62 protein-coding genes, 1 tRNA gene and 1 pseudogene (2 of these 64 running past the window's edge) are annotated in these 51,676 nt (G+C 69.6%); 36 read left to right on the top strand and 28 right to left on the bottom strand.

Annotated elements, in window-relative coordinates; genetic code table 11:
• The 4 genes from argH to AC1DMQ_RS20700 form a co-directional block, all read left to right on the top strand.
• Positions 1–89 carry the 3' portion of an argininosuccinate lyase gene (gene argH / locus AC1DMQ_RS20715; protein WP_477035442.1) on the top strand. Its footprint begins 1,330 nt before the window's first position, so only the last 89 of its 1,419 coding nucleotides appear in the window; its start codon lies off the left edge, out of view; the stop codon is at positions 87–89.
• On the top strand, positions 86–391 hold the full coding sequence (locus AC1DMQ_RS20710) for a hypothetical protein (RefSeq protein WP_477035441.1): 306 nt from the start codon (positions 86–88) through the stop codon (positions 389–391). Before argH ends, AC1DMQ_RS20710 begins: the two co-directional genes overlap by 4 nt.
• Before the next feature lie 7 nt (positions 392–398).
• Complete coding sequence (gene lysA / locus AC1DMQ_RS20705; RefSeq protein WP_477035440.1) at positions 399–1,664, top strand: diaminopimelate decarboxylase; 1,266 nt, start codon at positions 399–401, stop codon at positions 1,662–1,664.
• A gap of 111 nt (positions 1,665–1,775) precedes the next feature.
• Positions 1,776–3,374 carry a methyl-accepting chemotaxis protein gene (locus tag AC1DMQ_RS20700; protein WP_477035439.1) on the top strand — a complete coding sequence of 533 codons (1,599 nt, stop codon included), beginning with the start codon at positions 1,776–1,778 and terminating at the stop codon, positions 3,372–3,374.
• Positions 3,375–3,503: 129 nt separating this feature from the next.
• On the opposite strand, the gene AC1DMQ_RS20695 is transcribed toward AC1DMQ_RS20700, so the two are convergent.
• Both AC1DMQ_RS20695 and AC1DMQ_RS20690 read right to left on the bottom strand, forming a co-directional pair.
• Positions 3,504–4,031, bottom strand: coding sequence for a phosphoribosyltransferase (locus AC1DMQ_RS20695; RefSeq protein ID WP_477035438.1), 528 nt, complete (start codon positions 4,029–4,031; stop codon positions 3,504–3,506).
• A 15-nt stretch (positions 4,032–4,046) separates the two neighbouring features.
• Positions 4,047–4,982: an MJ0042-type zinc finger domain-containing protein gene (locus AC1DMQ_RS20690; protein ID WP_477035437.1), complete on the bottom strand. Its 936-nt coding sequence runs from the start codon at positions 4,980–4,982 to the stop codon at positions 4,047–4,049.
• Between the two features lie 83 nt (positions 4,983–5,065).
• Between AC1DMQ_RS20690 and ftsE the strand changes: the two genes are divergently transcribed.
• Genes ftsE through AC1DMQ_RS20670 form a run of 4 tightly spaced genes read left to right on the top strand, consistent with a single transcriptional unit; the run spans position 5,066 to position 8,050 of the window.
• Entirely contained in the window at positions 5,066–5,833 is a 768-nt protein-coding gene (ftsE, locus tag AC1DMQ_RS20685) for a cell division ATP-binding protein FtsE (protein WP_477035436.1), read from the top strand.
• Positions 5,830–6,720, top strand: coding sequence for a cell division protein FtsX (locus tag AC1DMQ_RS20680; protein ID WP_477035435.1), 891 nt, complete (start codon positions 5,830–5,832; stop codon positions 6,718–6,720). Before ftsE ends, AC1DMQ_RS20680 begins: the two co-directional genes overlap by 4 nt.
• Positions 6,717–7,340, top strand: coding sequence for a YdcF family protein (locus AC1DMQ_RS20675; protein ID WP_477035434.1), 624 nt, complete (start codon positions 6,717–6,719; stop codon positions 7,338–7,340). The genes AC1DMQ_RS20680 and AC1DMQ_RS20675 overlap by 4 nt, the downstream gene beginning before the upstream one ends.
• On the top strand, positions 7,337–8,050 hold the full coding sequence (locus AC1DMQ_RS20670; RefSeq protein WP_477035433.1) for a lysophospholipid acyltransferase family protein: 714 nt from the start codon (positions 7,337–7,339) through the stop codon (positions 8,048–8,050). Before AC1DMQ_RS20675 ends, AC1DMQ_RS20670 begins: the two co-directional genes overlap by 4 nt.
• On the opposite strand, the gene AC1DMQ_RS20665 is transcribed toward AC1DMQ_RS20670, so the two are convergent.
• The gene (locus AC1DMQ_RS20665) at positions 8,047–8,628 is read right to left on the bottom strand and encodes an aspartyl/asparaginyl beta-hydroxylase domain-containing protein (protein WP_477035432.1); all 582 of its coding nucleotides are present in this window, start codon (positions 8,626–8,628) and stop codon (positions 8,047–8,049) included. The genes AC1DMQ_RS20670 and AC1DMQ_RS20665 overlap by 4 nt on opposite strands.
• Positions 8,629–8,681: 53 nt before the next feature.
• On the opposite strand from AC1DMQ_RS20665, the gene AC1DMQ_RS20660 reads away from it, so the two are divergent.
• On the top strand, positions 8,682–9,863 hold the full coding sequence (locus tag AC1DMQ_RS20660) for an aspartyl beta-hydroxylase (RefSeq protein ID WP_477035431.1): 1,182 nt from the start codon (positions 8,682–8,684) through the stop codon (positions 9,861–9,863).
• Here AC1DMQ_RS20660 and AC1DMQ_RS20655 read toward each other — a convergent pair.
• Positions 9,860–10,417 carry a gamma-glutamylcyclotransferase gene (locus AC1DMQ_RS20655; RefSeq protein WP_477035430.1) on the bottom strand — a complete coding sequence of 186 codons (558 nt, stop codon included), beginning with the start codon at positions 10,415–10,417 and terminating at the stop codon, positions 9,860–9,862. The genes AC1DMQ_RS20660 and AC1DMQ_RS20655 overlap by 4 nt on opposite strands.
• A gap of 29 nt (positions 10,418–10,446) precedes the next feature.
• Between AC1DMQ_RS20655 and AC1DMQ_RS20650 the strand changes: the two genes are divergently transcribed.
• Positions 10,447–11,457 carry a DUF2125 domain-containing protein gene (locus AC1DMQ_RS20650; protein ID WP_477035429.1) on the top strand — a complete coding sequence of 337 codons (1,011 nt, stop codon included), beginning with the start codon at positions 10,447–10,449 and terminating at the stop codon, positions 11,455–11,457.
• Positions 11,458–11,465: 8 nt separating this feature from the next.
• Here AC1DMQ_RS20650 and AC1DMQ_RS20645 read toward each other — a convergent pair whose 3' ends face one another.
• Both AC1DMQ_RS20645 and AC1DMQ_RS20640 read right to left on the bottom strand, forming a co-directional pair.
• Complete coding sequence (locus AC1DMQ_RS20645) at positions 11,466–11,783, bottom strand: HigA family addiction module antitoxin (RefSeq protein ID WP_477035428.1); 318 nt, start codon at positions 11,781–11,783, stop codon at positions 11,466–11,468.
• A gap of 84 nt (positions 11,784–11,867) precedes the next feature.
• A complete protein-coding gene (locus AC1DMQ_RS20640) occupies positions 11,868–12,155 on the bottom strand; it encodes a type II toxin-antitoxin system RelE/ParE family toxin (protein ID WP_477035427.1) in 288 nt (95 codons plus the stop codon).
• A 242-nt stretch (positions 12,156–12,397) separates the two neighbouring features.
• Here AC1DMQ_RS20640 and AC1DMQ_RS20635 point away from each other — a divergent pair, with 242 nt between their 5' ends.
• The 7 genes from AC1DMQ_RS20635 to AC1DMQ_RS20605 all read left to right on the top strand — a co-directional run bounded on the left by AC1DMQ_RS20635 (position 12,398) and on the right by AC1DMQ_RS20605 (position 19,021).
• On the top strand, positions 12,398–13,198 hold the full coding sequence (locus AC1DMQ_RS20635) for a chorismate mutase (protein WP_477035426.1): 801 nt from the start codon (positions 12,398–12,400) through the stop codon (positions 13,196–13,198).
• 30 nt (positions 13,199–13,228) lie between these two features.
• A complete protein-coding gene (gene hisC / locus AC1DMQ_RS20630; protein ID WP_477035425.1) occupies positions 13,229–14,350 on the top strand; it encodes a histidinol-phosphate transaminase in 1,122 nt (373 codons plus the stop codon).
• Positions 14,347–15,291 carry a prephenate/arogenate dehydrogenase family protein gene (locus tag AC1DMQ_RS20625; RefSeq protein WP_477035424.1) on the top strand — a complete coding sequence of 315 codons (945 nt, stop codon included), beginning with the start codon at positions 14,347–14,349 and terminating at the stop codon, positions 15,289–15,291. The genes hisC and AC1DMQ_RS20625 overlap by 4 nt, the downstream gene beginning before the upstream one ends.
• Before the next feature lie 3 nt (positions 15,292–15,294).
• On the top strand, positions 15,295–15,426 hold the full coding sequence (locus AC1DMQ_RS20620) for a hypothetical protein (protein WP_477035423.1): 132 nt from the start codon (positions 15,295–15,297) through the stop codon (positions 15,424–15,426).
• Positions 15,427–15,519: 93 nt separating this feature from the next.
• Positions 15,520–15,816 carry an EF-hand domain-containing protein gene (locus AC1DMQ_RS20615; RefSeq protein ID WP_477035422.1) on the top strand — a complete coding sequence of 99 codons (297 nt, stop codon included), beginning with the start codon at positions 15,520–15,522 and terminating at the stop codon, positions 15,814–15,816.
• A gap of 335 nt (positions 15,817–16,151) precedes the next feature.
• Positions 16,152–17,369, top strand: a complete 1,218-nt coding sequence (locus AC1DMQ_RS20610) for an RtcB family protein (protein ID WP_477035421.1) — start codon at positions 16,152–16,154, stop codon at positions 17,367–17,369.
• A 47-nt stretch (positions 17,370–17,416) separates the two neighbouring features.
• On the top strand, positions 17,417–19,021 hold the full coding sequence (locus AC1DMQ_RS20605) for a hypothetical protein (protein WP_477035420.1): 1,605 nt from the start codon (positions 17,417–17,419) through the stop codon (positions 19,019–19,021).
• Between the two features lie 49 nt (positions 19,022–19,070).
• Here AC1DMQ_RS20605 and AC1DMQ_RS20600 read toward each other — a convergent pair whose 3' ends face one another.
• Together AC1DMQ_RS20600 and AC1DMQ_RS20595 are read right to left on the bottom strand one after the other, a co-directional pair.
• Positions 19,071–19,496, bottom strand: a complete 426-nt coding sequence (locus AC1DMQ_RS20600; protein ID WP_477035419.1) for an RcnB family protein — start codon at positions 19,494–19,496, stop codon at positions 19,071–19,073.
• A 237-nt stretch (positions 19,497–19,733) separates the two neighbouring features.
• Positions 19,734–20,042: a hypothetical protein gene (locus AC1DMQ_RS20595; protein WP_477035418.1), complete on the bottom strand. Its 309-nt coding sequence runs from the start codon at positions 20,040–20,042 to the stop codon at positions 19,734–19,736.
• Between the two features lie 117 nt (positions 20,043–20,159).
• On the opposite strand from AC1DMQ_RS20595, the gene AC1DMQ_RS20590 reads away from it, so the two are divergent.
• Complete coding sequence (locus tag AC1DMQ_RS20590; RefSeq protein WP_477035417.1) at positions 20,160–20,768, top strand: LysE family translocator; 609 nt, start codon at positions 20,160–20,162, stop codon at positions 20,766–20,768.
• Between the two features lie 7 nt (positions 20,769–20,775).
• On the opposite strand, the gene AC1DMQ_RS20585 is transcribed toward AC1DMQ_RS20590, so the two are convergent.
• Complete coding sequence (locus AC1DMQ_RS20585; RefSeq protein WP_477035416.1) at positions 20,776–21,120, bottom strand: copper-binding protein; 345 nt, start codon at positions 21,118–21,120, stop codon at positions 20,776–20,778.
• A 319-nt stretch (positions 21,121–21,439) separates the two neighbouring features.
• Between AC1DMQ_RS20585 and mdoH the strand changes: the two genes are divergently transcribed.
• Together mdoH and AC1DMQ_RS20575 are read left to right on the top strand one after the other, a co-directional pair.
• Positions 21,440–23,446, top strand: coding sequence for a glucans biosynthesis glucosyltransferase MdoH (gene mdoH / locus AC1DMQ_RS20580; protein ID WP_477035415.1), 2,007 nt, complete (start codon positions 21,440–21,442; stop codon positions 23,444–23,446).
• A 93-nt stretch (positions 23,447–23,539) separates the two neighbouring features.
• The gene (locus AC1DMQ_RS20575) at positions 23,540–24,442 is read left to right on the top strand and encodes a cobalamin biosynthesis protein CbiG (protein ID WP_477035414.1); all 903 of its coding nucleotides are present in this window, start codon (positions 23,540–23,542) and stop codon (positions 24,440–24,442) included.
• Positions 24,443–24,448: 6 nt separating this feature from the next.
• Here the strand turns inward: AC1DMQ_RS20575 and AC1DMQ_RS20570 are convergent.
• Positions 24,449–24,565 (bottom strand): annotated as a pseudogene (locus tag AC1DMQ_RS20570) (hypothetical protein); the annotation flags it as partial.
• Entirely contained in the window at positions 24,564–25,940 is a 1,377-nt protein-coding gene (locus tag AC1DMQ_RS20565; RefSeq protein ID WP_477035413.1) for an MATE family efflux transporter, read from the bottom strand. The pseudogene AC1DMQ_RS20570 and the gene AC1DMQ_RS20565, both read right to left, overlap by 2 nt.
• A gap of 131 nt (positions 25,941–26,071) precedes the next feature.
• On the opposite strand from AC1DMQ_RS20565, the gene AC1DMQ_RS20560 reads away from it, so the two are divergent.
• Positions 26,072–27,082 (top strand): SDR family oxidoreductase, encoded by a 1,011-nt coding sequence (locus AC1DMQ_RS20560; protein WP_477035412.1) that lies wholly within the window; start codon positions 26,072–26,074, stop codon positions 27,080–27,082.
• Positions 27,083–27,350: 268 nt separating this feature from the next.
• A complete protein-coding gene (locus AC1DMQ_RS20555; RefSeq protein ID WP_477035411.1) occupies positions 27,351–28,184 on the top strand; it encodes a flagellin in 834 nt (277 codons plus the stop codon).
• Here the strand turns inward: AC1DMQ_RS20555 and AC1DMQ_RS20550 are convergent.
• Positions 28,181–28,693, bottom strand: a complete 513-nt coding sequence (locus AC1DMQ_RS20550; RefSeq protein WP_477035410.1) for a hypothetical protein — start codon at positions 28,691–28,693, stop codon at positions 28,181–28,183. The genes AC1DMQ_RS20555 and AC1DMQ_RS20550 overlap by 4 nt on opposite strands.
• Positions 28,694–28,828: 135 nt before the next feature.
• Here AC1DMQ_RS20550 and AC1DMQ_RS20545 point away from each other — a divergent pair, with 135 nt between their 5' ends.
• From AC1DMQ_RS20545 to AC1DMQ_RS20530, 4 genes are read left to right on the top strand one after another with little or no spacing between them, the layout of a single operon-like run.
• Complete coding sequence (locus AC1DMQ_RS20545; RefSeq protein ID WP_477035409.1) at positions 28,829–29,185, top strand: DUF6152 family protein; 357 nt, start codon at positions 28,829–28,831, stop codon at positions 29,183–29,185.
• Positions 29,186–29,659, top strand: a complete 474-nt coding sequence (locus AC1DMQ_RS20540; protein WP_477035408.1) for a hypothetical protein — start codon at positions 29,186–29,188, stop codon at positions 29,657–29,659.
• A gap of 60 nt (positions 29,660–29,719) precedes the next feature.
• Positions 29,720–30,115: a VOC family protein gene (locus tag AC1DMQ_RS20535; RefSeq protein WP_477035407.1), complete on the top strand. Its 396-nt coding sequence runs from the start codon at positions 29,720–29,722 to the stop codon at positions 30,113–30,115.
• A gap of 2 nt (positions 30,116–30,117) precedes the next feature.
• Positions 30,118–31,161: a ThuA domain-containing protein gene (locus AC1DMQ_RS20530; RefSeq protein WP_477035406.1), complete on the top strand. Its 1,044-nt coding sequence runs from the start codon at positions 30,118–30,120 to the stop codon at positions 31,159–31,161.
• A gap of 40 nt (positions 31,162–31,201) precedes the next feature.
• On the opposite strand, the gene AC1DMQ_RS20525 is transcribed toward AC1DMQ_RS20530, so the two are convergent.
• The 3 genes from AC1DMQ_RS20525 to AC1DMQ_RS20515 form a co-directional block, all read right to left on the bottom strand.
• Positions 31,202–31,747, bottom strand: a complete 546-nt coding sequence (locus tag AC1DMQ_RS20525; RefSeq protein WP_477035405.1) for a DUF2239 family protein — start codon at positions 31,745–31,747, stop codon at positions 31,202–31,204.
• A complete protein-coding gene (locus AC1DMQ_RS20520; RefSeq protein ID WP_477035404.1) occupies positions 31,744–32,091 on the bottom strand; it encodes a GIY-YIG nuclease family protein in 348 nt (115 codons plus the stop codon). Before AC1DMQ_RS20520 ends, AC1DMQ_RS20525 begins: the two co-directional genes overlap by 4 nt.
• Positions 32,092–32,193: 102 nt before the next feature.
• Positions 32,194–32,607 carry a (2Fe-2S) ferredoxin domain-containing protein gene (locus tag AC1DMQ_RS20515; RefSeq protein ID WP_477035403.1) on the bottom strand — a complete coding sequence of 138 codons (414 nt, stop codon included), beginning with the start codon at positions 32,605–32,607 and terminating at the stop codon, positions 32,194–32,196.
• Between the two features lie 102 nt (positions 32,608–32,709).
• Between AC1DMQ_RS20515 and AC1DMQ_RS20510 the strand changes: the two genes are divergently transcribed.
• Positions 32,710–33,036: a hypothetical protein gene (locus AC1DMQ_RS20510; RefSeq protein ID WP_477035402.1), complete on the top strand. Its 327-nt coding sequence runs from the start codon at positions 32,710–32,712 to the stop codon at positions 33,034–33,036.
• Positions 33,037–33,039: 3 nt separating this feature from the next.
• Here AC1DMQ_RS20510 and AC1DMQ_RS20505 read toward each other — a convergent pair whose 3' ends face one another.
• The 3 genes from AC1DMQ_RS20505 to AC1DMQ_RS20495 are packed head-to-tail and all read right to left on the bottom strand — an operon-like array spanning position 33,040 to position 35,061.
• Complete coding sequence (locus tag AC1DMQ_RS20505) at positions 33,040–33,564, bottom strand: hypothetical protein (protein ID WP_477035401.1); 525 nt, start codon at positions 33,562–33,564, stop codon at positions 33,040–33,042.
• The gene (locus AC1DMQ_RS20500; protein WP_477035400.1) at positions 33,564–34,010 is read right to left on the bottom strand and encodes an NUDIX domain-containing protein; all 447 of its coding nucleotides are present in this window, start codon (positions 34,008–34,010) and stop codon (positions 33,564–33,566) included. Before AC1DMQ_RS20500 ends, AC1DMQ_RS20505 begins: the two co-directional genes overlap by 1 nt.
• Positions 34,011–34,014: 4 nt before the next feature.
• A complete protein-coding gene (locus AC1DMQ_RS20495; RefSeq protein WP_477035399.1) occupies positions 34,015–35,061 on the bottom strand; it encodes a phospholipase C/P1 nuclease family protein in 1,047 nt (348 codons plus the stop codon).
• Between the two features lie 352 nt (positions 35,062–35,413).
• Here AC1DMQ_RS20495 and AC1DMQ_RS20490 point away from each other — a divergent pair, with 352 nt between their 5' ends.
• The 3 genes from AC1DMQ_RS20490 (at position 35,414) to AC1DMQ_RS20480 (ending at position 38,994) form a co-directional block, all read left to right on the top strand.
• Positions 35,414–35,908 (top strand): 3D domain-containing protein, encoded by a 495-nt coding sequence (locus tag AC1DMQ_RS20490; protein WP_477035398.1) that lies wholly within the window; start codon positions 35,414–35,416, stop codon positions 35,906–35,908.
• Positions 35,909–36,950: 1,042 nt separating this feature from the next.
• On the top strand, positions 36,951–37,865 hold the full coding sequence (locus AC1DMQ_RS20485; protein ID WP_477035397.1) for an alpha/beta hydrolase: 915 nt from the start codon (positions 36,951–36,953) through the stop codon (positions 37,863–37,865).
• A gap of 31 nt (positions 37,866–37,896) precedes the next feature.
• Positions 37,897–38,994, top strand: coding sequence for a Gfo/Idh/MocA family protein (locus AC1DMQ_RS20480; protein ID WP_477035396.1), 1,098 nt, complete (start codon positions 37,897–37,899; stop codon positions 38,992–38,994).
• 35 nt (positions 38,995–39,029) lie between these two features.
• On the opposite strand, the gene AC1DMQ_RS20475 is transcribed toward AC1DMQ_RS20480, so the two are convergent.
• Genes AC1DMQ_RS20475 through cobA form a run of 5 tightly spaced genes read right to left on the bottom strand, consistent with a single transcriptional unit; the run spans position 39,030 to position 43,176 of the window.
• Positions 39,030–39,803: a phosphoadenylyl-sulfate reductase gene (locus AC1DMQ_RS20475; RefSeq protein WP_477035395.1), complete on the bottom strand. Its 774-nt coding sequence runs from the start codon at positions 39,801–39,803 to the stop codon at positions 39,030–39,032.
• Complete coding sequence (locus tag AC1DMQ_RS20470) at positions 39,803–40,321, bottom strand: DUF934 domain-containing protein (RefSeq protein ID WP_477035394.1); 519 nt, start codon at positions 40,319–40,321, stop codon at positions 39,803–39,805. The genes AC1DMQ_RS20475 and AC1DMQ_RS20470 overlap by 1 nt, the downstream gene beginning before the upstream one ends.
• Positions 40,305–41,963, bottom strand: coding sequence for a nitrite/sulfite reductase (locus AC1DMQ_RS20465; RefSeq protein WP_477035393.1), 1,659 nt, complete (start codon positions 41,961–41,963; stop codon positions 40,305–40,307). The genes AC1DMQ_RS20470 and AC1DMQ_RS20465 overlap by 17 nt, the downstream gene beginning before the upstream one ends.
• Positions 41,964–41,965: 2 nt before the next feature.
• Complete coding sequence (locus tag AC1DMQ_RS20460) at positions 41,966–42,331, bottom strand: DUF2849 domain-containing protein (RefSeq protein WP_477035392.1); 366 nt, start codon at positions 42,329–42,331, stop codon at positions 41,966–41,968.
• Positions 42,328–43,176 carry a uroporphyrinogen-III C-methyltransferase gene (gene cobA, locus AC1DMQ_RS20455; protein WP_477035391.1) on the bottom strand — a complete coding sequence of 283 codons (849 nt, stop codon included), beginning with the start codon at positions 43,174–43,176 and terminating at the stop codon, positions 42,328–42,330. Before cobA ends, AC1DMQ_RS20460 begins: the two co-directional genes overlap by 4 nt.
• Positions 43,177–43,396: 220 nt before the next feature.
• On the opposite strand from cobA, the gene gcvA reads away from it, so the two are divergent.
• Both gcvA and AC1DMQ_RS20445 read left to right on the top strand, forming a co-directional pair.
• Positions 43,397–44,353, top strand: a complete 957-nt coding sequence (gene gcvA, locus AC1DMQ_RS20450) for a transcriptional regulator GcvA (protein ID WP_477035390.1) — start codon at positions 43,397–43,399, stop codon at positions 44,351–44,353.
• Positions 44,354–44,359: 6 nt separating this feature from the next.
• Positions 44,360–44,689 carry a chorismate mutase gene (locus AC1DMQ_RS20445; RefSeq protein ID WP_477035389.1) on the top strand — a complete coding sequence of 110 codons (330 nt, stop codon included), beginning with the start codon at positions 44,360–44,362 and terminating at the stop codon, positions 44,687–44,689.
• A gap of 175 nt (positions 44,690–44,864) precedes the next feature.
• On the opposite strand, the gene AC1DMQ_RS20440 is transcribed toward AC1DMQ_RS20445, so the two are convergent.
• Both AC1DMQ_RS20440 and AC1DMQ_RS20435 read right to left on the bottom strand, forming a co-directional pair.
• Positions 44,865–45,695, bottom strand: a complete 831-nt coding sequence (locus AC1DMQ_RS20440) for a TIGR00266 family protein (RefSeq protein WP_477035388.1) — start codon at positions 45,693–45,695, stop codon at positions 44,865–44,867.
• 181 nt (positions 45,696–45,876) lie between these two features.
• A complete protein-coding gene (locus AC1DMQ_RS20435) occupies positions 45,877–46,215 on the bottom strand; it encodes an Hpt domain-containing protein (protein ID WP_477035387.1) in 339 nt (112 codons plus the stop codon).
• A gap of 81 nt (positions 46,216–46,296) precedes the next feature.
• Between AC1DMQ_RS20435 and AC1DMQ_RS20430 the strand changes: the two genes are divergently transcribed.
• Positions 46,297–46,372: transfer RNA gene (locus tag AC1DMQ_RS20430), tRNA-Lys, on the top strand.
• 139 nt (positions 46,373–46,511) lie between these two features.
• Here the strand turns inward: AC1DMQ_RS20430 and AC1DMQ_RS20425 are convergent.
• Positions 46,512–47,147 (bottom strand): TetR family transcriptional regulator, encoded by a 636-nt coding sequence (locus tag AC1DMQ_RS20425; protein ID WP_477035386.1) that lies wholly within the window; start codon positions 47,145–47,147, stop codon positions 46,512–46,514.
• A gap of 91 nt (positions 47,148–47,238) precedes the next feature.
• Here AC1DMQ_RS20425 and AC1DMQ_RS20420 point away from each other — a divergent pair, with 91 nt between their 5' ends.
• The 3 genes from AC1DMQ_RS20420 (at position 47,239) to AC1DMQ_RS20410 (ending at position 50,200) form a co-directional block, all read left to right on the top strand.
• A complete protein-coding gene (locus tag AC1DMQ_RS20420) occupies positions 47,239–48,072 on the top strand; it encodes an NAD(P)H-binding protein (protein WP_477035385.1) in 834 nt (277 codons plus the stop codon).
• 94 nt (positions 48,073–48,166) lie between these two features.
• Positions 48,167–49,666 carry an acetyl-CoA acetyltransferase gene (locus AC1DMQ_RS20415; RefSeq protein ID WP_477035384.1) on the top strand — a complete coding sequence of 500 codons (1,500 nt, stop codon included), beginning with the start codon at positions 48,167–48,169 and terminating at the stop codon, positions 49,664–49,666.
• Between the two features lie 45 nt (positions 49,667–49,711).
• Positions 49,712–50,200: a hypothetical protein gene (locus tag AC1DMQ_RS20410; protein ID WP_477035383.1), complete on the top strand. Its 489-nt coding sequence runs from the start codon at positions 49,712–49,714 to the stop codon at positions 50,198–50,200.
• Here the strand turns inward: AC1DMQ_RS20410 and AC1DMQ_RS20405 are convergent.
• Entirely contained in the window at positions 50,197–50,337 is a 141-nt protein-coding gene (locus tag AC1DMQ_RS20405; protein WP_477035382.1) for a hypothetical protein, read from the bottom strand. The genes AC1DMQ_RS20410 and AC1DMQ_RS20405 overlap by 4 nt on opposite strands.
• 123 nt (positions 50,338–50,460) lie before the next feature.
• Positions 50,461–51,676, bottom strand: the 3' portion of a protein-coding gene (dxs, locus tag AC1DMQ_RS20400) for a 1-deoxy-D-xylulose-5-phosphate synthase (protein ID WP_477035381.1). It continues 701 nt past the right edge of the window; only the last 1,216 of its 1,917 coding nucleotides appear in the window; the start codon falls outside the window, past its right edge; it ends in the stop codon at positions 50,461–50,463.

The raw sequence follows: 51,676 nt of genomic DNA, 5'->3' as shown, positions 1-51,676 counted from the left end.
CCTCGGCGGCCAGCCGGATGAGTTATGGCGGGACCGCTCCCGCCCAGGTTCGCGCCCAGATCGCGCGTTGGAAGGAACTGCTCGGATGATCCGCCCTCTCACCGTTCTCGCCATCGCCGCCCTGGCCCTGACCGCCGCCGCCTGCGGCAAGCAGGCCGAGCTGGAGCGTCCCGCCCCGCTGTGGAACGCCCAGAAGAAGGCCGCCTACGAGGCCGAGCGCCGCAAGGGTTCGGCCACCGCCAACCAGCCGGCCCGCCCCAATGGGACCCAGGAGAACATGGATCCGGCGTCGAGCAACCGCACGACCCGATCCGCGCCCCTGGGCGGCACCCAGTCCGACCCCTTCGGCGGCCCGTCGGGCGCCGGCTTCCCCAGCTCGCAGCCCAACTAGGCTTCTCGTGAACCATTTTGAATACGGCCCCGAGGGCCTGGCCTGCGAAGGCGTTCCCCTGGCGCGCATCGCGGCGCAGGTCGGCACGCCGGTCTATGTCTATTCCCGCGCCACCCTGGAGCGGCACTTCACGGTGTTCCGCAACGCCCTGGCCGCCGCCGGTGTCGCCGACCCGCTGATCGCCTACGCGGTGAAGGCCAATTCCAACGTCGCGGTGCTGAAGGTGCTGGGCGATTTGGGCGCCGGCGCCGACACGGTCTCGGAGGGCGAGGTCCGCCGCGCCCTGGCCGCCGGCATCCCCGGCGAACGGATCGTGTTCTCCGGCGTGGGCAAGAAGCGCGGCGAGATCGCCTTCGCGCTGCGGGCCGGAGTCGCCGAGATCAACGTCGAGTCCGAGCCCGAGCTGAACCTGATCGCGGCCGTCGCGGCGGAGCTCGGCGTCAAGGCCAAGGTGGCGTTCCGGGTCAATCCCGACGTCGCGGCCGGCGGCCACGCCAAGATCGCCACCGGCAAGTCCGAGAACAAGTTCGGCGTGTCGTTCGCCGAGGCCGCGCGCCTCTACGCCAACGCCAGCAACAACGCCAATCTCGAGCCGATCGGCGTGGCCTGCCATATCGGCAGCCAGATCACCGACCTGACGCCGATGCGCCAGGCCTTCACCAAGATGCGGGGCCTTGTCGAACAGCTGCTGGGCGAAGGCCTGCACGTCGAACGGCTGGACCTGGGCGGCGGCCTGGGCGTGCCCTATTTCAACCACCCCGAACCGCCGTCGCCGGCGGACTTCGCCAAGATGGTCGGCGAGGTCACCAAGGGCCTGCCCGTGACGCTGGCCTTCGAGCCCGGTCGCGTCATCGCCGCCAACGCCGGCGTGCTGGTGTCGGAGGTCATCCACGTCCACGAGCGTCCGGAAGGCCGCAAGTTCCTGGTCATCGACGCGGCCATGAACGACCTGGTGCGGCCGGCCATGTACGACGCCTTCCACGACATCCGGCCGGTCATCAAGCGCGGCGGCGAGACGACCTACGACGTCGTCGGTCCGATCTGCGAGACCGGCGACACCTTCACCCGCGACCGCGCCCTGCCGCCGTTCGGGCCCGGCGACCTGGTGGCCTTCATGTCGGCCGGAGCCTACGGCGCGGCCATGGCCAGCGAGTACAACACCCGTCCGCTGGTGCCCGAAGTGCTGGTCGACGGCGACCGGTTCGCGGTGATCCGCGCGCGGCCGTCGTACGAGGAAATGCTCGAGCGGGACGTGACGCCGGACTGGGTTTAGGAGACTGGGTCTAGGTATTCGTACCTAAGCCGGAAAGCCCCTACTCGTTACAGGGGATTAACCTCCACCGCCGAAACGTCACCGGGCGTTTTGGTAGAGTGGAGTAGCCGCATGATCGAGTTCGACAGCATCGAGGCCCAGCGGCGCGTCGGGGGTCATCTGGTCCTGGCGTGCATCGCCGGGATGATCCTGCTGGTCCCGGCGGCTCGCCTGTTCGCCGGCGGGCCCGTGCTGGGGCTGGCGCTGGGTTCGGTGGCGTTCGGCGCCATGGCCTGGGGCGGTTTCGCCGTCTGGCGCGACAGCGCCGCCCAGCGGATCTCCACCGCCATCAGCCTGGTCGGCCAGGTCACGCTGTTCATCGCCGCCTTCTCCGGCCACGCCTGGCAGACGGACGTGCGCATGGCCTATCTGGCCGCCCTGGCCCTGCTGGTGGCCTATGGCGACTGGCGGGTGGTGGCGGTCGGCGCGGCCAGCGTCGTCGCCGTAGACGTCGGGGCCTCGATCCTCGCGCCCAACCTGCTGATGCTGGGCGCGGTCACGCCCCTGCGGATCGCCTTCAACGCCGGGGTCGCCCTGGTCACGGCCTGGTCGCTGATCTGGCTGACGGCCGGCGTCTCGCGGCTGTTCGTCACCGTCAACGCCCGCACCGACAAGGCCCTGACCGCCGCGCGCGAGGCCGACGCGGCCAACGCCGCCGCCGAAGCCGCCCGCGACGCCCGCGACGCCGACAACGCCGAGCAGGCCGCCCAGAAGGCGGCGCTGGAGGCCGAACAGGCCCTGGTGGTCGACACCGTCGCCACCGGCCTGGCCCGGCTGTCGCGCGGCGACCTGACCTGCCGCCTGACCCAGCCCTTCGCCGTCCGCTACGAACCGCTGCGCGCCGATTTCAACGGCGCGATGGAAAAGCTGCAGGCCGCCATGCGCGAGATCACCGGCAATGCGTCCAGCATGAGCGCCGGCGTGGTCGACATGGCCCGCGCCGTCGACGAACTGGCTGACCGCACCGAACAGCAGGCCGCCGGCCTGGTGCAGACCGCCGCCGCCCTGGACCAGATCACCGCCGCCGTGCGCTCGACCGCCGAAGGCGCCCACCAGGCCAACGCGGCCGCCGCCTCGGCCCGTTCCGAGGTCGAGCGCTCCGACCCAGTGGTCACCGAGGCGGTCGAAGCCATGACCCTGATCGAGGCGTCGTCCGGCAAGATCGGCCAGATCATCGGGGTGATCGACGAGATCGCCTTCCAGACCAACCTGCTGGCCCTGAACGCCGGTGTCGAAGCCGCTCGCGCGGGCGACGCCGGCCGCGGCTTCGCGGTGGTGGCGCAAGAGGTGCGGGCCCTGGCCCAGCGGTCGGCCGACGCGGCCAAGGAGATCAAGGGCCTGGTCAACGAGTCCGGCGCCCAGGTCGCGGCCGGCGTCGAGCGGGTGGGCCGCACCCGCGAGGCCCTGCGGCGGATCGTCGACGTGGTGGCCAGGATCGACCAGCAGGTCACCGCCATCGCCCGCTCGGCCCAGGATCAGGCCCAGGGCCTGGGCGAGGTCAACACCACCATGGCCGAGATGGACCGCGTCGTGCAGCGCAACGCCGCCATGGTCGAGGAGACCACCGCCGCGGCCCACACGCTGCAGGTCGAAAGCCGGGAGCTGTCGGCGCGGGTGGATATCTTCGACGTGGGTCAGAAGGGTCAGGGCACGGACCGGCGGGCGGCCTGACTAAAGCCCTCCCCCTGTGGGGGAGGTGTCGGCGCAGCCGACGGAGGGGGGAGCTTGCGTAAGGTGGGTCCTCTCCCCCCACCGGCGCATTCGCGCCGCCTCCCCCACAGGGGGAGGTCCTAGAGAGTCTTAGTCCATCGCGCCGATGTACGGCAGGCCGCGGCTCTTGCCTTCGTCGTCCAGGCCGTAGCCGACCAGGTAGCGGGCCGGGGCTTCCCAGGCGATGAAATCGGGCTCGATGCGCGGCTTGTCCCAGGGCTTGCGGGCGAAGACCGCGGTCAGAACTTCGCTGGCGCCGGCGTCCTTGACCAGCTTGGCGGCCTCGCCCAGCGACAGGCCGGTGTCGAGCACGTCGTCGACCACCAGGGCGCGGCGGCCGATCAGCGGGCGCTGCAGGTCGGCGCGGACCTCGCAGCGGCCCGAGCTCTTGCGCTCGTCATGGTAGGAGGCCAGCCACAGGGCGTCGAAGCGGACGTCGCGACCGGCGCGCCACAGGGCCCGGGTCAGGTCGGCGGCGAACCACAGGCCGCCCGTCAGCAGGCAGACGACGACGGTGTCGTTGTCGATGCGCGGGGCGATGGCCTTGGCCAGGGCTTCCACCCGCTCGGCGATTTCTTCCTGAGAAATCAGGACTTCGGGGGCGGGGCGTTCGGTCATTTCAGGATTTCTTGGTCAATGATGGTCGGCCGGGGCCGGTTCGACCGCTCCGGTCTCATGACCAGGGGGCTCATGTCCAGCCCCTTGCGCCTCGTGAGCCGCGGGTTCCGCGCCCGCCGCCAGCTCGGCCGGCTGGTCCTGGGCCCCGCGTAATGAGGGCGCCTCGGGGTTGGAGACCTTCTCGACATGGCCCGCCGGACCGGCGTGCTTGGCCGCGCCGGGCTCCAGGGCAAAGCCGATTTCCAGGGTGTTGGCCGTGCGGGGCGGGTCCAGCAGGGTCACCGAGAAGTGCCGGGTCTGGCTGGGCGGAATCAGCGGATCGGCGGCGGCGGCCAGCTTCCCGGCCACCCGCTTGCCGTTCTCGTTCAGCAGGGCCACGCGCAGCGGCGGCGTGACGACCTGATGATCGGTGATGTTGCGCAGCACGCCGGTGATGGTGATGGCCGCGTGGCCGTTCTGCATCGTCGGCTCGGCCTTCAGGTCCTCGACCACCAGGCCGACGTTGTTCACGGGCATGCGGGCGAAGGCGTAGGCGCCCGCCGTGCGGGGCCACAGGTGGGCGACATTCATGCGAAACACGCCGGCGCTCACCAGCAGCAGCACCATGACGGCGACCATGCCGCCCCAGATGATGCCCGTGGTCTTGGCTTCCTTCAGGCGGCGCTCGGCGTCGGCTCGGGCCCGGAACACCTTGGGCAGTTCCTCGCCAGGCAGTTGGTCGACCGGGGTCTCGGGATCGTCGGAAGGGTTGGATGCGCCGTCCAGCGCGGTCAGGTTCGGTTCGCCCGCCAGGTCGGCGGCCGAAGGCTCTTCGAACAGATCCAGGGCTTCTTCGTTGCGCGCCGTCCAGCGCGCGCCGCAGGAGGCGCAGCGCACGACACGGCCAGCCGCGCCGACCTTGGAGTCATCGACGAAATAGCGGCTGGCGCACTCTGGGCAGGTCAGTATCATGGCCGCGAATCGGACGCTCCCCGCTCCTACACACGAGGTCGCCGATTTTGCCAGCCATGTCCACACGACCCAGCGACACACCCTTGCGCATCGATGACGTCCAGGATGGCGACACCGCCCCGGTCGTCCGCTTCGAAGGTGTTTCGATGCGGTACGGACGCGGGCCGGAAACGCTCAGCGATCTCAAGTTCACCCTACACCCAGGGTCTTTCCATTTCCTCACCGGCCCGTCGGGCGCGGGAAAGAGTTCGCTGCTCAAGCTGATCTACCTGGCCCACCGTGCGTCACGAGGCCGCGTGGAGCTGTTCGGCCGCGACATCAGCCTGACCCGGCCCGAGGACCTGCCGTTCATCCGCCGCCGCATCGGGGTGGTGTTCCAGGACTTCCGCCTGCTGGACCATCTGTCGGTGTTCGACAACGCCGCCCTGCCGCTGCGCATCGCCGGCCGCAAGCCCAACACCTATCGCGAGGACGTCGCCGAGCTGCTGCAGTGGGTGGGCCTGGGCGACCGCATGCACGCCCTGCCCGCCACCCTGTCGGGCGGCGAGAAGCAGCGCCTGGCCATCGCCCGCGCCGTGGTCGACCGCCCCGACGTGCTGCTGGCCGACGAGCCGACCGGCAATGTCGATCCGGCCATGTCGCTGCGCCTGCTGCGACTATTTGTCGAACTGAACCGCCTGGGCACCACGGTGCTGATCGCCACCCACGACGAGGACCTGGTGGCGCGCGCCAACCGCCCCACCCTGCATCTGGAGCAGGGCCGCCTGGTCGATTTCGCCGACGAGGACCCCGGCCAGGCCTACGCCTACGAGGACGACGACAACTACGAAGACGAGGAGGACGACGCGTGAGCGAGTTCTCCGTCGCCCGCTGGAAGCCCGGCAAGCTGTTGCCGCCGCGCGACGCGCGCGACGGCTCGCTGCTGTTCGTGGTCGCGGTGCTGTGCTTCCTGGCCTGCCTGACGGCCCTGGCGGCGATCGCCTCGACCCGCGCCGCCACCGGCTGGACCGCCCAACTGACGGGCTCGGCCACCGTGGTGGTCCGCCCCCGCGCCAGCGAAAGCCCCGACAGCGCCGCGGCCCGCGCGGCCGAGACCCTGTCGGGCGTCAAGGGCGTCAGCGAGGCCCGCGCCCTGCCCAAGGACAAGGCCGAGGCCCTGCTCGAGCCGTGGATCGGCCGCGAGGCGCTGATCGCCGACCTGCCCGTGCCGCGCCTGGTGACCCTGGACCTCGATCCCAAGGCCCCCGCCACCGCCGCCGCCCTGACCAAGGCGCTGAAGGAGGCCAATGTCGACGCCGTGGTCGACGACCACAGCCGCTGGATCGCCGACATCGAGCACGCCGCGCGCCTGGCCGGCTGGGCCGCCATCGGCGTGTTCGCCCTGATCGCCACGGCGGCCGCCGCCGTGATCGTGTTCGCCACCCGCGCCGCCCTGACCGCGCGCCACGACATCGTCGAGGTGCTGCACCTGTCCGGCGCCGAGGACGGCTTCATCGCCAACCTGTTCCAGAACCGTTTCGCGGGCATGGCCTTCATCGCCGGCTTGCTGGGCGGGGCCAGCGCGGCCATGATCGGGGCGGCGGCGCGGCTCGCGGGGGGCGGCCAGGGACTGACGCCGGTCCTGCCGCTGGCCTGGATCGATCTTCTGGCGCCCCTGCCCTGCCCGTTGGTGGCGGCGCTGGTGGCCGGGATCGCGGCCCGCGCCGCTTCCCTGCGCCTGTTGAGAGGCATGCCGTGAAGAGCATCGCAGCGCTGCTGATCCTGGTGATGGTCTGGTTCGTCGGCCTGCTGGCCTTCACCAGCCGCGTCGACCAATCCACGCCGCCCGCCGAACCGCCGGTGTCGGACGGGGTGGTGGCGCTGACCGGCGCCTCGAACCTGCGGCTGGAGGCGGCGACCAAGCTGCTGGAAGCCGGCAAGGGCAAGCGCCTGCTGATCTCCGGCGTCAACCGGGAAGCCTCGCGCGAAGACGTGCTGGGCGTGACCAAGGCCGTGCGGCCGATCTACGAATGCTGCATCGACCTGGGCTACGCGGCCGCCGACACCGTCGGCAACGCCAGCGAGTCCGCCGAGTGGGCCAAGGCCAAGGACTATCACAGCCTGATCGTGGTCACCGCCGACTACCACATGCCGCGCTCGATGCTGGAGCTGCACGCCGCCATGCCCGACGTGGAGCTGCACCCCTACCCCGTGGTCACCGAGAGCCTGAACGCCCACCGCTGGTGGAAAGGCGGCACGAGCGCCCGGCGGATGATCGTGGAATACTGCAAGTACCTGGCGATCCTGGGCCGTGAGGCGTTCCTCAGCCTGGGTCCCAAGGAAAAGGCCGGACCGGCTCCGGCGAAGGAAGCGTCTTGATCTATCTGCGTTCGTTCCTGTTCCAGCTGTTCTTCTGGCTGTGGTCGGCGGCCTGGGCCATCGGCATGATCGTCACCTATCCCCTTCCCCGCCGCGCCAACACCTGGTCGCTGTCGACCTGGTCCAAGGGCCTGATCTGGGGCCTGCGCTGGCTGGCCGACATCAAGGTCGAGGTGCGCGGCGAGCAATACCGGCCGACCGGGCCGGCGCTGGTCGCGCCCAAGCACCAGTCGATGTTCGACGTCTTCAGCCAGTTCGCCCTGTTGCCCGACGCCTGCTTCGTGATGAAGAAGGAACTGCTGATGGTGCCGCTGTTCGGGTGGCACGGACTGAAGGCCGGCATGATCGTCGTCGACCGCGCCGGCCATTCGACCGCGCTGAAGAAGCTGGTGCGCGACGCCGTCGACCGCATGAAGGAAACCCGCCAGGTCGTGATCTTCCCCGAAGGCACGCGCGGCGCGGTCGGCCAGCCCGGCGACTACAAGCCCGGCATCGCCGCGCTCTATCGCGAGCTGAACCTGCCGGTCACGCCGATGGCCCTGAACTGCGGGGTCCACTGGCCCCGGGGCAAGTTCCTGATGCCGCCCGGCACGATCGTCTTCGAATACCTGCCCCCGATCCCCGCCGGCCTGAAGCGCGGCGAATTCATGCGCGAGCTGCAGACCCGCATCGACACGGCGACCAAGGCCCTGGAGGACGAGGGCCTCTAGGCCTCCGCCAGGGCCTCGTCGAAGAACCCCGTCAGCCAGTCGTCGACCACCAGGTCCAGCACCAGGTGCACGCGGTCGCTCGTCCCGCGATTGGCCACGGCGTGCGGGTCGCTCAAGCGCAGGTACCAGGTTTCGCCCGGCTTCATCTGCACCCGGGTGCGGTTGAGCAGGAATTCGACATCGGGGCTGGTGGTCACCGGGATATGGACACGCGCCTCGCCGCCCTCGACGCCAAGGTCAAGGTCGGTGTGCTCCTTGATGATCGACCCCGGCGTCAGCCTCATCAGCCGCACATTGCGCACCGGGCAGGCGAACGCGGCGATCACCGCGCGAAAATAGGGACAGGCCGCCAGCATGGGCGTGTCGACGAAGGTCGTGGCCGTCGGGTCCGAATAGATCATCCGGATCGGATGGGTCTCGCCCGCCGCGCAGCGCAACGGGATCACGCTCCAGTCGCCCTCGTAGTTCTGCTCGACGAAGTGCGCGGTCCAGGGCGTGGCCGACAGGGCGTCCAGGTCGCGCCGCAGCAGGGCCGGATCGAAGCTCAGCGGCAGTTGCAATCTGTCCGGGAACGCCATCCAGTGACGCTATCGAGCCGCGAGCGGCGTCACAAGTGCTGACGGGAGAGGCGATGCCGGCGAGCCTGGAGACCAAGACGCCGGCGGTGGACGCGCTGCTGTCCCTGCGCGCCATGGTCCTGCCGGATCCTGCTCTCCAGGACGAACTGGGCGACATCGAGGACTTCGCGGTCTTCGCCGCGCGGCTGGCCGAGGCGGCAAGGGCCAGGGACCTCGACCTGGACGCCGAGGCGGTGAAGGACCTGCTCTATGCCCCGCCTCGACCGCCTTTGGTCGACGGTTTCAAGCCCTCGCCAGGCTGGCTGCCCGTCGACCTCGCCCAGATCGACGCCCCCGCCACCGTCGCCTGGCTTCGCTTCGGCCGGCGACGCCTGACCGAGTCGTTCTTCCACGACTCCGTGACCCGCCAACGCCATCTGCCCTTCAGCCGGCTGTTCGGCGTCCGTACGCCGCTCGGCGACCTGGCGGCCTGGGCCGACGCCTTGCCCGCCCGGGAACCCGCCGGCCTGATCTTCCACATGTCGCGCTGCGGTTCGACCCTGGCGGCGCAGATGCTGGCCGCCTCCCCGGCCAATGTCGTGCTGTCCGAGGCCGCCCCGATCAACGCGATCGTCCGCCGCGCCGATCTAGACGACGAGGCCAAGGTCGCCCTGCTGCGCGCCATGGTCGCCGCCGTGGGCCAGGCGCGGAACGGCGAGACCCGCCTGTTCCTCAAGCTGGACTGCTGGCACAGCCTGGACCTGCCGCTGTTCCGACGCGCCTTTCCCGACACGCCCTGGGTGTTCCTGTATCGCGACCCGGTCGAGGTGCTGGTCTCGCAGACCCGGCGACGGGGCGTCCAGATGGTGCCCAGCCTGGTCCCGCCGTCGACCTTCGGGATCGACCTGCCGGACGGCGTGCCCAGCGACGACTACTGCGCCCGGGTGTTGGCGGCGGTCTGCGGAGGCGCGGCGCGTCATTATCCGGCGGGCGGCGGACGGCTGGTGAACTACCGCCAGCTCCCCGAGGCGCTGTTCACGGAAGTCCTGCCGCACTTCGGAGTGACGTCCTCGGAGGCCGAATCCCAGGCCATGCGCGCCGCGACCGTCCGCGACGCCAAGACGCCCGAGCAAGCCTTCGCCCCTGACGCCCAGGACAAGCAGCAAGCGGCGACGCCGGCGTTGCGCGAGATTTGCGAGCGACGACTGGCGGACGTCTACGGTCGGTTGGAAGCCTTGCGGGCCGGCCGGCCCTAGGCCGCCTCGCGCGCCTCGACCATCTTCAGCAGCGCCTCCATGGCGTGGTCGCGTACGCGGTCCTCGCGCAGGTGCATCACCAGGTCGCGCAGATAGTCGATGTTGCGGCCCGACAGCCCGGTGGCCCCGGCGATCAACTCGGCCTGCTGGTCCAGGGTCAGCGCCCCCGCCCACTGGGCGTGCTTCATGTCCGACAGGAAGACCAGCGACTTCACCTTGCCGTTTCCGTCAATCTTCAGATCGGACCAAGCCTCGAAATAGGTCTCGGTCGGCTGCTCGCGCTCGCGCAGATAGGCGTAGACCTCGGGCCATTCCGCCGCGGCCACGCTATAGGCCACGCCGCGCACCGCGCCGCCCGGCGCCAGGCCCAGCACAAGCCCCGGCCGCTCGTAGGTGCCCCTGTGGTGGACCGAATAGATGCAGAAGGCCCGGCGGCGCCCATGGAGCACGGCCGTTCTTCGCTCTATGAACGGGAACCCGGGCCGCCACATCAGCGATCCATATCCGAACACCCAGCGGTCTTCGCTGCCTGCCCCGTTGTCTACCAAGCTCATCACTGTTCCCGACCGGAGCCGCCCATTCCATGACCCATAACGCCGCCGCCCAGTCCCGCAAGCCCCGGCGTCGCGGTCTGCTGGCCCCTTTCGTCATCCTGGCCATCGTCGCCATCGGATGGAGCATCGGCTGGCTGTGGTTGCGCGGCCAGGCCGAGCAGCGGATGGACGCCACCGCCCTGTCCCTGAAATCGCGCGGCTACGACATGTCGTGGGAAAGCCGGACGTTCAGCGGCTACCCGTTCCGCATGGACGTCAAGCTGGTCAACGCCCGGGTCGCCGAGCCCTCGGGCTGGGCCCTGCGGGCGCCGGAACTGAACGGCGAGGCCAACGCCTACGACATCGGCCATTGGGTGGTCGTCGCGCCCCAGGGCGTGGTCATGACCCGGCCGATCAACGGCGACGTGGCCATCACGGGCCAGGCCCTGCGCGCCAGCTTCGCCGGCTTCGACCAGTATCCGCCGCGAATCTCGGTCGAGGGCGCGAACCTGGTCTTCACCCCGGTCGCCGGCGCCGCGCCGTTCCCGCTGCTGTCGACGGCGGGCCTGCAACTGCACGTTCGCCCCGGTCCCGACGACCAGGGCGCGATCTTCTTCGAGGCCAAGGGCGCCAAGGCCCGGTTCACCGGCCTGCTGGGCCGCATCGCCGCCGACCGCACCGCCGACCTGATCTGGGATTCCAAGGTCAGCAAGATCAGCGCCCTGCACGGGACCAGCTGGTCCGACGCGGTCAACGATTGGTCCGACGCCGGCGGCACCCTGACTGTCCAGCAGGGCAAGCTGAACGCCGGCGAGGCGCTGTTGGAAGCCAAGTCCGGGGCGCTGACGGTGGACGACGACGGCCGCCTGCGCGGCGCGCTGGACGTCACGGTCCGCGAGATCCCGACGCCCGGCCAAACGCTGAAGAGCCCTGAAGCCGCCGCAGCGGCGGTGGCCCAGGCCCTGGGCCGCGACCCGACCCTGTCGGCCACCCTGAAGTTCGAGAACGGCCGCACGCGGCTCGGCCTGTTCGACACGGGCCCGGCGCCGCGGGTGTACTAACTCGGCTGCTAAGCTGCCGCCTCGATCGGTTCGATCGTGGCTATGTCGTCCGTCAGCGTCCGCTTAGCCATCTCCAGATCGTAGCGGGTCTGGAGATTGAGCCAGAACTGCGCAGTGGCGCCGAACAGCTTTTCCAGGCGCAGCGCCGTATCGACGGTCACCGGTGTCTGGCCGCGCACCAGCTTCTCGATACGTGGCCGTGCGATGTGCAGACGCGTCGCCGTCTTTCCCGGCGAAAGGCCGAACGGCCTGATGAACTCCTCCAGCAGAATCTCGCCCGGATGAACCGGGGCGAGAGGATCTGCGGAGTCGGCGATGTTGGTCATCGCAATCTCCCTGGTCCCAGCGGCATAGGCCGCAACACTCGCGGCCTTATGCCGCTCGGTAGCCCAGAGGTTTCTCGAACCTCACTAGTGATAATCGACAAACTCCACGTCGGCCGGGCCAGCCTCGGTCCACCTGAACACCAGACGAAACTGGTCGTTCACACGGATTGAATGCTGTCCCGCCCGATCGCCCGAAAGCGCCTCCAGACGGTTGCCCGGATGAACGCGGAGATCGTCCAGAACGGTCGCCGCTTGCAGCATCTCCAGTTTCCGCTTGGCCGGACGCAGTAGGTCGGAAGGGAAACCCTTGCCGGGATTGACCCCGTCAAAGATCGCCTTCGCCCGCTCGTCCCTGAAGCTGTGGATCGCCATTCGCGTCGTCCGCCCCTGGACGCAAAACGTATCATGGCGCGACACAGAATTCAAGCAAGACGTATCGCGTCGCGACACACAACCGTCACTAGCGACACCGAGAGCATCGAAAACGCCACGGACTCGTGCATCCATTGTGCGTGACCAAGGTTCTCCGAGCGCAAGTTTATTCCCAGGAACGCGCCCTATTGCGCCTCCGGCGGCAAAGTCTATGGTCCGGCCTCCAATTTCGGGGATAAATCATGGGTAGCGACGCAGGCGACGCGACGCCTTCGCTGGATGAGGTCCGATGGCGTATCGACGCCATCGACGGTGAGCTTCTGGCTCTGCTGGACGAGCGGGCCGGCCTGGCGCGCGCCGTGGCGGCGGCCAAGCAGGCGGCCGGCGACACCGGCTTTGGCCTGCGCCCCGGCCGCGAGGCCCTGATCGTCCGCAAGCTGCTGGCCGCCCCCCGCACCGCCGCCAGCGACGCCCTGGTCATCCGCATCTGGCGCGAGCTGATGTCCGACAGCCTGACCCGCCAGGGCCCTTATCACCTGACCGTCTGGGGCGGCCCCAATCCCGCCCGCGCCGTTGAACTGACCCGCCTGCGCTTCGGCGTCGCGCCGCCGATGACCGTGGTCGCCACCGACAAGGACGCCCTGGCCGCCGCCAAGACCCCGTGGGGCGTCAGCGTCCTGGCCCTGGCCCCGGACAGCGCCTGGTGGGGCCGTCTGCTGGCCGAGCCGAAGCTGAAGATCTTCGCCGCCCTGCCCTGCCTGGAAAGCTGGGGGCCCCAGGTGGCGTTCGCCGTGGCCGAGGTCGAGGTCGAGCCCACCGGCGGCGACCAGACCTTCTGGGTCACCGACAGCCCCAAGGGCGCGGGCGTGATCATCGACGCCCTGTCCACCGACGGCGTGGCGGCGGAGCTGGTCGCCGAGGCCGGCGGGCTGAAGCTGTTCTCGCTGCTGGGCTTCTACCAGGCCGGCGACGAGCGCCTGGCTCGCGCCCCCGGTTCCCTTACGGGCGTCATCGGGGCTGCGCCGACACCCTTCGACGTGTAAGAAGACCGCCTTCGCCTGCCGAGTTTCCAGATGACCGCTCCGACCACCGACCGCTTCGCCGCGCCGCGCCCCACGCCCAAGCCGGGCATCCTCGACATCGCCGCCTATGTGGGCGGCAAGTCGAAGATCGAGGGCGTCGCCCATCCGGTGAAGCTGTCGAGCAACGAGAACATCCTGGGCAGCAGCGACAAGGCCAAGGCCGCCTATCGCGACGCGGTCGACCGGATGCACATGTATCCCGACGGCAAGGGCGCGGCCCTGCGCGCCGCCCTGGCCGCCCACTACCGCCTGGAAGTCGAGCGCATCACCCTGGGCGACGGCTCGGACGAGATCTTCGCCCTGCTGAACCAGGTCTATCTGGAGCCGGGCGACAATATCGTCCAGGGCGAGCACGGCTTCGCCGCCTACGCCATTGGCGCGCGCGCCTGCCAGGGCGAGGTCCGCTTCGCCAAGGAGCCGGGCCAGCGCGTCGACGTCGACGAGATCGTCAAGTGCGTCGACGAGCGCACCCGCCTGGTGTTCATCGCCAACCCCGCCAACCCCACCGGCACCTGGCTGACGGGCGAGGAGATCCGCGCCCTGCACGCGGCCCTGCCGCCGTCGGTGGTGCTGGTGCTGGACGGCGCCTATGCCGAGTTCTGCACCGATCCGCGCTTCGAGGACGGGCTGGACCTGGCCCGCACGGCCGAGAACGTCATCGTCACGCGCACCTTCTCCAAGCTGCACGGCCTGGCCGCCCTGCGCGTGGGCTGGGCGTATGGACCGGCCGGGATCATCGATCCTCTGGAGCGCATCCGCCCGCCGTTCAACACCTCGATCCCGGCCCAGGACGCGGCCATCGCCGCCCTGGCCGACATCGAGTTCCAGCAGCGCTCGGTCGCCCTGGTCGAGCAGTGGCGCGCCTGGCTGACCCAGCAGGTCGGCGGCCTGGGCCTGGAGGTCACGCCCTCGGCCGCCAATTTCGTGCTGATCAACTTCCCGGTCACGCCCGGCAAGACCGCCCCGGAGGCCGAGGCGTTCCTGGCGTCGAAGGGCTATCTGGTCCGCGCCGTGGCCAACTACAACCTGCCCAACGCCATCCGCGTCACCGTGGGCCTGGAAGAGCACAACCGCGCCGTGGTCGAGCTCCTGCGCGAGTTCGTGACCCGATGAGCCATCCCGGTATCCTCTATCCGAAGATGACCGTGATCGGCTGCGGCCTGATCGGCGGCTCGATCATCCGCGCGGCCCGCGCCCATGGCGTGGTGGGCGAAATCACCGTGGCCGACGCCAGCGCCAGCCATCGGGCCCGCGTCGTCGAACTGGGCATCGCCGACCATGTGACCGACGACATCGCCGACGCGGTCAAGGACGCCGACCTGGTGGTGATCGCCACTCCGGTGCTGTCGACGCCAGAGATCGTCGCGGCCCTGGCCCCGCACATGAAGCCCGGCGCCACCCTGACCGACGTCGGCTCGACCAAGGCCAACGTCGCCGAGGCCTTCCGGGCCCATGCCGAGGCCCTGGCCCAGGTGTTCCTCATCCCCGGCCACCCGATCGCCGGCACCGAACAGTCGGGCCCCGACGCCGGCTTCGCCGAGCTGTTCGAGAACCGCTGGACGATCCTGACGCCCTTCGAAAGCGACGACGAGCACTACGCCGCCGCCGTCGCCAAGCTGTCGGCCTTCTGGCGCGCCTTCGGGGCCCAGGTCGAGCTGATGGAGGAAAAGCACCACGACCTGGTGCTGGCCGTCGTCAGCCACCTGCCCCACCTGATCGCCTACACGATCGTCGGCAGCGCGGCCGACCTGGAGAACGTCACCGAGAGCGAGGTGATCAAGTTCTCGGCCTCGGGCTTCCGCGACTTCACCCGCATCGCCGCCAGCGATCCGACCATGTGGCGCGACATCTTCGTGGCCAACAAGGACGCGGTGCTGGAGATGCTGGGCCGGTTCACCGAGGACCTGCAGGCCATGAGCCGCGCCATCCGCTGGGGCGACGCCGACACCCTGCACGCCCACTTCACCCGCACCCGCGCCATCCGCCGCGGCATCGTGGCGGCCGGCCAGGAAAGCGCCGAACCGAACTTCGGCCGGGATCGCGGGAAGCACTAGGGCGTGAGCTGGAAACAGGTGCTCGGGCTGTCGGTCTCGGCGCTGGTTCTGGCGTTGCTGGCCTATGGCCTGCTCTTCGCCGAGCCGCGCTGGATCGAGATCAAGATCGAGCGCGCGGGCAGCGTGACCCTTTAGGCGGCCGACCGCCGCAAGGGCGCCGCGGGCCGTAATACCGCCGCAACATGCCGCGCTGATGGTCGCCCAAGGGACACGCCAAAAGGAAACCTCATGCGCCGCAAGATCGCCGCCCTCGCCCTCGCAACCCTCACCACCCTGGCCGCCGGCTCGGCCCTGGCCCAGATGCCGTCGCCCGAGAAGATCCACAAGGCCTGGGACAAGAACGCCGACGGCGGGATCGACAAGGCCGAATGGGTCGCCGCGGGCCGCAAGGAAGAACGCTTCGCCAAGGCCGACGCCGATGGCGACGGAAAGATCACCCTGGACGAGCTGAAGACGGGCATGTCGAGGATGAAGGCCCGCCCGTCGCAGGGCGACGCGCCGCAGACGCCGCCGGCTGACCACTGAGGGTCACATCAGGCGTGGCTTTTAGGCCACGCTTCGCACAACCTTAACACTGCCCCCTTCCCAGCCTTGGACGAACGCTGTAATCGGCCGCCTCCCGTAAGGAAGAGACCCGTGGCGCACAAAGCCCAGACCTATTCGCCCGCACTCAATCTGTTGGACCGTCAGGTCGAACGGATGGGCGTGCGCGCGTCGGTAGGGGGTCCGGTCTAGGGTTCATCTGAACTCGGGATGTTCGTAGGAGCCCCTCCTGGCCTGGCCGGAGGGGTTTCTTCGTTTTGTGCGGGAAGTTCTCCGACCAAGTCGCCAGGAGGGGCGGTTTGGAAAAGGAGAAGCCCATGAGCGGCTTCACACACATCGAAAGCGACGGCGCGCCGATCAAGGCGTGGACTCAAGGCGTGCCCATCGAGGACTCCGCCCTCAAGCAGCTGCGCAACGTCGCCGCCCTGCCCTTCATCCACAAGCACGTGGCGGTGATGCCCGACGTGCACTGGGGGATGGGCGCGACGGTCGGCTCGGTGATCCCCACCAAGGGGGCGATCATCCCGGCCGCCGTGGGCGTCGACATCGGCTGCGGCATGATGGCGGTGCGCACCTCGATCCGCGCCGAGCACCTGCCCGACAACCTGTTCGGCGTCCGCTCGGACATCGAGGCGGCGGTGCCGCACGGCCGGACCGACAACGGCGGGCGCAACGACAAGGGCGCCTGGCAGGTCGAGCCTCCGGCGGCCGCGGCCGAGAAGTGGGCGGGCCTGAAGGCCGGCTACGACGACGTCGTGGCCCGGCATCCGAAGGCGGCCCACCCGCGCGGCTTCGGCCACCTGGGCACGCTGGGCACCGGCAACCACTTCGTCGAGCTCTGCATCGACGAGGCCGGCGACGTCTGGGTGATGCTGCACTCGGGCTCGCGGGGCGTCGGCAACCGGTTCGGGACCTACTTCATCGAGCGGGCCAAGTACGAGATGCGGCGCTGGTACATCAACCTGCCCGACGAGGACCTGGCCTACTTCGCCGAAGGCAGCGAGGGCTTCATCGACTACGTGCGGGCCGTGTCCTGGGCGCAGAAGTACGCCCTGGCCAACCGCGAGGTGATGATGGAGCAGGTGCTGTCGGTGCTGAAGCGGACCTTCCCCGACCTCGTGACCACGGAGCATGCGGTGAACTGCCACCACAACTACGTGTCGCGGGAAAAGCACTTCGGCAAGGACGTGTTCCTCACCCGCAAGGGGGCGGTCTCGGCCAAGGACGGAGAGCTGGGGATCATCCCGGGTTCGATGGGCGCCAAGTCGTTCATCGTGCGCGGCCGAGGCAACCCGGACTCGTTCTGCACGTGCTCGCACGGGGCCGGACGGGCGATGAGCCGGAACGAGGCCAAGCGGCGGTTCACGATCGCCGACCACGTGGCCGCCACCGCCGGCGTCGAGTGCCGAAAGGACGCCGACGTGATCGACGAAACGCCGATGGCCTACAAGGACATCGAGGCCGTCATGGCCGCCCAGAGCGACCTGGTGGACATCGTCCACACGCTGCGCCAGGTCGTTTGCGTGAAGGGCTAGAAGATCGCCGGGCGCGAAAGCGTCCGGCGATCGATTGGGGAAAGCGAATGCCGATCATCAATCCGTTTGCCCGGCGCCGGGCCGCGCCGACCTTCGACGCCCTGCCCGCCCCATGGCCGGCGGACGCCTCGAGCCTCTACGACCAGATCACTTCGGCGATGGGCGTCCAGAAGGTCGACCAGGAGCTGGAGCTGGACGCGCATCAATCCGGTGAGCCCGAAGACCTTCAGTGGGCGGCCGGGATCAAGGACGCCCTGTTTGGCGAGCCTGATCGTTCGACGAAGCAGATTTCGGCGCGAACCCTGCTGGCCGCGCTGGGAAGGCTGGTGCGCAAGCCCGGCGCGGACGCCTTCGCGCATCTGCACGGCTTGATGGCCGACGCCGACGTGCTGGGCGTGATCGACGGCTTTCTGCCTCAGGTGATCCAGACCAAGCTGGACCCTGTCGCCGTGGCCGCTGTCGCCCGACGCATCGCGCGCCAGTCGCCTGACCTGTCGGCCGTCAAGCTGGCCATCGGCCTGCTGGGCGTGACGTCCCGCGCCGTCGATCGCGACCTGGTGCTTCATCTCGGCCGCTACGAGGAGCTGACGCTGTTCAGCGCCGTGGCCATGTCGCACATGCTGCCCGATGCGGCCGCTTCAGAGCAGGCGATCTGGGCCCTGGCCCAATCGACCCATGGCTGGGGCAGGATCCAAGCGGTGCGACGGTTGCGCGATATCCAGGACCCCGACCTTCGGCGATGGCTGCTGGAGGAGGGCTACAGCAACACCATCATGACCGAGGAAATCGCCTACGCCTGCGCGATCGAGGGCCGACTGCTCGACGCCTTGCAAGCGCCCGCGCCCAGCGAAGCTCTCCTGAACGGAGCCGGCGCGCTGCTCGACGCTCTGATCGAAGGCGGCCCCGCCGAAGACATGGACGACTACGCCCACGGCGCCGAGGCGACGCGGCTCTATGTCGAGCATGTCGCCGCCCTGCCCTCGACGGACTTGCGTCGTTTTCTGCAAGTGCGGACGATCCAGGGCTTCGAGGCGGGGATCGAAGGCGACAAAGCTGCGTGGACGGCCGCGCGACGCTGGGCGATCCGCACCCATGCGGCGGCCTTTCTTGCCCGGCCACAGTGGCGGGAGTTGGCGGAAGCGGGACTTCTGAACGAAGACCGGCAGGACTTCTGGCCGGCGGCCGAGGTCGCGAAAGCGTTGGGGCTGGATGTCTGGCCGCATTACCTGCGTCGCCAGCGCGATCTGCGCTCCGACGAATGGTACTTCCTGATGCGGACCGACGACCCCGTACGTGTGCAGGAGGTTCTCGCCCTGGCCCACGAGCAACTCGATCTGGATCGGGTTGGATCAGGGCCGGGAATGGCGATGGGCCTGGGAAGAGACTACGCCGACGACAGCGCGCTCGATTTCATCCTGCAGGACCTGAGGCGCTTTCCGGGAATGGGCTGGCCGTTGGTCGAGGTGGGTTTGCGGGGGCGGACGATCCGGGCTCGCAACATGGCCCACCGCGCCCTGGACGCCTGGGATCGCACCCAATGGCCCGAGCAGGCGATCTTCGTCCTGAAGACCGCCTTGACCAAGGAGCCCGATCAGGAGGTCGCCCAGCGCATTCGGGCGCTGATCGACGGCCGCGTCCTGAACTGGGACTGAGAACAGCAAGGCGCCGTCCGGTCGAGACCGGGCGGCGTTTTGCGTTGGCCTATTGGAACAGCTGGAAGATCACCGAGCTGATGACGCCGGTGGCGACGGCCGCCAGGACCACGTCGTTGTTGACCCGGACGTACTGGTAGCCGCGCGGCGGAGCGCCCAGGCCGTAGTGGCGGTAGTCGACTTGATAGGCCCGGCCGCGATAGTTGGCCGGCAGCTTGTCGCCGCGATGCCATTGGCGCGCCTGGTAGCCGCGCGGCGGCTGGTAGCGGCCGGGGGCCTTGTAGCGCTTGCTGGCGTGACGCTCGTACTGATTGTCGCCGGGGCGCTGGTCATGGCGATCGTTGTCGTGGCGACCACGGTCGTTGTAGCCCTGCTGCTGGTGTTGGTCAGGACGTTGCGGGCCGGGCTGGGCGCTGGCGACGCCGGCCGAAGCCACGATGGACAGCGCGATCGCGGCGGTCAGGATCTTCTTCATGGCTCGTGTCTCCTTGCCAGCGGACCGCCATGTTCGGCGATCTCGTCCTGACGTGTCTGTTATGGACGGAGCCGCTTGAGCCTCGACTGAACGGTGGGCATGGCGAAGGTTCATCGGAGCGACACCGCGCGACCGCAATCGCGTGATGCGGTGACGAAAGCGGGGCGCATTGATTGCGGCCCCGCTCTCAAAGTTGCGTTTCGGAAATGATCGGCCGCGACAGGGCGGCCGGCGGCGTCAGGTGATGTGCTTGGCGCTGGGCGGATCGCTAGCCGGGAAGCTTTCTTCCAGGCTCTCGTCGATCAGCGCTTCCTGACGATCCTCGGCCGCCTCGAGATGTTCGGCCAGCTGGTCGTGCTTTTCCCCCTCGGGCGGAGGTTCGACGGACCGGCTGGTCGGGGTGTTCTCGGTCTGGAAGGCCTCCTTGACGTCGGTCTCGGAGACGCGGTCCTCGGGATGGCCGGGCTGGCCCAGGTCCTGGGCCTGGGAGAAGTCGCCCAGCACGCCGGGGCGCGAGCCGTCTTGCGGCGCGGTGTTGTCAGCCATTTTGAATGTCCTTGGGTTGGACCCGATCAACGGCTCCGCCTGACCCGGCGTTCCATGGCGCAGCTCTCGAAAATCATATAAGGATATCTTTATATGATTTTCGACCGAGCCCTCCCGATGCTTCTCGACCTAGCCAATCTCGCCCTGTTCACCGTCGCGGCCATCGTCCTGCTGGGCTCGCCGGGACCGGGCATCGCCGCCCTGATCTCGGTGGGACGCCACAAGGGCTTCATCGGCGGCCTGAGGTTCTATGGCGGCCTGCAGGCGGGCCTGGCGGTCGCGGCGGCCGTTTCCGCGGCCGGCCTGTTCTCGGCCGTCCAGGCCCTGCCGTTCGCCCAGCGCGCCCTGGCGATCGTCGCCACGGCCTATCTGCTGTTCCTGGCCTGGAAGATCGCGACCGCTCCGGTCGGCGATCACGAGGCGGCCAAGACCTCCGACCTCGCCGAGACGGCGCTGGGCGGCGCGCTGCTGGGCGTCACCAACCCCAAGGCCTATATCGCCTTCGCCTCGCTGATGGCCGCCTATCCCATCGTCCGCCAGCGCCCGCCCCTCGACCTGGGGATCAAGTGGGGGATCTGCGTGATCGTGATGGTGGTTGTCGACCTGGCCTGGCTGGGGCTGGGCGTCGCGGTCGGCAAGGCGCGGCTGTCGCCTCGCGCGGAGCGGGCGATGAACTGGATCATGGGCGGTCTGATCCTGGCGACCGCCCTGCTGGCGTTCGTCTAGCTAGGCGTCAGCGGGTCTTCAGCTCGGTCAGTTCCCAAGCGTCGCCGACCTTGTGGAACTTGAACGCCACGCGCGCGCCGGGCGTCACCGGCGCCTCGGCCAGGATGTCGCCATAGGCCTGGAACGCGGTGCGGCCGGCCACCAGCCCCGCCCCGCTCGCGCCCTCGTGATCGAGCGTTACCAGCTGGCCGTCGAGGGCGGCGATCACGCCCGTCGAATCGTATTCCGGACCCGTCGGAAGCACCGCGGGGGCCGCCACAGAAGCCTCGGACGTGGTTTTCGCCGGCTTGCCMGGTCCACAGGCAGCGAGCGCACCAATTAGGAAAAATGCCGATATTGTTTTGATTTTCATCGTCTTAGCAAAATTCACGAGTCAACGGATCGATCCGAACACGTCACTCATACAAGGTTTTTTGCCGCAGGTGCGAAAAGCGCGGCGATTGTGGTAGCGATTTTGTGATCGAAGTTTTACTCTAAGACCTGCCGGCGGCTCTCCACGCCGGTCGTCGAGATAACGCCAGACCTGCCCAGCCGAGCACGCCGATCCTAGCGGACACGATCCCTAGCGACCCTGGCGCGCCCCGTGAAGCCGACCTCGCGCCTCTCGAAAGCTCTGCGGAGAGGCCCGGCCTCGGAACACCCGAACCGGACAGCCCGAGACGATGGACCTGATGAGCGAACGCGGCGCCTTCTTCGATCTGACCTCCTCGCGGAGCGTCGCCTACGACACGGTGATCTCCACGAGCGATCGGGTCGAGATCCCCGTCGACGCGCCCCTGGCCATGCCGGTCCAGCCGCTGGCTTTCTGGCAGGGCGACGCCAAGCCGGTCGCCACGGCGAAAGAGAACCTGGTCCTGCGCCGCTGGGGCGTGTTCATCGCCACCGCGATCATGGGCTTCGCCGGCTGGAAGGCCACCTACGACACCATCGCCCTGGGCGGCGTGACGCGCCTGGAAGCCGTCTGCATCACCCTGCTGGCCCCGCTGTTCCTGGCCCTGGCCCTGTGGTTCTGCACCGCCGTGGTCGGCTTCGTCGTGCTGCTGGGCAAGCCCAAGGATCCGCTTGGCATCGACGACAGCGCCTCCTCGCCCATGCCCAAGCCCAAGGCCCGCACGGCCATCCTGATGCCGGTGCACAACGAGGACGCCGCCGAGGTGTTCGCCCGCCTGCGCGCCATGGACGCCTCGATCGCCGAGACCGGCAATAGCCGCGCCTTCGACATCTTCATCCTCAGCGACACCCGCGACGCCGCCGTGGCCCTGGCCGAACAGGCCTGCTTCGCCCGCTTCCGCCGCGAGGCCAACAGCCACGTCTTCTATCGCAAGCGCACCCAGAACACGGGCCGCAAGGCCGGCAACGTCGCCGACTGGGTCGCCCGCTGGGGCGGCGACTACGAGCACATGCTCATCCTGGACGCCGACAGCCTGATGACCGGCGAGGCCATGGTGCGCCTGGCCGACGCCATGGAGCGTCACCCGCGCGTGGGCCTGATCCAGACCATGCCGATGATCATCAACGGCCAGACGATCTTCGCCCGCACCCTGCAGTTCGCCACGCGCCTGTACGGCCGCGTCGCGTGGACCGGCCTGGCCTGGTGGTCGGGTTCGGAAAGCAGCTTCTGGGGCCACAACGCCATCGTGCGCACCCGCGCCTTCGCCGAGACCTGCGGCCTGCCCAGCCTGGACGGCCCCAAGCCGTTCGGCGGCGAGGTGATGAGCCACGACGCCCTGGAGAGCGCCCTGCTGCGCCGCGGCGGCTGGGGCGTGCACCTGGCCCCCTATCTGGGCGGCTCGTACGAAGAGAGCCCCTCCAACCTGCTGGACTTCGCCACCCGCGACCGTCGCTGGTGCCGGGGCAACGTGCAGCACATCCCGCTGATTGGCCTGCCCGGCCTGCACTGGATGAGCCGCCTGCACCTGGTGATCGGCGTGCTCAGCTACGTGCTGTCGCCCCTGTGGTTCGTGGCCCTGTCGGCCGGCATCATCTCGCGCATGCTGATGCCCGAGCTGAAGAAAGCCGCCTTCACCATGGCCGACCTGCAAGCCGCGGCCCACGCCCTGATCGACTGGCGCGAGATCCAGGCCACCGCCTGGGCGATGATCATCACCTTCGTGCTGCTGTTCGGCCCCAAGATCCTGGGCTCGATCCTGGTCTTCTCGCGCGCCAACGAGATCAAGGGCTTCGGCGGCCGTCGCCGGATCATGGCCGGCCTGGGCGTCGAGATGCTGCTCTCGGCCCTGGTCGCCCCGATGCTGATGTTCACCCAGACCCGCGCCCTGGTCGAGATCCTGGCCGGCAAGGTCGGCGGCTGGGCCACCCAGCGCCGCGACGCCGACAAGGTCACCGGCAAGGAAGCCTTCGCCGCCATGGGCTGGATCAGCGTCACCGGCCTGGTCCTGGCCGTCGCCTTCTGGTTCACGCCCGACCTGCTGACCGCCACCCTGCCGATCCTGGCCGGCCTGATCCTGGCCGTGCCGCTGACCATGCTGGGCGCCCACAAGATCGCCGGCCTGGGCGTCAAGTCGAACGGCCTGTTCATGACCCCGGAAGAGCGCCGCCCGCCGGCCATCGTCCGCGCTGCCCTGGGCCCGGCCTGCGAGCCGCCCGTCCGCTGGTTCAGCCGCCAGCCGGCTCCGGCCCTGGTCGCCGAACAGGCGGCGGAACGGAACGCGGCCTGAACGCTTAGGCATTCAGAAGCCCCATAGCGTCTGGCCCCCCGCCTCCGGCCGGAGTAGAAGCGCGCTTCGTTCAATCCTAACGGAGCGTCCGCCGTGTCGCGCCTCTTCAGCGCCTATGTGATCGTCGACTGGAGCGCGGCGGCCAAGCCGACCACGGGCGCCGACTCCGTGTGGATCGGCGTGATGAAGCGCGACGTGCGTTTCCGGCTGACCTTCGAAAGCTTCAACCCGCCGACGCGGCAGGAAGCCGAGGCCAAGCTGGCCACGATCCTGGACGACCTGAAGAAGCGCAACGAGCGGGCCCTGGTCGGTTTCGACTTCCCGCTGGGCTTCCCGCGCGGCTTCTCGCAGGCCCTGGCGCTGAAGGGCGACCATCCCTGGCGCGCGGTCTGGGACCAGCTGGCCAAGATGGTCAAGGACAAGGCCGACAACACCAACAACCGCTTCGGCGTCGGCTCGGAGCTGAACCGCCGGCTGACCGGCGGGCCGTTCCCGTTCTGGGGCGTGCCGCCCAAGGACACCCTGACGACCCTGCAGCCCAAGAAGACCCGCGAGCACGGGCCCGACGACCTGCCGGAGTTCCGCCACGCGGACTTGGCGGCCAAGGGCGCGGCCTCGATCTGGAAGCTCTACTACAACGGCTCGGTCGGCGGTCAGGCGATCGTCGGCATCCCGGCCGCGCGCCGGCTGAGGGACGCCCGCGGCGACGCCGCCAAGGTCTGGCCGTTCGAGACCGGCTTCAAGGCCCTGAACGAGGCCGACCTAGAGGGCGTGCAGGTGGTGATCGCCGAGGTCTATCCCTCGCTGGTCAAGGCCATCCCCGCCCCCGGCGAGGTCAAGGACGCCGCCCAGGTGCGCGCCCTGGCCGAACACTTCGCCAAGCTGGACGAGGCCGGCAAGCTGGCCGCCCTGTTCGGACCACCGAAGGGCCTTGCGGAGGACGTCGTCGCCGAGGCGGAGACCGAAGAGGGCTGGATCCTGGGGGCGTCGGCCTAGGCTGAAACGCACTGCGTCCTTCGAGGCCCGCTGCGCGGGTGCCTCAGGATGAGGAGCGTTGTTGCTGATTTCCTCATCCTGAGGTGCGAGGCGAAGCCGAGCCTCGAAGGACGCACAACGCTCACCGCTCCCGCACGTCCAGCATCCGGTACCGTCCCAGCAGGAACGCCGCGGCGATGAAGCTGGTGATGATCACCGACACCACGATGCCGTTGACGCCCATCTTCATCGGCAGGGCCAGCCACCAGGCCAGGGGGCCCATGATCAGGGCGTAGCTGATCATGTGGGTGACGGCCGGCACCCAGACGTCGCCCCGCGCCCGCAGCGCCTGGGCGCAGACCACCTGCACGGCGTCGGGCACCAGGAACAGGCTGGTCAGCACCAGGGCCGGCGCGATCAGGGCCAGGGCCGCTGGGTCGCTGGTATAGGCCCCGCCCACCAGGTGGCGCAGCGGCGCGAGCAGCACGGCCACCAGCAGGGCGAAGACGGCTGTGACGCCGAAGGCGATCCAGCCGGCGCGGCTCATGCCCGCCGGATCGCGCGCGCCGTGGGCCCGGCCCACCTGCACGGCCGTGGCGGTGGACAGGCCCAGCGGGACCATGAAGATCACCGCCGCCACGTTCAGCACCACCGCCCAGGCCGCGACGTTCAGCCCGCCCAGCCAGCCGGCGATCAGGCTCATGCCCGCGAAGGCCGAGACCTCGAACAGGTTGGACGTCCCGGCCCCATAGCCGACCCGGCGCTGCTCCTTGGACGCGGCGAGGTCGCGGGCGGGCTTGTCGAACACGCCCATGGCCCGGGCGTCCTTCAGGCGCACGATCACCACCGCCAGCATCAGGGCGAAGACGCTGCGGGCCACGAAGGTCGCCCAGGCCGCGCCCACCGCGCCCAGGGCCGGCAGGCCGAACGTCCCCGGCACCAGCAGCAGGTTGACGGCCAGGTTCACGAGGTTGGCCACCCACATGTTCACCGTGACCAGGCCGGGTCGTCCCAGTCCCTCGAGCCAGAAGCTCAGCGCGACGCTGATCGCGTAGGGCGTCATCGACAGCGAGAAGACGATCAGCGGCGCGGTCGCGCCGTCGGCCAGGGCCTTCTCGATGCCGGCATGGTGCAGCAGCGGCGGGGCGGCCAGGACCAGCAGGACCGAGCCGGCCAGGCCCAGCCAGAAGGCGTAGACCGCGCCCCGGCGCAGCACGGCGCCGGCCTCGTGCAGCCGCCCCGCGCCCAGGGCGCGCGAGCCCATCACCTGGGTCCCGACCAGCAGGCCCACCGTCACCGTCACGAACACCGAGGTCGGCGCCCAGGCCATGGCGTGGAAGCCCAGCTGCTGGGCCGAGTAGTGGCCGACCACGATGGCGTCGGTCAGGCCCATGACCATGATGCCCAGGCGCGACAGCACCACCGGCCCGGCCAGGCGCAGCAGTTCGATCAGATCGGAGACAATGACGCCGTGCGGCTTCCCGGAGCGGGGAGCCGGCGCGGCCGCGGGACGCGACATCGGATAGGCCTTTCAAAGAGGCCGGGAAGGTGACCGAAGCTCACGCCTTGGGCAACCCCGGTTCCTGCGGTGAGGCTTGGAACATAGGGACGGTCCACCGGTTTCGCCGTCTCCAGCTTAGGGAGCCAGCCATGTCCGACATCGAGACCCCGCAGTTCGAACCCGCCGCCGACCGCGCCGCCCAGGCCGAGCGCGACATCCAGGCCCCGCTGGACGCCAAGGAGAAGCGGTCGTTCAAGGAGGGCGGCGAGGAGAAGGAAAAGCCCGCCATGCAGGCCGGCGCCCGCCCCTACCCCGCGCCCCCCTTCCCCGAGCAGCACCAGGTCAAGCCGGGGATCGAGGCCAAGCTGGATCCGGCCCCGATGTACGACGCGCCGTTCTACAAGGGCTCGGGCAAGCTGGAGGGCAAGGTCGCGCTGATCACCGGCGCCGACAGCGGCATCGGCCGGGCCGTGGCGGTGCTGTTCGCCCGCGAAGGCGCCGACGTCGCCATCGGCTATCTCGACGAGGAAGAGGACGCCGACCTGACCCGCATGGCGGTCGAGCAGGAAGGCCGCCGCGCCATCCTACTGCCCGGAGACGTGGCCGACCCGGCCTACGCCAAGGCCGCCGTCGAGCAGACGGTCAAGGCGCTGGGCAAGCTGGACATCCTGGTCAACAACGCCGCCTTCCAGGAGCATGTGCTGGACTTCGAGGACCTGACCGTCGAGCACTTCGACCGCACGCTGAAGACCAATCTCTACGGCTATTTCCACATGGCCCAGGCGGCGGTGAAGGTGATCCCGCCCGGCGGGGCGATCATCAACACCGGCTCGGTCACCGGCCTGCTCGGCAACAAGGACCTGCTGGACTATTCCCTGACCAAGGGCGGCATCCACGCCTTCACCCGCTCGCTGGCCACCCACCTGATCGACAAGGGCATCCGGGTCAACGCCGTGGCTCCGGGTCCGGTCTGGACGCCCCTGAACCCGGCCGACAAGCTGGGGCCGCAGGTCGCCCAGTTCGGCGCCAAGACCCCGATGAAGCGCCCTGCCCAGCCCGAAGAGATCGCGCCGGCCTACGTGTTCCTCGCCTCGCCCMAGACGTCCAGCTACATCACCGGCGAGGTGCTGCCGATCATCGGCGGGTACAACGGGGGTTAGGCGGCGGGACTAGGCCCTCCCCCTGTGGGGGAGGCGGTCGCGCAGCGACCGGTGGGGGGAGTGGTCGGAACCGTCCGGCGCGGTCAATCGCCCCAAACACTCCCCTCCCCGTCGGCTTCGCCGACACCCCTCTCACAGGGAGGGGGACTTGCTGGCCCACCGCCCTTAACCTCGACTGCTAATGAACGGCTAAGCCTGCCCGTCTACAGTGCCCTCCAGGCGCAAAACGCGCCCTCGGCCTCGTGGCCGAACCTGGAACCGGTCGTCGATGGCGCTGAACAGCATCAACACCAATGTCGGGGCGATGATCGCCCTGCAATCGCTGAACGCGATCAACCGCGACCTGTCCGACACCCTGCGCCACATCGCCACCGGCCTGGCGATCTCCAGCCCCAAGGACAATCCGGCCATCTGGGCCATCGCCCAGAACCAGCGCTCGGAATCCCGCTCGCTGGACGCCGTGCGCGCCTCGCTGCAGCGCGGCCAGTCGGTCACCGACGTCGCCCTGGCGGCCGGCGAGACGGTCACCGACCTGCTGGGCCAGATGAAGGAAAAGATGCTGGCGGCCTCGGACACCAGCCTCTCGACCGCCAGCCGCAGGGCCCTGAACGACGACTACCTGAACCTGAAGCGCCAGATCGACCGCACCGTGGGCGCCGCCGACTTCAACGGCGTCAACCCGATCTCGTCGGGCAGCGCGGGCCAGATCCGCGCCCTGGCCAACGCGAACGCCACCGACACCATCGACGTCGACCACGTGGACCTGTCGACCACCGGCTCGGCGCTTTCGGGAATGCGCGCCGACCTCCTGGGCGCGCCGATCAGCGCCGCCGAGATCAAGGCGATGAGCGGCGCGATCGACAACGTCACTTCGGCCCTGTCCAGCCTGGGCACCTGGTCCTACGCCCTGGAGACCCACCTCAGCTTCATCGACAAGCTGCAGGACACGCTGGACGCCTCGGTCGGCCGGCTGGTCGACGCCGACATGGCCAAGGAGGCCACCAAGCTCCAGGCCCTGCAGATCAAGCAGCAGCTGGCGATCAAGTCGCTGAGCATCGCCAATTCCGGGCCCAGCTACCTGCTGAAGCTGTTCGGCGGCTAGTGCGGCCAGGCCTCGGTGAGGACCTTGGCCTTCCCGCCCTTCCAGCTGACCTCCAGGGCCGGCGCCTTGGGCTGCCCCTCGGCGAACAGCTCGTAGATCACCTGGCCGTCGTCCTCGGTGCTCTCGATCACCCGCACGGGCGCGATCTTGGGGACGGCCTTGACGGCGGCGTCGCGCACCGGCTGGGGCGTGGCGGTCCAGGCGATGTCGCGCTGGGTCTCGACGATCTTCCAGGTTTCCCCGGTCTGCAGCAGGTCGAACTCGATCTCCGCCCCGTCCGGCAGCACGCCCTCGACGTCGTAGTAGCGACGGTCGGCGCGCTCCTTGAACTCGGCCTCCTTGATCTTCAGCCCGGGCGCGGCGGCGGTGACCACGGCGACCACCGCCGGCGGCAGGTCCGCGGCGGCGACGGGGGTGACCTTGGTCTCGGGGACCTGGGCCGCGACGGCTCCGGCGGCCAGGGCGAGGGTCAGCGCGAAGGCCGGAGCGAGGGTTGAACGCGGGAACACGGCGGTTTCCTCCAGGACGTGGTCGTCTGCGACCCCAGTATGCCCCAACAGAAGGCGGAAAGATTGCACCCGACGCGGTCTTGACCTCAAATCCTCGGCGGGCGGGCGCTGACGATGCACGAAGGAGCTGTTCCGATGACGCTGCACAAAAGCCTGGCGAGCGCGGTCGCCCTCGCCGTCCTGATCCCCGGCGCGGCCCTGGCCCACCACGGCTGGAGTTCCTACGACGCCGAGAAGACCCTGACGGTCACCGGCCCGCTGACCGACGTCGCCTGGCGCAACCCGCACGGCGAGGCCAAGATCAAGTACGACGGCAAGACCTGGGCCGTGGTGCTGGCGCCGGTCGCCCGCATGGAGGCGCGCGGCCTGACCCAGGCGATGATCTCGAACGGCAAGCCGGTCAAGCTGGTGGGCTATCCGCGCAAGGACGGCGTGGCCGAGATGCGCATCGAGCGGGTCACGGTCGACGGCAAGACGGTCGAGCTGCGCTAGGTGGAGGCCCTGGCCGCCGCTCTCGAGGCCTCGCCGCTCGGGGCCTGGGCGCGCGGCTCGAACCTGGCCTATCCGGTGGCGAACCTGGTCCATCTGCTGGGCCTGGTGATGCTGATCGGCGGCATCGGGGTGCTGGACCTGCGCCTGGTCGGAGCGTTTCGCCGATTGCCGGTCGAGACCCTGTGGCGCTGCCTGCTGCCGTTGGCCGTCGCGGGCGTGCTGCTGCTGGTCCCGGCCGGTTTCGTGATGTTCGCCGCCGACGCCTCCAGCCTGATCGTCTCGACGGTGTTTCGCTGGAAGATCGCCCTGATCGTCGTCGCCCTGGCCAACGCCGGCGCCTATCACCTGCTGTGGCGGCGGCGCCTGGCGCTGTGGGACGTCGATCCGCCGGTGGGCGGGCGGATCATGGCCGCCGGCTCGCTGAGCCTGTGGCTGCTGGTCGCCGCCCTGGGCCGCTGGATCGCCTACACCTGACCAGCCTGCCTGACACGTCGCATCGGCGTGCTAAGCAAGGGCGTCACCGAGTGAGTCCCCATGGCCCAGCACCTCGCCCTCCTGTCCCTGCTCGTCCGCGACTATGACGAGGCCCTGGCCTTCTATGTCGGCAAGCTGGGATTCTCCCTGGTGGAGGACAGCGAGCTGGGCGGCGGCAAGCGTTGGGTGGTGGTCGCGCCGGGCGCGGCCGGCACGCGGTTTCTGCTGGCCAAGGCCAGCGACGACCAGCAGAAGGCGATGATCGGCGGCCAGGGCGGCGGCCGGGTCTGGCTGTTCCTGCACACCGACGCCTTCGAGGCCGACCACGCCCGCTTCAGCGCCGCCGGGGTGAAGTTCCTCGAAGAGCCCCGTCACGAGGCCTATGGCAGCGTGGTCGTGTTCGAAGACCTCTACGGCAACCGCTGGGACCTGCTGCAACCCAAGACCAAGGCCTGATCATGCGTCGCGTCGTCGCCCTCCTGCTGGTCGCCTTCGCGGCCCTGTTCGCCCTGCCCGCCCTCGCCAAGCCGGCCGCCCCGCTGCGGGTGCTCTATCTGGACCAGTCGGTCGGCTGGAAGCACGCCCCGGTCGCCCGCCCCGAAGGCGGCGGCCTCGCCCCGTCGGAAATCGCGATCCAGGCCATTGGCCAGGAGAGCGGCGTCTTCACCGCCGAGGTCACCCAGGACGCCCGCGAGATCACGCCGGAGCGGCTGGCGAATGTCGACGTGCTGATGTTCTACACCACCGGCGCCCTGCCCCTCTCGCCCGAGGCCTGGACCGTGGTCCAGCAGCGGGTGGCGGCCGGCCAGCTGGGCTTTGTCGGCGTCCACAGCGCCACCGACACCGGCTGGCCCTATGACGGCCCCGGCGAGACCTACACCCAGTTCATCAACGGCCATTTCGCCGGTCACCCCTGGACCCAGGGCACGCCGATCCGCATCGAGACCCTGGACGCGGACCTGCCGCTGGTCGGCATGTGGCCGGTCAGCTTCGACTACGCCGAGGAGATCTACCAGCACAGCGACTACGACCCGTCGAAGGTGCGGGTGCTGCAGACCCTGGACTTCGCCGGCACGCCGCTGAAGCGCCCCTACGCCGTGCCGATCGCCTGGGCGCGCCAGATCGGCCAGGGCCGGCTGTTCTTCACCAACCTGGGCCACACGCCCTCGACCTGGGACGATCCCCGCTTCCGCGCGCAGATTATCGAGGCCGTGAAGTGGACGGGCGGCCGCACGGCGGGACGCGCGACGCCCGACCCGCTGCGCCAGTTCCTGTGGCAGCTGAAGGCCCTGCTGGCCTACGAGCCCGTCGCCGGCCGCGACGACAAGGCGATCATCGGCCGGCTGCTGAAGATGGACCCAGTGTGGCAGACCGCGACGGCCAAACGCATCGCCGACCTGCGCGCGGTCTATCCGAAAAAGCCCGACAGCGACCGCGCCCCGTTCGACGCGGCCTACAAGGCGGTGCTGGCGGACGTGCTGGCCAAGGGCGGGGCGAAGTAGTTCCGCGATAGGAGAACCCTTTCCTGGCGGGAAAGGGGTTTCAGAACGCCTCGGCCGCCAGCGCCCGCAAATGCTCGGCGATGTCGGCCGGCCATTCCGCGATCTTCGCTGAAAAGCCCTCGGCGTCTCCCGCGAACAACGCCCGGCTCATGTCTTCGAAGCCCGGACGATCGCCGGCCATGACCGAGGCGAAGCGATAGGCCGTGTCGCGGGCGGCGCGGCGGCGGTCGGGTCCCTCGCTCTCGCGACGGGCGGCCTCGACCAGCTTGCGCAGGGCGACCGACGCTCCGCCGGGCTGGGCGGCCAGCCATTCCCAGTGCCGGGGCAGCAGGGTCACCTCGCGCGCCGTGACGCCCAGCTTGGGACGCCCGCGGCCGCGCGGGGCGGCGTCGCCTTCGCCCAGGCGCAGAGCGATGTCCCACGGTCCGCCGCGTAGATCGAAATCCACCTGACGCCCCTCGGGGTCGAAGATCAGCAGCGAGGCTTCGGGCGCCTCGGCCAGCCTGGCCTGGGCGGCGACCGCCACGTCCAGCTTGGGGCCTGCCGCGATCCGCCACTCGCCCTCGAACACGACATAACCGCTCATCGCCGCAGTCCTTCGGCATGCAGGGTCGTGCGCCAGTGCTCGCGGCGCTCGACCAGCAGCGAGGCCCGGCCCAACCGCTCCAGCCCCTTGTCGTCGAGGACTTCCAGCACCTCGAAGCCGAAGGCCGCCTCGCCGTGGGCGTTCCAGGCCTGCTGCAGGGTCGGACTGGTGTGGCCGCCGGTCCGCAGGGCGAACCAGACGCCGTTCTGGCGGGTCGACAGGTCGGGCGTGCCGCCGATCCAGACCTCGCCGGTCGTGGCGCAGCGGACGGCGTAAATCCCCGCCTGGACCTCGCGCTCCTTGTAGTCGCGCACCAAGGCGCGTCGGTTGTTCGTAGTTTCCATGAACGGCTTTTTACCCGGGTATTTTGCGGAGTCAATATTACCCGGATATATTTCAAATCCTCTCCCCGCGGGGAGGTGTCGGCGCGGCCGACGGAGGGGGAGTTATACGGGCTCGACCAAGCGTAGGGCCGGCGCTTCACCATTCCCCCCACCGGCGCTTCGCGCCGCCTCCCCCACGGGGGGAGGACCATCCAGCGCCAAGCCCAACCGATCAGTCACCGCCCGGGTCGAGGCGCCGCGTGGCACCACCACCCAGTCGCCCGGATTCGAGGCTCGGACCGCCACCACCGCGTTCTTGGGGCAGACGTCGAAGCAGCCTACTTCGATCACCGCGACCGCGGCCTTGCGGCCCTTGCCGCCGCCCTTGGCCTTGACCAACTTGCGCAGGACCTTGGCCAGCTTCTCGTCGCCGTCCTCGCCAAAGCCGCCGTCCAGCTTCTTCGAGCATTTGCGGCAGACCAGGACCACCTCGGTCCAGTCGGAACGGGCGCGCTTGAACGGCTTGTCGTGGCTCACGGGGTCCTGCCTTTGCTGGAGTTCCGCACATGGGACGAAAGCCGCCGATGGCAAGGTCTTGCCAAAGACGCTAGAGACCCCGGTTCCACCCAGGAGGCCCCCATGGCTCGCAATCTCAAGGGCAAGCTGGTCGCCCCGGCTCCAGACCCCGTCGCCCAGGCCGACATCGCCTGGTTCGAGGCGCACGAGGGCCGGACGTTCCGCCTGCGCGATCCCGCGCCGCTGGAGTTCAAGGACCCGCTGGGCGATCCCGGCGACGGGTTCAGCTGGCGCGTTCTGGTGGCCAAGCTGGCCGACGGCGGCCGCCTGCGCCTGCCGGTCTCCCTGGCCTGGGACCTGCACAACGACCACGCCAAGGACGCGCACCTGAAGATGATCTTCGACCAGGTCGCGCCGGACAAGGCCAAGGCGCTGCTGGCGAAGGGCTGACGCCTAGAGCTTGCCGCAGCCGTACAGCAGCACCTGCACCACCTTGGTCGCCCGAGGCAGGCGCGACAGATGGGCGGTCGTCCAGGCCTCGGTGGTGTCCGCCTCGGTCGGCGTGTAGCTGAGCCTGAAGCTCATCCCGCACTGGCTCGAGGTGAAGACGTACAGGTCTCCCTCGCCGACATCGCCGACCAGATCGGGTTGGCGCAGCAGGTCCGAGATCGAGGTTCCGACGCCCAGGCCGGTGTCCGTGCGCAGGGTCGGCGTATCGATCGTGACGCTCCAGACCCGGCCCTCGTCGATGACCGCCTCGACGACGGCGTCGGCGAACTTCACCTTCAACATCCGGGTCGGAACGTCCTCCCGCCCCAGCTCGACCTTGTCGGAGACGACGCGGCAGACCTGCTTGACCGCATCCGCCGGCGCCCCGATCCGCAAGCCGCCGACACCGTCGCCGCCGAGCGTGGGATGGGCGGGACCGCAGCCGCCGCCGCCCGGGGTGACAAGCAAGGCGGCGAGCAGCGCGAGCATCATCCCCGCCGCAGCCACGCCGCCACGGCCCAGGCGTGGGCGTCGTGGCGCAGGGCCACAACCGCGTCGCGCGGGTCCAGCCAGACCAGGGTATGGTCGTCCTCGACCTTCAACTCGGGCCGTTCGCCGGTGACCCGGACGACATAGATCCCGCCGTTGTTGCACACCGGCTGGCCGTCGGACTTCAGGAACGGCTGGCTGACCTCGATCACCCGCGTCCCGACCTCGACGGCCAGGCCGGTCTCCTCGCCGAACTCGCGAATGAGCGCGGCGTGCTCGTCCTCGTCGCCGTCCACCGCCCCGCCCGGCAGGTCGAAATACGGCGGCCGGTCGGGCTTGCGCACCTCGACCAGGGCGATCGTCCCGTTGGCGCCCTCGGCGATGCCGAAGGCGGCCCAGCGGTGCTTGTACTCCAGGCCCGGCTGGGGCGGGTCGAACGCCTGCACGGGATCAGTCCTTGCCGTACAGGTCGTTCCAGGGATCGGCCTTGCCCGAGACGATGTCGTCGACGGTGATCTCCGGACGATAGCCGATCTTGCCCGTGGCGCTGGCGTTCCAGGCCTGGACGACCATGTCGCGCAGCTCGGTCGCCCCGGCCGCCAGGCGGGCGTCGACGAAGGCCTTGGCGCGCGGATCGGTGGCGACCAGGCCGCCTTCCTTCTCCAGCTTGTACAGCGGCTCGACGAAGGTGACCGTGGTGCTGAGATAGGCCACCGTCCGCGCCTCGATCGTGCAGCCGCAGTCCTTGTAGGCCGGCACCAACGCCTTGACGTCGGCGTCGGTGGCCACCGCCTTGACCAGCGGGCCCTCGAAGCTGCCGTGGGTGGCCTTGCTCTGGGTGTAGCCGTTCGGGTTGGGGTAATCGCCCCAGCCGTTGTAGTGCACGCTCAAGTGCAGCGGCTGGCTGGCGTCGCCGACATAGTGGGCCCAGACACCCAGGTCGCGGACCAGCAGGTCCTCGCGCCGCTTCAGGTCGGCGACGTAATAGGCCTTCTTGGTCTTGTCCTTCTCGGACACCGAGACCGCCTTGAGGATGCGCCAGTAGGTGAAGTCCTTCACCAGCTGCTGATAGCCGTCGATGATCGAATACGGCAGGTAGCCGGCGTTCCAGCTGTCGTGGCCCACCGCGGCCAGGGCCTTTTCGTAGTCAGCCCGGGTGGGCGGCAGGGTTTCCACCGTGAACTTCGGGCCGCCGTACATCAGGCCCTGGTCGTCGACGTCCAGGAAGTGGGCGGCGTCGCGGTCGGTGTCGTGGATCTTGCCCGAGCCCTTCCAGCGATCCGGCTCGCGGGCGTACTCGCCGATCGCGGCCACCGCTTGCGGCGTGCGCAGGAAGGCCGGCAGGTCGCTGGGGAAGCTTTGGGCGGCGACCACCCCGACCATGCGGTGCCCGGAAGCGCCCCAGGCGAAGGCCGAGCTCGCGGGGGCGGCCAGGGCGGCGACCAGGGCGGCGCCGGCGAACAGGCGACCAAGTGAGGGGCGAATAGACGGCTTCATGCGCGCTCCAACGATCTGGCGGCTCCGACAATCGCCGCGACTCACCGACCCTCGGACCCTGCCCAGGATGTGTGCATCGCCACAAAAGCCGTGGACGACTCCGGTTTATGCCACCCGGGCGACGACCGCCAGACCGCACCGCGCGAGCCGTGAAGCGGCAGCATGCAATCCCTTGCCAGGCGGGGGATAGCGCGCCTCCGGGAACCAAATGACGCTTCAAACGATGGCGCCGAACGCCGCCGTTAAGGATGCAGCGCGGCATCCGGTCGCCCGCAAGTGGGTTGTCACGGCCCCGTGATCTTAGTAATCAGGCCGCCGACCGACACTCTACGCCGATAAGAGGAACCCCTCGATGCGACGCACGTTTGCGGGATTTCTGGCCGTCGCGGCCATGTCCATCGCCCTCCCCGCCCTGGCCGCCGACAGCGCTCCCGCGCGCAGCGACCCGCTTGGCGACCTGATCACCGGCGCCCTGACGGGCACCATGCCGGGCTCGGTCGAATACAAGATGAAGGCGACGCTCTACCACGCCGGCGCCAAGGGCATCCGCGCCCTCGACAGCCTGGGCTGCAAGGTCGTGGCCATGCGCACCCTGGCCGTCGACAAGACCGTGATCCCGCGCCGCACCGTGGTGTTCATCAAGGAAACCGTCGGCCTGCCGATGCCGAACGGCGAAAAGCACGACGGCTACTGGTACGCCTCCGACGTCGGCGGCGCTATCAAGGGCAACAAGCTGGACCTGTTCAGCGGCGAAGGCCGCTCGTCGATGAAGCCCCTGATGCCCCTCAACCTGGCCACCCTGTCGGTGACCAAGGTCGGCGAATTCAAGGGCTGCCCGCCGGAATAGGCAGGTCGAGGCCGGGGACATCCCGATGCCTCGCGCGGTTGCGCTGGGCCGTGGGACGATCCTGTAGCCCACTTCCAACCGACAATCGAAGACAGCCATGGCCTAGGACTCCTTCTCTGGCGGAGACGGAGCGTCCCTTTGCATTTCGCACCTCGCCGCCCGGCTCGCGGCGGCCATCCTCAGTCGGCGGCCGATCTCGCGGCGGAGGTAGTCCATGCGCGCGGGCGTGCGCCCGCTGTCGTCATCCATGGGGTCGGTGCTGACGCTGACCGGCGGTTGGGCGGCGCGGAGGCGGGCGCGGGTCTTGGATCTGGGCATGACGGTTCTCCTCTCGGACATGGCTTGGCCGCCTCACGCGGCGGGCCGCTGAAGGTGTGGGAAGAGACGCGGAGCGCCGGGCCAGGCCCGGAAGCTTTTGTGGAAAATACCGTTTCGACTCAGACCGACGCTCCGCGCGGTTCGTTATCCAGGAGCGTCCGACGGTCGGCCCTGTTCGGGCCTCGCCGGCTTTAAGCCCCCGACGGGCGGGCCGGGCTCGCGTCGCCCGGTCCCGGAACGCACGGGTCGCCCCATGCCTGTCGCGCCGCCGGCCCCTTCATCAACGCCGTATCCGTGTTCCGAGCCCGGCCGGCACCAGATGACGAGGGTCGCGGCCCCTTTCGAAGCCGCCGCCGACGAGCGCGCCCGCTCGACCGCACCCCAAGGCCGCGAAGGTCGCAGGCCTTAGCGCCCTCCCCATCGCCTTGAAGTCCGCTGATTATGCCGCGGCGTGAAACAGAGAGGACAAGTGGATTTTCGGCGTTGAATTCGTTGGGGAAACACGCCGGGAGCGATGGGGATGGTTCTTGCTGGCTGGCGGTTGGGCGTCACCCTGGCGGATTCACGCCCTGTGCGGACATTGGCCCCTCGCCCGGATCCAGACCGTCAGCGGCTGGACCAAGGCGAGGCCGGCCTTAGACCATGGTCGTAGTAGGAACGCGCGCCAAAGTGTGGAGGCTGGATCGCCAAGGCGGACCGCAAGCGCGGTTCGGGAGGTTTCCTCATGCTTGTCCGGGCCGTCGCACTCGTCCTCGTAGCGCTATTGGCCGGCGCGCCGCTCGCGGCGTCGGCGCGGGTCCCGTCGGCGATCGCCGGCGGCTCGGAGACGGTTGCGCTCTGGCCGCGCGGCGCGCCCGGCGCCGAGCGGCGGTCCACCGAGCCCGAGATCGTCGAGAACACCTATGTACGCAACGTCCACAGCCCATCCCTGACGGTGTTCCCCGCCGACCCGCGCCATGCGAATGGCGCGGCGGTCATCGTCGTGCCCGGCGGCGGGCATCGCATGCTGGTCTTCGTCAATGAGGGCGCCGGGCCGGCCAAGGCGCTCAATCGCTACGGCGTCACCACCTTCGTCCTGAAGTACCGCCTGGCGCGCGAGGCGGGATCGACCTACGCCATCGACCGCGACGCCGCCGCCGACCTGCGCCGGGCGATCCGCTGGGTGCGGGCCAACGCCGCCCACTATGGCGTGGACCCGCGCCGGATCGGCGTGATGGGCTTTTCGGCGGGCGGCGAACTGGTCTCGCTGGTCGCCGACAACCCCGCGCCGCCCCAGCCGCCCTCGGCCGATCCGCTCGACGCGGTCAGCGCCCGTCCCGACTTCCAGGTTCTGGTCTATCCCGGCCCCTTGGGCGTCCCCGCCCAAGCCGTGACCGGCGCCCCGCCGGCCTTCATCACCGCCGGCTCGCTGGACCAATGCTGCGCCGAGCCGGCCTTGACCCTCTACAGCCAGCTTCGCAAGGCCGGCGTGTCGGCGGAGCTGCACATGTTCGCCGACATGGATCACGGCTTCAACATCGCCGCCCACTCCGAGAGCCTGTCGATCCTGCATTGGCCCGACCGCTTGGCCGATTGGCTGAGCGACGGCGGCTGGCTGCACGAACGGCCCTTGACGGATGCGAAGCCCCTCAAGCCCTGATAGCCCGCCGCCAATCACCGGAACCACGACCATGGACATCGGACGCCGCGATCTTCTTCTCGCCGCCGCCTCTCTCGCTGTCGCCTCGGCCGCGGGAGGGGCCCGCGCCGCCGGCGATCGCAAGATCGGCTACGCGATCGTCGGCCTGGGCTACTACGGCCTCAACGTCATCCTGCCGCAGTTCGTCAATTGCCAGCACAGCCGGGTCACGGCCCTGGTCAGCGGGGACCCGGCGAAGGCCCGCGCGACCGCGGCGCGCTATGGCGTGCCTGAGCGCTCGATCTATTCCTATGAGACCTTCGACCAGATCCGCGACAATCCCGACGTCGATGTCGTCTATGTCATCCTGCCCAATTCCATGCACGCCGAGTACACGATCCGCGCCGCCAAGGCGGGCAAGCATGTGATGTGCGAGAAGCCCATGGCGACGTCGGTCGCCGAGTGCGAGGCGATGATCGCCGCGTGCAAGGCGGCCGGGCGCAAGCTGATGATCGGCTACCGCTGCCATTTCGAGGCCACCAATCTCGAAGCCATGCGCCTGGCCCGCTCGGGCGCGGCCGGCCATGTCCGCTATGTGCGCTCCGAGCACGGCTTCGTGCAGGGCGATCCGTCGAAGTGGCGGCTGAAGAAGGCGATGGCGGGCGGCGGGTCGCTGATGGACATGGGCGTCTACAGCCTGCAGGCGGCGCGATACATGACCGGCGAGGAGCCGATTTCAGTCACGGCGCGCGAGTCCACCGATCGCGGCGATCCCCGGTTCGCCGAGGTGGAGGACATGATCGAGTGGTTGCTCAAGTTTCCTTCCGGAGCGATCGCCAGCTGCCTGTCGACCTACAGCGCCAACCAGAACCACGTCCTGCTGATGGGCGACAAGGGACGGATCGAGCTGGAGCCCGCCACCCGGTACGACGGCAATCGGCTGTGGACCGGCAAGGACGGCCGCGCGGACGAAATCACGCCGCCGCCAGGCCCGGCCAAGACCCAGTTCGCCGGCCAACTGGATCACCTGGCCGACTGCATTCAAGCCGACCGCTCACCGATCGTCTCGGGAGAAGAGGGCCTGCGCGACATGAAGATCATCGAGGCGATCTACCGGTCGGCGCGCGAGGGAAGCACGGTCAGGCTGTAGGAGGCGGCTGTCCGCGCGGCTCCTGGAGCGGGTCCCTAGATCCCGTCGCCCACGTTCGGCGCCGCGCCGGGCGCGCGGGCGACGTGGATGCCGCACTCGGTCTTGTCCTGGCCCGCCCAGCGGCCGGCGCGGACGTCGGCGTTGGGGTCGTCGACCGGCTTGGTGCACGGCCAGCAGCCCACCGACGGGAAGCCCTGGCTGACCAGCGGGTGGGCCGGCAGGTCGTACTCGGCGACATAGGCGTCCAGCTCCGCCTTGCCCCAGTTGGCCAGGGGGTTGAACTTGATCTGGCCCTGCGTCTCCTCGACCACCCGCAGCCGCAGGCGGTCACCGCCGTGGAAGCGCTTGCGGCCCGTGGTCCAGGCGTCGAACTCGCCCAGGGCGCGGTCCAGCGGCAGCACCTTGCGGATGTGGCAGCAGGCGTCGGTGTCGGTGCGCCAGAGGTCGGACTTGGGATCGGTCACGGCCAGGTCGGTATAGGCCGGGCGCAGGTCGCGCACGTCGGTCAGGCCCAGCTCGGCGGCCAGGGACTTGCGGTAGTCCAGGGTCTGGCCGAACAGCATGCCGGTGTCGAGGAACAGCACGGGGATGTCCTTCGACACCTGGCTGGCCAGGTGCAGCAGCACCGCCGACTCCGCGCCGAACGAGCTGACCAGGGCCAGCTTGGCGCCGAAGGTCTCGTAGGCCTTGCGCAGGACGGTCAGCGGATGGGCGTCGCGCAGTTCGGCGTCCAGCCGCGCCGCCACGTCGGCGGCCGTCGGCTGCCGGGCGCAAGGCTTCGCCTCGGTCGCGGTCTGGTCGTAGGCCATCAGACGGCCCTTTCCTCGAACGCCACCACCCGGTTGTCGGCGGCGCGCTGATAGACGTGGCGGAAGCGATGGGCGGCCTTGGTCCAGGCCTCGGGCGTCGCGCCGTCATTGGGTTCGAAGGCGTCGAAGCCGCAGCGGACCATGAAGCCGGCCTGCTCCTGCAGCACGTCGCCGACCGCCCTCACCTCGCCGGTGAAGCCCAGGCGCTCGCGCAGAAGGCGGGCCGAGGTGTAGGCGCGGCCGTCGCGGTACTTCGGGAAGGACAGGGCCACCACCGACAGGCGCGGCAGGTCATAGGCCAGGGCCTCGACCTCCTGGTCCGGCTCGATCCGCACGCCGACGCGGCGGCTGTTGGACAGCAGGATCTCGCCTTCCGCCTGGAAGCGGGCCAGCGACAGGATCACGTCGCCTTCCGGCAGCGCGTCGTCGTCGGCCACGTGGACGAAGGCGTCCTCGGCCCACTCGGCTCCGAACTCCTTGCTGCTGGGCTCGCCGACCAGCTTAATCAGCTTGGGCATAGACCGCCTCCTTGAAGGGCTCGAGGCCGACGCGACGATAGGTGTCGAGGAAGCGCTCCTCGCCGGTGCGGATGTGCAGATAGGCTTCGACCAGGGCGTCGATGGCCGGGGCCACCTTGTCGGCCGACAGGCCCGGGCCGAGGATCTTGCCGATGCTGGCGTCCTCCGCCCCCGAGCCGCCGAGCGAGAGTTGGTAGAATTCCTCGCCCTTCTTGTCGACACCCAGGATGCCGATGTGGGCCACGTGGTGGTGGCCGCAGGCGTTGATGCAGCCGCTGATCTTGATCTTCAGCTCGCCCACCTTCTCGGCCCGGTCCGGGTCGGCGAACTTGCGGGCGATGTCCTGGGCGATCGGGATGGCGCGGGCGTTGGCCAGGGCGCAGTAGTCCAGGCCCGGGCAGGCGATGATGTCGCTGGCCAGGTCGATGTTGGCGGTGGCCAGGCCGACCGACTCCAGCACCGCGTGCACGGCCGACAGGTCGTCCAGCTTCACATGCGGCAGGACCAGGTTCTGGGCGTGGGTCACGCGCAGGTCGTCCAGGCTGTAGCGCTCGGCGAGATCCGCGACGACGTCCAGTTGCTCGGCCGTGGCGTCGCCCGGGGTCTGGCCGATGGCCTTCAGCGACACCTCGACGATGGCGTAGCCGGGCTGCTTGTGCGGCTTGACGTTGTTGCGGACGAAGCGCTGCAGGGCCGGGCTGGCGGCGCGGGCGGCCTCGAAGGCGTCCGACACGGCCGGCAGGGCTTCGAAATTGGTCTGGGCGAAGGCGGCGCGGACCCGGGCCAGTTCGCTGGCCGGCAGGTTGGCGCGGGCGTGGTCGATCTTGCCCCACTCCTCCTCGACCTGACGCGCGAACTCCTCCGCGCCCAGGGCCGCGACCAGGATCTTGATCCGGGCCTTGTAGATGTTGTCGCGACGGCCGTGGCGGTTGTAGACGCGCAGGATCGCCTCGACGTAGCTGAGCAGGTGCTCGGCCGGCAGGTACGACTTGATGGTCGGGCCGACATAGGGCGTGCGCCCCTGGCCGCCGCCGACGATCACTTCGAAGCCGATGGCCCCGTCGCGACCCTTGCGCAGGATCAGGCCGATGTCGTGGACCTTGACCGCCGCGCGGTCGGTCAGGGCGCCGGTGATGGCGATCTTGAACTTGCGCGGCAGGAAGCTGAACTCGGGGTGCAGGGTCGACCACTGGCGCAGCACCTCGGACCACACGCGCGGATCGTCGATCTCCTCGGCGGTGGCGCCGGCATAAGGGTCGGCGGTGACGTTGCGGATGCAGTTGCCGCTGGTCTGGATGGCGTGCAGGTCCACCTCGGCCAGGGCGTCCAGGATGTCGGGCGCGTCCTTCAGCTTGATCCAGTTGAACTGGATGTTCTGACGGGTGGTCATGTGCCCGTAGCCCTTGTCGTAGGTGCGGGCGATCCAGGCCAGGCGGCGGGCCTGGCGGGCGTTCAGCGAGCCGTACGGAATGGCGATCCGCAGCATGTAGGCGTGGAGCTGCAGGTAGAGGCCGTTCATCAGCCGCAGCGGCTTGAACTGGTCTTCGGTCAGCTCGCCGGCCAGGCGGCGGGCCACCTGGTGGCGAAACTCGTTGGAGCGGTCCGTCAGGAATTCGCGGTCGATGGAATCGTACAGGTACATGGCTACTTCCTGCGGATCAGGTCGACGCGGCCGGTCGATCGCGCGGCGCCGGCCGCGTGCCGCAGCGCCTCGATCACCTCGCCGCCGACGGCCTGCTTGCCGTGGGTGGGTTCGTTGGTGGGCCCAAGAGCCCGGATGCGTTCGCGGTAGCTGACCGGGGCCAAGCCGCCGTCCACCGGCGCCAGGTCGATCGGATAGGGGTCGACGATCACGGTCGGCTGGGCCTTGCCCTTGGCGACGGCGGCCTCGACCTCGGCGTCCTGCGCCTCGTCGAACAGCTGGGCGTCACCGAAGCCCTCGACCCAGGCGCCGGCCTTCCAGAACACGACCTCGCCGTCGCTCAGGCGGTTGGCGGTGACAGCTTTCATGAACGCAGGCTCGCGAACTGGGTGGTGAAGGAAACGGCCAGGTCGGGCGAACCGACGTCAGCCAGGGCCATGGACTCGCCGACCATCAGCAGCGCGGGGCCGTTCAGGCCCTCGGCGGCGACGGCCAGGCCGGCCAGGGTGGTGAGGATGCGGCGCTCGTCGGCGCGGCTGGCGTTCTCGACGATCAGGGCCGGGGTCGAACCCTCGCGGCCGGCGGCGGTCAGGCGCTCGGCGATCAGGCCGGCGGTCGAGACGCCCATGTAGACGACCACGGTCTGGTTCGGGCGGGCCAAGGCGGCCCAATCGAGATCGGGTTCGCCGTGAGCCGCATGGCCTGTGACGAAGGTCACGGCCTGGGCCGATCCGCGATGGGTCAGGGGCGCGCCGGCCCCGGCCGAGGCGGCCAGAGCGGCGGTGATCCCGGGAACGACAGCGCACTCGACGCCGGCCTCGCGGCAGGCGGTCAGCTCCTCGCCGCCGCGGCCGAACAGGAACGGGTCGCCGCCCTTCAGCCGCACGACGGTCAGGCCGTCCAGGGCCAGGGCCACCAGCAGCTGGTTGATGTCGTCCTGCGGCAGGGTGTGGCGCGACTTGCGCTTGGCGACGTTGATCCGCCGCGCCGCCACGGGCGCCAGGTCGAGGATCTCGTCCGAGACCAAGCCGTCGTGGACGACCACGTCGGCGGCCTGCAGGGCCTTCAGCGCCTTGATCGTCAGCAGTTCGGGATCGCCGGGACCAGCGCCGACCAGGGTCACGCGGCCAGGCATACGGGCGCCCGTCCCGCCGCCGAGGGCGACGAGGCCGGCTTTAGACCGGGAAGCGGATCGGACCGTGGGCCGAACCATGGATTAAGGTCCTCTATAAGCCAGACACCACTGCCGACGCCCCGGACCGGCGACTTCGCCAAACCGGTTGTGCCGAAAGCATTGCGGGGCGAACCCTAGGGTCCGCCCCGCTCGCGTTCACCGATGAAAAGGGCCATCTCCATCAGCGAACGCTTGCAAATTGGTCGCGACCGGGCCACTTCGCAAACAAGGTCTTCTGCCGGGGCGTTCAGTAAAACTCATGGAAAGACAGTCGGAACGGCGGCGCCTGCCTCCCCTCAACGCGCTCCGGGCGTTCGAGGCGGCCGCGCGCCACCTGAACTTCAGCCGCGCCGCCGACGAACTGTCGGTGACGCCCGGCGCCGTCAGCCAGCAGATCCAGAACCTGGAGGACTATGTCGGCGCGGCCCTGTTCAAGCGCACGCCCAAGGGCCTGCTGCTGACCGACGCCGCCCAGACCGCCCTGCCCGCCCTGCGCGAGGCCTTCGACCGCCTGGCCGAGGCCGCCAGCCTGCTGACCGCCGCCGTCGACGGCCGCCGCCTGACCCTGACCGCCGCCCCCTCGTTCGCCGCCAAGTGGCTGGTGCCGCGCCTGGGCAAGTTCGAGCAGGCCCAGCCCCAGGTCGACGTCTGGCTGTCGGCCGGCATGGAGGTCGTCGACTTCGCGGCCGGCGAGGTCGACCTGGCCATCCGCTACGGCTCGGGCCGCTATCCGGGCCTCGAGGTCATCCGCCTGCTGAGCGAGACGGTCATTCCGGTCGCCTCGCCTGAGCTCCTGGCGGCCAACCCCTTGTTATCGCCCGAGGATCTGTCGCACCACATCCTGCTGCACGACGGCTCGCCCGACGCCGACGACAGCTGTCCGGACTGGGCCATGTGGCTGGCCGCGCGGGGCATCAAGTCGGTCGACGGGGCGCGCGGTCCGCGCTTCAACCAGTCCAGCCTGGTGATCGAGGCGGCCGCCAACGGACGGGGCATCGCCCTGGCCAAACAGACCCTGGCCCAGGCCGATCTGGACGCCGGCCGCCTGGTCATTCCGTTCGAGATTCCCACGGCCGTCGACTTCGCCTATTACGTCGTCCATCCCAAGGCCAAGGGACGTCTGCCGCAGGTGAAGGCGTTCGTTTCGTGGCTGCAGGCCGAGGCGGCGGCGCACGAAGCAGCCCTCCTCACCATGGACAACGGCGCGGGCATCTAAAGCTAAATGGTCAAGACGATTATCGAGGTCGGCGAACGACTGGTTCCCGGCGACTGCCAGTCCATGGCCGATGTGCGCCAGGGCGTCGACGCCCTGGACCGGGCGCTGGTGGAACTGCTGACCGAGCGCCAGGGCTACATGGACGCCGCCGCCCGCATCAAGGCCGACCGCTCCAAGGTGTTCGACCGCGCGCGGATCGAGGACGTGGTCGACAAGGTCAAGGCCGCCGCGCGTGAGTCGGGCCTGTCGGAGGCCATCGCCGAGCCTGTGTGGCGCACGCTGATCGACCGTTGCATCGCGTATGAATACGACAGCTGGGACCGGACGAAGGGTTGAGCTCTTCCCTCTCCCCTTGCGGGAGAGGGTGGCCTCCGAAGGAGGTCGGGTGAGGGGTCGAAGAATGCAAAAGCCGCGACCAGCCCTTCGGCTTGTCGCGGCTTTTCCGTCTGAGAGACCCCTCATCCGTCAGCTTCGCTGACACCTTCTCCCGCAAGGGGAGAAGGATCGAGAACTACCGATTCCCGCCGATCAGATCCCCCAGCTCGCCGAGAATCGAACCCTCGCCCCGGTTGCCGCCCGTCCCGCCGGCCGCCTGCATCATCCGGCCGGCCAACCGCGAGAACGGCAGCGACTGGATCCACACCTTCCCCGGCCCGCGCAGCCGCGCGAAGAACAGCCCCTCGCCGCCGAACAGCACGCTGCGCACGCCGCCGGCCATGACCAGGTCGAAGTCGACGCCGGGGGTGTAGGCCGCCAGGCAGCCGGTATCGACGTGCAGCTCCTCGCCCGGCTTCAGCTCGCGCTCGACCAGGGTGCCGCCCATCTGGACGAACACCCAGCCGTCGCCGTCCAGGCGCTGCATGATGAAGCCCTCGCCGCCGAACAGGCCGGTCATCACCCGCTTCTGGAAGTGGATGCCGATCGACACGCCCCGCGCCGCCGCCAGGAAGCTGTCCTTCTGGCAGATCAGCGAGCCGCCCAGCTGCCCCAGGTTCAGCGGCAGGATCGCGCCCGGCGTCGGCGAGGCGAAGGCCACCCGGGCCTTCCCCTGGCCAGTGTGGGTGAAGACGGTGGTGAACAGGCTCTCGCCGGTGACCAGGCGCTTGCCCGCCCCCAGCAGCTTGCCCATGAAGCCGCCGCCGGCGTCACCCGAGCCGTCGCCGAACACCGTGGTCATCTGGACGCTGGCGTCCTTCCAGACGAACGATCCGGCCTCGGCCACGGCGCTTTCGCCGGCGTCGAGCTCGATCTCCAGGAACTGCAGCTCCTGGCCCTTGATCTCGAAGTCGATGTCGTCGGCGACGGCGGCGTTGCGCTGGTGGGACCAGGGGCTGGGCGGCATGGGTCAGGGCTCCGATTGAAGTCCGCGCAGCCTAGGCGAGCGGATCGCCGCGAGCCAATTACACCTTCGTAAGTTGGAGACGCGCCCCACCCGCTGTCATGCCGGATCTTCGCGCTGCGCGCTCGTCCGGGATGACAAGGGAGGGTTGGACCCGCTGACTGAGAGTCAGCTGCCCTGCGCCCTATCCCTTCAGCGACCTCAGCGCCCGTTCGTGGGCGTAGGCGGCGATGTCCATCAGGGCCAGGTCGAGCGCGTTGCGCACGTCGCCCAGGCTCTTGGTCCCGGCCTCGGCCTCGGCGCAGACGTCGCCCAGTTGGAAAGCCCCCACGCCCCGCGCCGCGCCCTTCACCGTATGGACCGCGTCGGCCCAGCCGGGATGGCTCTTGTCGAGCATCGGCGTCCACAGCGCGGCCTGTTCCCGGAACAGCGCCAGCACCTCGTCGATGACCGTGGAATCGTCCATCGCGAACCCTTCCAGATAGGCGAAATCCACGGCTCCGCTGATATCTCGTCTGGCCAAAAAATAGTCCCTTGCGTTCCAAGATTCTTTGCGTATGTTCCGCGCCTCGCCGCCGAGGCAAACCACCGCTTCGGGCCGCGCGGGCGCATAGCTCAGTTGGTAGAGCAGCTGACTCTTAATCAGCGGGTCGTAGGTTCGAATCCTACTGCGCCCACCATTTCCTCCGAAAATCGATCTCCCAGATCCTCCCCTCCGGGGACCCCGACGCTCATGGGTCGGACGAACGATAGCTGAATCCATCGCCGCTGACGTCTCTGAATCGGGGGCCTGAATCGGGGGCCTGATCACGGGCGTCCTCAAGGCTTCGCCGCGAGCGTCGGATCGGCGATCTCGCGCAGGGTCAGGCGCTTGAAGGTCTCGACCAGCGCCCGCCCCTCCTCGCGCTCCACCGAGATCGCCAGCCGCACCGTCGCCTCGCCCAGCTCCCAGATCAGGAAGGCGGCGTTCTCCAGCGCCGCGTCGTCCACGTTCGGATGGACCTTGCGCATGGCCGCGGCCAGGAAGCCGCCGCAGATCCGGCTCTCGGCCAGTTGCAGGCTCATCAGCTGCTTGTCGGCCTGCATGCCCGACCAGATGTCGCGCATCACCGGCTCGGCCATGACGATCGCGAAATACAGGTCGATCAGGTCGGCATAGGCGGCCAGCAGGCCGTCCAGGTCGCTCACCCTGGCCAGGGCGTCCTCGATGCATCGCCGGCTCTGGGCGTTGTAGCGCTCGGCCAGGGTGCGGATCAGGGCGCTCTTCTCCGGGAAGTATTGGTAGAGCGAGCCGATCGAGATCCCGGCCAGGGCCGCCACCTCGTTCATCTTCACCTGATCGCTGCCGGTGCGGGCGATCAGTTCGGACGCCGCCGAGAGGATGCGTTCGACCCGCTCGCGGCTGCGCTGCTGGGTCGGCCGGCGCCGGGCGCCAGGCACATCTTCATCGCTCATCGTCGAGCGGTCTCGGTTGACAATCCAAATGTGAGCATTTATCACCTTTTCAAACATGAGGACTTCTCATGTTTAGCGAAGGGAGACGACGATGACAATCAATCATGACCGCGTCGGCACGATCCTGGTGCTGGGCGCCAACGGCAAGACCGGCGCCCGGGTGGTCGAACGCCTGCGCGCCCTGGGCCGCGACGTGCGCCTGGGCTCGCGCTCGGCCTCGCCGCGTTTCGACTGGGAGGACCGCTCCAGCTGGACCGCGGCGCTGGACGGCGTCGCCGCCGTCTATGTCGCCTACCAGCCCGACCTGGCCGCCCCGGGGGCGCTGGAGATCGTCCAGGCCTTCTTCGCGACCGCCCAGCGGGCCGGCGTGAAGCAGGTGGTGTTGCTGTCGGGTCGAGGCGAACCCGAGGCGCTGGACGCCGAGCTGGCCCTGCAGGCCACGACCCTGGACTGGACGATCATCCGCGCCAGCTGGTTCTTCCAGAACTTCAGCGAGAATTTCTTCCTCGAGGGCGTGCTGGCCGGCGAGGTGGTGCTGCCCGAGGGCCTGGCGGACGAGCCGTTCGTCGACGCCGAGGACATCGCCGAGATCGCGGTGGAGGCCTTCACCCAGGCCGGCCACAGCCGCAAGCTCTACGAAGTGACAGGTCCCCGCGCCCTGAGCTTCGGCGAGGCGGTCGACGCCATCGCCGCCGCGACCGGTCGCGACATCGCCCTGGTGACCATCCCGCTGGCAGCCTACCGCGAAGGCCTGATGCAGGCCCTGCCGGATCTGGCCGACCTGGTGATCTACCTGTTCACCACCGTTCTGGACGGCCGCAACACCCCGGTCGCCCGCGGCGTGGAGCAGGCCTTGGGCCGTCCGCCCGGCGACTTCGAGTCCTATGTCGCGCGCACCGCCGCCACCGGCGTCTGGAGCGCCTGAGCCGCCTGACGGCGCGAGGCCTGACCTAAGGGCGCCATGGCCTCGCGCGGCGTTCCGTCTGATGCTGCCCGCCGAAGCGCCGGAGAACCGCCCTGTGAGCCCTGACCGCATCCCCGTCATCGTCGGCGTCGGCGAGGCGCTCGACCGTCCCACGGACCTTTCCAGGGCCCTGGAGCCCCTGGCCCTGATGGAGGCGGCCCTGCGCGAGGCCGACGCGGACGCGGGCGGCGGGTTCCTGGCCCGGATCGCCTCGCTGGACGTCGTCAACCAGCTCAGCTGGCGCTACGCCGACGCGGCCGCCGAGCTTTGCGCCCGGCTCGACATCGCCCCGGCCCGCGCGGTCTACGGCCCCGTCGGCGGCGAGAGCCCGGTGCGGTTCCTGCACGAGGCGGCCCTCCGCATCGCAAGGGGCGAGGCCGAGGTCTGCGCCGTGGTCGGGGCCGAGGCGCAGTGGAGCGTCAACAAGGCCCGCGCCGCCGGCGTCGACCTGCCCTGGACGCCCAAGCCTCCGGCCACGGGCGGCGGACCGCGCATCGAGGTCCATCCGCTGGCCCTGAAGCTGGGGGTCTTCCTGCCTGTCAGCGTCTATCCGTTCTACGAGAACGCCGCCGCCCACCACTGGGGCCAGACGCCGGCCGAGGCGCTGGCGGAGTCCGGCGCCCTGTGGTCCGCCTATGCGGCGGTGGCGGCGGGGCAGCCCAACGCCTGGATCAAGACGGCCTTCACGCCGGACCAGATCACCACCCCGCGCCCCGACAACCGCCCGATCGCCTGGCCCTACACCAAGCTGATGGTCGCCAACATGCAGGTGAACCAGGGCGCGGCGGTGATCGTCACAAGCCTGGCCGCCGCGAGGGCCGCCGGCGTCCCCGACGAGCGCCTGGTGTTCGTCTGGGGCGGTGCGGCGGCGCGCGAGCCGGGCGACTACCTGCAACGCGACCACTACTACGGCTCGGCGGCGCAAGACGCGGTGCTGGAGGCGGTCGGCGGCATGGTCCCGGGCGGTTTCGACGCCCTGGAGCTCTACAGCTGCTTTCCCTGCGTGCCGAAGATGGCCCGGCGGACCCTGGGCCTGCCGGCGCCATTCAACGGGGGCGTAACGCCCACCGTGACCGGCGGCCTGACCTTCTTCGGGGCGCCGATGAACGACTACATGACCCACGCCGCCGTCGCCATGACCCGGCGGCTGCGGGGAGGCGCCGGGACGGGCCTGCTGTACGGCCAGGGCGAGTTCGTCACCAAGCACCACGGCCTGGTGCTGGCCGACCGCCCTGCCCCGGACGGCGCCAGGTCGCTGGAGGAGGTCAGCGTCCAGACGGCCGCCGACGCCCGCCGCGGCCCCGTACCGGCCTTCGTCGAGGACGCGGCGGGCAAGGCCGTCCTGGAGACCCACACGGTGCTCTACGACCGCGACGGCGCGCCCACCCACGGCGTGGCCATCGTCCGGACCAGCGACGGCGCCCGGGCCCTGGCGCGGGTCCCGACCGCCGACGCCGACACCCTGGCGGCCCTGACCGCTCCCGAGGCCTTCGCGATCGGACGGACGGGAACCCTGCGCTCGGGCGCCGACGGGGTCCTGGACTGGCGGCTCTGAACCACTAGGGCCGGCGCCGCGTTCCTCTGGCGAAGGAACCCGTCCATGCCCCGCCGCCTGTTCAACCGCCTGCTTCCCAACGCCCTGCTCCTGGTCCTGGCCCTCGGCGGCGTGACGCTGAGCGGCTGCGCCTACGACCGGTCCAGCGCGCCGGGCTACGGCTGGAACTACATGGACAGCGCCGAGGAAGGCCCCAAGCTGGCCTATGGCCAGCCGAACAGCGACGACGTGGTGCTGATGATGGCCTGCGCGCCCCGCGCCTCGGCCGTGACCCTGACGGCGACCGGCCTGTCGGGCGACGAGATCGCCCTGGCCTCCGGCCACGTGGTCACCCGCCTGAAAGCCGGGACCGCGCCGTCGGACATGAGCGACGGCGTCCTTCAGGCCCGCACCACACTGGACGCCTCGGCCCTGCGGGCCTTCCGCCGCAACGGCGACCTGGACCTGCTGGTCGCCGACGAACGCCACAGCCTCGACGCCGCCCCCGCCGACCAGCGGCAGGTGAAGGCGTTCTTCAAGGCGTGCTCGGCTTAACCGAAGCGGCGCATCAGGTAGCGAACGGCGACGACCAGCACCGCTACGGCGGCAAGCCCCCATCCAACCCTTGCCGCGTCATCGCCGAACCAATCCTTGGCCAACGCCTGGGCGCCGAATCCGGCCAAAAGCGTCATAGCCCAAACGCCCCAGGGCATGGCGGGCGTGGGCGTCTCGTCAGCCGGGTGCTTCATCGGACTAACCAACCTCAGGCCTGAAATCGCCGCCGAAATGTTCACATCCTGGAGGCGAGCCGTCAATCAGGCCCTACGTCCCGCCGCGCTGATGTTGTCGACGCCCAGCGCCGCCAGGCAGCCGCGCAGGATGCCCTCGGCGTCGAGGCCGGCCTGGGCGTACATGACGTCGGGCTTGTCCTGGTCCTGGAAGACGTCGGGCAGCACGAGGGTGCGGATCTTCAGGCCGCGATCCAGCGCGCCTTGCTCGGCCAGGGCCTGCAGCACGAAGGCGCCGAAGCCGCCGATGGCGCCCTCCTCCACCGTGATGATCGCCTCGTGCTCGCGCGCCAGGCGCAGCAGCATGTCGACGTCCAGCGGCTTGGCGAAGCGGGCGTCGGCGACGGTGGCGGAGAGACCGCGCGCGGCCAGCAGGTCGGCGGCCTTCAGGCACTCGCCCAGGCGCGTGCCCAGCGAGACGATGGCGACGCTGGTCCCTTCGCGGACGATGCGGCCCTTGCCGATCTCCAGCGGGGCGGCCAGGTCGGGGATGGTCAGGCCCAGGCCCTCGCCGCGCGGATAGCGGAAGGCGCTGGGCCGGTCGTCGATGGCGACGGCGGTCGAGACCATGTGGGCCAGCTCGACCTCGTCGGCGGCGGCCATCAGCACCATGCCGGGCAGCGCCCCCATGAAGCCGAGATCGAAGGTGCCAGCGTGAGTGGGGCCGTCGGCGCCGACCAGGCCGGCGCGGTCCATGGCGAAGCGCACCGGCAGGCGCTGGATGGCCACGTCGTGCACCACCTGGTCGTAGCCGCGCTGCAGGAAGGTGGAATAGATCGCCGCGAACGGCTTCATGCCGTCGGCGGCCAGGCCGGCGGCGAAGGTCACCGCGTGCTGCTCGGCGATGCCGACGTCGAAGGTGCGCTGGGGGAACGCCTTGCCGAACAGGTCCAGCCCCGTGCCCGAGGGCATGGCGGCGGTGATGGCCACGATCTTGTCGTCGATCGCGGCGTGCTTGATCAGCTCCTGGGCAAAGACCTTGGTGTAGCTGGGCGGGCCGGCGGCCGGCTTCTGCTGCTGGCCGGTGACCACGTCGAACTTGACCACCGCGTGCAGCTTGTCGTCGGCGCCCTCGGCGGGGCCATAGCCCTTGCCCTTCTGGGTGACGACGTGGACCAGCACCGGCTTTTCGTCGAATTCCTTGGCGTTCTTCAGCACCGAGACCAGGGCGTCCATGTCGTGGCCGTCGATCGGACCGACATAGTGGAAGCCCAGCTCCTCGAAGAAGGTGCCGCCGGTGACC

This window comes from Caulobacter sp. 05L422, from assembly GCF_056397765.1.
Note: the sequence above shows the minus strand (reverse complement) of the source record. Positions and strands in the feature narration are given on the sequence as shown.

What these genes read in the sequence shown, in the direction of transcription:
- AC1DMQ_RS20710 (WP_477035441.1), top strand. Translation starts at nt 86, where the DNA reads ATGATCCGCCCTCTCACCGTTCTCGCCATCGCCGCCCTGGCCCTGACC.
- AC1DMQ_RS20545 (WP_477035409.1), top strand. Translation starts at nt 28,829, where the DNA reads ATGACGCTGCACAAAAGCCTGGCGAGCGCGGTCGCCCTCGCCGTCCTG.
- AC1DMQ_RS20600 (WP_477035419.1), bottom strand. Translation starts at nt 19,496, where the DNA reads ATGAAGAAGATCCTGACCGCCGCGATCGCGCTGTCCATCGTGGCTTCG.
- AC1DMQ_RS20665 (WP_477035432.1), bottom strand. Translation starts at nt 8,628, where the DNA reads ATGGCGTTCCCGGACAGATTGCAACTGCCGCTGAGCTTCGATCCGGCC.
- AC1DMQ_RS20555 (WP_477035411.1), top strand. Translation starts at nt 27,351, where the DNA reads ATGGCGCTGAACAGCATCAACACCAATGTCGGGGCGATGATCGCCCTG.
- AC1DMQ_RS20565 (WP_477035413.1), bottom strand. Translation starts at nt 25,940, where the DNA reads ATGTCGCGTCCCGCGGCCGCGCCGGCTCCCCGCTCCGGGAAGCCGCAC.
- AC1DMQ_RS20595 (WP_477035418.1), bottom strand. Translation starts at nt 20,042, where the DNA reads ATGGCTGACAACACCGCGCCGCAAGACGGCTCGCGCCCCGGCGTGCTG.
- AC1DMQ_RS20605 (WP_477035420.1), top strand. Translation starts at nt 17,417, where the DNA reads ATGCCGATCATCAATCCGTTTGCCCGGCGCCGGGCCGCGCCGACCTTC.
- hisC (WP_477035425.1), top strand. Translation starts at nt 13,229, where the DNA reads ATGACCGCTCCGACCACCGACCGCTTCGCCGCGCCGCGCCCCACGCCC.
- AC1DMQ_RS20635 (WP_477035426.1), top strand. Translation starts at nt 12,398, where the DNA reads ATGGGTAGCGACGCAGGCGACGCGACGCCTTCGCTGGATGAGGTCCGA.
- cobA (WP_477035391.1), bottom strand. Translation starts at nt 43,176, where the DNA reads ATGGTTCGGCCCACGGTCCGATCCGCTTCCCGGTCTAAAGCCGGCCTC.
- AC1DMQ_RS20645 (WP_477035428.1), bottom strand. Translation starts at nt 11,783, where the DNA reads ATGACCAACATCGCCGACTCCGCAGATCCTCTCGCCCCGGTTCATCCG.
- AC1DMQ_RS20410 (WP_477035383.1), top strand. Translation starts at nt 49,712, where the DNA reads ATGCCCCGCCGCCTGTTCAACCGCCTGCTTCCCAACGCCCTGCTCCTG.
- AC1DMQ_RS20525 (WP_477035405.1), bottom strand. Translation starts at nt 31,747, where the DNA reads ATGAGCGGTTATGTCGTGTTCGAGGGCGAGTGGCGGATCGCGGCAGGC.
- AC1DMQ_RS20690 (WP_477035437.1), bottom strand. Translation starts at nt 4,982, where the DNA reads ATGATACTGACCTGCCCAGAGTGCGCCAGCCGCTATTTCGTCGATGAC.
- AC1DMQ_RS20445 (WP_477035389.1), top strand. Translation starts at nt 44,360, where the DNA reads ATGGTCAAGACGATTATCGAGGTCGGCGAACGACTGGTTCCCGGCGAC.
- AC1DMQ_RS20505 (WP_477035401.1), bottom strand. Translation starts at nt 33,564, where the DNA reads ATGCTCGCGCTGCTCGCCGCCTTGCTTGTCACCCCGGGCGGCGGCGGC.
- AC1DMQ_RS20495 (WP_477035399.1), bottom strand. Translation starts at nt 35,061, where the DNA reads ATGAAGCCGTCTATTCGCCCCTCACTTGGTCGCCTGTTCGCCGGCGCC.
- AC1DMQ_RS20535 (WP_477035407.1), top strand. Translation starts at nt 29,720, where the DNA reads ATGGCCCAGCACCTCGCCCTCCTGTCCCTGCTCGTCCGCGACTATGAC.
- AC1DMQ_RS20650 (WP_477035429.1), top strand. Translation starts at nt 10,447, where the DNA reads ATGACCCATAACGCCGCCGCCCAGTCCCGCAAGCCCCGGCGTCGCGGT.
- AC1DMQ_RS20490 (WP_477035398.1), top strand. Translation starts at nt 35,414, where the DNA reads ATGCGACGCACGTTTGCGGGATTTCTGGCCGTCGCGGCCATGTCCATC.
- AC1DMQ_RS20420 (WP_477035385.1), top strand. Translation starts at nt 47,239, where the DNA reads ATGACAATCAATCATGACCGCGTCGGCACGATCCTGGTGCTGGGCGCC.
- AC1DMQ_RS20625 (WP_477035424.1), top strand. Translation starts at nt 14,347, where the DNA reads ATGAGCCATCCCGGTATCCTCTATCCGAAGATGACCGTGATCGGCTGC.
- mdoH (WP_477035415.1), top strand. Translation starts at nt 21,440, where the DNA reads ATGAGCGAACGCGGCGCCTTCTTCGATCTGACCTCCTCGCGGAGCGTC.
- AC1DMQ_RS20660 (WP_477035431.1), top strand. Translation starts at nt 8,682, where the DNA reads ATGCCGGCGAGCCTGGAGACCAAGACGCCGGCGGTGGACGCGCTGCTG.
- AC1DMQ_RS20695 (WP_477035438.1), bottom strand. Translation starts at nt 4,031, where the DNA reads ATGACCGAACGCCCCGCCCCCGAAGTCCTGATTTCTCAGGAAGAAATC.
- AC1DMQ_RS20480 (WP_477035396.1), top strand. Translation starts at nt 37,897, where the DNA reads ATGGACATCGGACGCCGCGATCTTCTTCTCGCCGCCGCCTCTCTCGCT.
- AC1DMQ_RS20520 (WP_477035404.1), bottom strand. Translation starts at nt 32,091, where the DNA reads ATGGAAACTACGAACAACCGACGCGCCTTGGTGCGCGACTACAAGGAG.
- AC1DMQ_RS20610 (WP_477035421.1), top strand. Translation starts at nt 16,152, where the DNA reads ATGAGCGGCTTCACACACATCGAAAGCGACGGCGCGCCGATCAAGGCG.
- AC1DMQ_RS20640 (WP_477035427.1), bottom strand. Translation starts at nt 12,155, where the DNA reads ATGGCGATCCACAGCTTCAGGGACGAGCGGGCGAAGGCGATCTTTGAC.
- AC1DMQ_RS20425 (WP_477035386.1), bottom strand. Translation starts at nt 47,147, where the DNA reads ATGAGCGATGAAGATGTGCCTGGCGCCCGGCGCCGGCCGACCCAGCAG.
- AC1DMQ_RS20510 (WP_477035402.1), top strand. Translation starts at nt 32,710, where the DNA reads ATGGCTCGCAATCTCAAGGGCAAGCTGGTCGCCCCGGCTCCAGACCCC.
- AC1DMQ_RS20465 (WP_477035393.1), bottom strand. Translation starts at nt 41,963, where the DNA reads ATGTACCTGTACGATTCCATCGACCGCGAATTCCTGACGGACCGCTCC.
- AC1DMQ_RS20475 (WP_477035395.1), bottom strand. Translation starts at nt 39,803, where the DNA reads ATGGCCTACGACCAGACCGCGACCGAGGCGAAGCCTTGCGCCCGGCAG.
- AC1DMQ_RS20590 (WP_477035417.1), top strand. Translation starts at nt 20,160, where the DNA reads ATGCTTCTCGACCTAGCCAATCTCGCCCTGTTCACCGTCGCGGCCATC.
- AC1DMQ_RS20460 (WP_477035392.1), bottom strand. Translation starts at nt 42,331, where the DNA reads ATGAAAGCTGTCACCGCCAACCGCCTGAGCGACGGCGAGGTCGTGTTC.
- gcvA (WP_477035390.1), top strand. Translation starts at nt 43,397, where the DNA reads ATGGAAAGACAGTCGGAACGGCGGCGCCTGCCTCCCCTCAACGCGCTC.
- AC1DMQ_RS20485 (WP_477035397.1), top strand. Translation starts at nt 36,951, where the DNA reads ATGCTTGTCCGGGCCGTCGCACTCGTCCTCGTAGCGCTATTGGCCGGC.
- AC1DMQ_RS20405 (WP_477035382.1), bottom strand. Translation starts at nt 50,337, where the DNA reads ATGACGCTTTTGGCCGGATTCGGCGCCCAGGCGTTGGCCAAGGATTGG.
- AC1DMQ_RS20470 (WP_477035394.1), bottom strand. Translation starts at nt 40,321, where the DNA reads ATGCCCAAGCTGATTAAGCTGGTCGGCGAGCCCAGCAGCAAGGAGTTC.
- AC1DMQ_RS20530 (WP_477035406.1), top strand. Translation starts at nt 30,118, where the DNA reads ATGCGTCGCGTCGTCGCCCTCCTGCTGGTCGCCTTCGCGGCCCTGTTC.
- AC1DMQ_RS20440 (WP_477035388.1), bottom strand. Translation starts at nt 45,695, where the DNA reads ATGCCGCCCAGCCCCTGGTCCCACCAGCGCAACGCCGCCGTCGCCGAC.
- AC1DMQ_RS20700 (WP_477035439.1), top strand. Translation starts at nt 1,776, where the DNA reads ATGATCGAGTTCGACAGCATCGAGGCCCAGCGGCGCGTCGGGGGTCAT.
- AC1DMQ_RS20655 (WP_477035430.1), bottom strand. Translation starts at nt 10,417, where the DNA reads ATGAGCTTGGTAGACAACGGGGCAGGCAGCGAAGACCGCTGGGTGTTC.
- AC1DMQ_RS20615 (WP_477035422.1), top strand. Translation starts at nt 15,520, where the DNA reads ATGCGCCGCAAGATCGCCGCCCTCGCCCTCGCAACCCTCACCACCCTG.